We start from the raw sequence: 56,149 nt of genomic DNA, 5'->3' as shown, positions 1-56,149 counted from the left end.
GTTGCGGGTAGGTTTCGTTCGCCTTGGCCACCGCGTCGACCATGGCGCCGCTTCCCATCGCCGTGAGGACCGGACCAGGGTGCACGCTGTTGACCCGGATCGAATGCCTGCCCAGCTCGGCGGCGAACGCGCGAGCCATCCCGGTCACCGCGTGCTTGCTGGCGGTGTAGTGCACCATGAACGGCTGCATCTTGATGCCGGCTGCGGAGCTGATCAAAATGATGGACCCGCCGCGACCGCCGTCGATGATCTGCTGCGCCCCGGCCATCACGGTATTCCACGTTCCCGTCACGTTGACCTCCATCACGTCCCGAAACGATTCGGGAGTGATCTCGTTCCAGACCTGCGGAGCCGAGATGCCGGCGTTGGCGACGATGATGTCCAGCCGTCCGAGCTTCGCCACACCGTCGTCCACCGCTTCACGCAGCCCGTCGAAGTCGCGAATATCCATCACCGAAGCAACAATTCGACGTTCGGCGGCTTCGACAAGCCGAGCGGTTTCGGCGAGGTCCTCTGGGGTTGCCGAGTCGTAGGGCACACAGGACGGAAGCTTGCCCGCGATGTCGACGGCGATGATGTCGGCGCCCTCGCGAGCCATCCGGACGGCGTGCGCGCGGCCCTGGCCTCGCGCCGCTCCGGTGATGAATGCCACCTTGCCCGTTAGCCGGCCGCTCATGCACGCTCCATATCGTAAACGTCACTGTAACGCACACGATATTACGTCACTGCTTGCGCTGCGCCGCCTTGACCAGGTTCGACCCGATGATCAGCCGCTGTATCTCGCTGGTGCCCTCGTAGAGCCGCAACAGCCGGACGTCGCGGTAGATGCGTTCCACCGGCACTTCGCGCATGTATCCACTGCCGCCGTGAATTTGGACGGCGAGATCGGCGACCTTGCCGGCCATTTCGGTGCAGAACACCTTCGCCGCCGACGGCGCGATTCGCCGGTCCTGGTCGGTGAGCCACAGCCGCGCGGCATCACGGACGAGGGCGCGACCGGCCATCACCCCGGTCTGCTGGTCGGCGAGCATCGCCTGCACGAGTTGAAAGTTCCCGATCGGCGTGCCGCCCTGCGTGGCGGTCGCCGCGTACGTCACGGATTCGTCCAGTGCTCGCTGAGCCGTTCCGACAGCTAACGCGGCAATGTGGATCCGGCCCCGTGCCAACGAGGTCATCGCGGCCCGATAGCCGATGTCCTCACTGCCGCCGACCAGCGCCCCGGCCGGGACGCGCACATCGGTGAACCGCACGTCGGCGGTCCAGGCGCCTTCCTGTCCCATCTTGGCGTCCTTGGTCCCGACCTCGACGCCAGGCGCATCGGCGGGAACCAGGAAAACGGCGATGCCCGGTCCGGCGTCGTCGGCGGGACGGGTCCGCGCGAAGACCACAAACAGATCCGCAACCGGTGCGTTGGTGATGAACCGCTTCTCACCGGAAATCACCCAATCGACATCGTCACGAATAGCCTTGGTGCGCAACCCCGCCGGGTTCGATCCCGCCCCGGGCTCGGTCAGCGCGAACGAGGCGACCTTTCCGGACGCCAACGCCTCCAGCCAGGTGGCCTTCTGCTCTTCGGTGCCGAACCCGACTAGCACTTGACCGGCGATGCCGTTGTTGGTGCCGAACATGGAACGAAGCGCCAGCGAGGTGTACCCGAGCTCCATCGCCAACTCGACGTCTTGGGTGATGTCGAGTCCGAGTCCGCCCCACTCCTGGGGGATGGCGTACCCGAACAAGCCCATGTCTTTGGCCTGCTGCCGCAGATCGTCCGGCACCCGGTCGGTGGCCAGGATTTCCTGCTCGCGTGGGACGACGACGGTGCGGACGAACTGCCGGGTCTGCGCGAGTATCTGCTGAAAGTCGTCGTCGTCGACGGCGGCAGGAGACATGAATCGACGCTCCTTCCGGGCAAGGGGATGGCGGCTAACTGGCCGCGATCATATATGAAATATGATGTGCGATGATGTCCCGGGTTCGGGTTGGAGACAGAGGACGGTGATCACGTGTCATTGTTGACCGGTCAGACCGCAGTTATCACTGGCGGCGCTCAAGGACTGGGTTTCGCCATTGCGCAGCGGTTCGTTGCCGAGGGCGCACGGGTGGTACTCGGCGACGTGAATCTCGAGGCCACCGAGTCGGCCGCGACACAGCTTGGCAGCGGTGGCGTCGCCGCGGCGGTGCGCTGCGATGTGACGTCCGGGGTCGACGTCGATGCACTGGTCGCGGCCGCCGTCGACCGGTTCGGCGGGCTAGACATCATGGTCAACAACGCCGGTATCACCCGCGACGCGACGATGCGCAAGATGACCGAAGAGCAGTTCGATCAAGTCATCGCCGTGCATTTAAAGGGGACCTGGAACGGACTGAAGGCGGCCGCGGCGATCATGCGCGAGAACAAGCGCGGGGCGATCGTGAACATGTCGTCGATCTCCGGGAAGGTCGGCATGGTCGGCCAGACCAACTATTCGGCGGCCAAGGCCGGCATCGTCGGTATGACCAAGGCGGCATCGAAGGAACTCGCCCACCTCGGTGTGCGGGTCAACGCGATCCAGCCCGGGCTGATCAGGTCGGCGATGACAGAGGCTATGCCGCAACGGATTTGGGATGCAAAAGTCGCGGAGGTGCCGATGGGGCGAGCCGGCGAGCCCGAAGAAGTCGCCAGCGTCGCGTTGTTCCTGGCCTCCGATCTCTCGTCATACATGACCGGAACCGTCCTCGAGGTGACCGGCGGGAGGCACCTGTGAGCGGGCGCGAAGCCGTGATCTGCGAGCCGGTCCGGACACCGATCGGCCGCTACGGGGGAATGTTCAAGTCGCAGACCGCCGTCGACCTCGGCGTTGCCGCCCTCACCGGGTTGCTCGAACGGACGGGCATCCCACCCGAATCGGTGCAGGATGTCATCCTCGGGCATTGCTACCCGAGCAGCGAGGCGCCGGCGATCGGGCGCGTGGTCGGACTCGATGCCGGCCTACCGGTCACGGTGCCGGGCATGCAGGTTGACCGCCGCTGCGGTTCGGGTCTGCAGGCGGTTATCCAGGCGTGCCTGCAGGTCAGCGCTGGCGACAACGATCTCGTCGTCGCCGGCGGTGCGGAGAGCATGAGCAACGTCGCCTTCTACTCGACCGATATGCGCTGGGGCGGTGCCCGTGGCGGGGTGCGGGTGCACGACGGGCTGGCCCGCGGACGCAGCACCGCCGGCGGCCGGCACTACCCGGTGCCCGGCGGGATGTTGGAGACCGCGGAAAACCTGCGACGGCAGTACAGCATCTCGCGGCAAGAGCAGGACGAACTCGCGGTGGCTTCGCACCAGCGGGCGGTGGCCGCGCAGAAGGACGGCATCCTGGCCGAAGAAATCATTCCGGTTACGGTGCGCAGCCGCCGGAGCGAGGAGCTGATCGGCACCGACGAGCACCCGCGGGCCGACACCACGGTCGAATCGCTGAGCAAACTTAAACCGGTTCTGCTGGAACATGATCCAGAGGCAACGGTGACGGCGGGAAACGCCAGCGGGCAGAATGATGCAGCGTCGATGTGTCTGGTGACGACACCGGAGAAGGCTGACGAACTCGGCCTGACGCCGCTGGTCCGGTTGGTGTCGTGGGGTGTCGCAGCCGTGGCACCCAACGTGATGGGCATCGGCCCGGTACCCGCCACCGCGGTCGCGCTGGCCAAGGCGGGCTTGCAGTTGAGCGACATCGACCTTATCGAGCTCAACGAGGCGTTCGCCGCACAGGCTCTTGCGGTGATGCGGGAGTGGCACTTTGGCGCGGGCGATCGGGAGCGGACGAACGTGCACGGCTCGGGCATATCGCTGGGGCATCCGGTCGGCGCCACCGGCGGTCGGATGCTGGCCACGCTGGCCCGCGAGCTCAATCGGCGGGACGCGCGCTACGGGCTGGAAACCATGTGCATCGGCGGGGGACAAGGCCTGGCTGCGGTCTTCGAAAGGGTCGGGTCGCAATGACCTTGCCGTTGGCCGACCTCACCGTCGTCGAAGTCTCCAGCTTCGTCGCGGCGCCGTTGTGCGGCTTGACGTTGAGCCAACTGGGCGCGGAGGTGATACGCGTCGACCCGATCGGCGGCGCATCCGACGTTCGGCGCTGGCCGCTGGCCGCAAGTGGGACGTCGATTTACTGGACCGGACTGAACAAGGGAAAACGTTCTGCCACCATCGATTTGCGGTCGCCCGAAGGGCAGGAGCTGGTGCAGCGGCTGATCGTGGAGGGCGACGGTGTCGTGGTGACCAACGCCGCGGGCTTGTCTTGGTTGTCATTTGACAAGCTCGCCGCGATGCGCGGCGACGTGATACACGTCCAGCTACTCGGCCGCCATGACGGTTCCACCGGGGTGGACTACACGGTCAACGCGGCGACCGGATTTCCGTTGGTCACTGGGCCGGCGAGCCAGGCCGGTCCGATCAATCACGTGCTGCCGGCCTGGGATGTGTGCTGCGGCCTCTACGCCGCGCTCGCGGTCGTCGCCGCGGTGCGTCGCCGCGATCAGTCCGGAGTCGGCGCCAAAGTCAGCATCGCGCTGGAAGATGTCGCGCTGGCCACCGCGGGTAACTTGGGATGGTTGACCGAGCCGCAGGTGAACGGCACCGAACGTCAACGCCTGGGCAACGCGATCTACGGTCAGTACGGTCAGGATTTCACCAGCCGCGACGGTGCCGCGTTCATGGTTGTCACGCTGACTCGACGACACTTTCAGGATCTCGTCGCGGTATCGGGGACCGACGCGGCTGTCTCAGCGCTGGCCGAGTCGCTCGGCGCCGACTTCAGCGACGAGGGCGAGCGCTACCGATACCGCGACGTGCTCAGCGGTCTGTTCGCGATCTGGTTCGCCGACCACACCGCCGAGGAGATCACCAAGGCGCTGTCTGCCACCAGCGTATTGTTCGAGCGTTACCGGACTTTCGCGCAAGTCGCTGAAGACGAACGGGTTACCGCGAATCCGCTGTTTTCGGCGCTGCACCAAGACGGGCTCGGCGACTATCTCGCCCCGGCGATGCCGACCGTCTTCGACGATGGCTATCTCGCAAGCGAAGCCGCGCCCAGACTCGGCGGCGATACCGCCGACCTGCTCACCGCGCGGCTGGGCTTGAGCACAGCCGACGTCGCGCGACTGACCAGTGCAAAAACGATCGCCTGCTGACTAAGGAGATAGGCGCCGCATGACCAAACTCGCCGAGACGATCGGCCTCACCGAATTCCAAACCGAGATCATCGCCACGGTAAGGCAATTCGTCGAGAAGGAAGTCATTCCCAACGCGCCGGAGCTCGAACGCACCGACACGTATCCGCAAGCCATTGTCGATCAGATGCGGGAGATGGGTCTATTCGGCCTGATGATCCCCCAGGAATACGGCGGCGTGGGTGAGTCGCTGCTGACCTATGCGTTGTGCGTCGAAGAATTGGCCCGCGGCTGGATGAGCATCTCGGGAGTGCTCAATACCCACTTCATCGTCGCCTACATGCTGCGTCAGCATGGCACCGACGCGCAGAAGCAGCGGCTGTTGCCGCGCATGGCAACCGGAGAGGTTCGCGGCGCCTTCTCGATGTCCGAGCCGGAGTTGGGTTCGGACGTCGCCGCGATCCGTACCCGCGCCACACTCAACAACGACGGTAGTTACACCATCAACGGCCAGAAGATGTGGGTGACCAATGGCGGGAGCTCCACTCTGGTGGCGGCGTTGGTTCGCACCGATGAGGGCGCGGAATCACCGCACCGGAATCTGACCGCGTTCCTCATCGAGAAGCCAACCGGATTCGGCGAGGTGGCATCCGGTCTGCTCATCCCGGGCAAGATCGACAAGCTGGGCTACAAGGGCATTGACACCACGGAGCTCATCTTTGACGGATACGTCGCCGGCGCCGACGACGTCCTGGGTGGCACCCCCGGGCAGGGTTTCTATCAGATGATGGACGGTATCGAGGTCGGACGGGTCAACGTCTCGGCCAGAGCCGTCGGGGTGGCGGTGCGTGCGTTCGAGCTCGCCGTGCGCTACGCCCAGCAGCGCCATACCTTCGGCAGGCCGATCGCCGAACACCAGGCAATCGCATTCCAAATCGCGGAAATGGCAACCAAAGTCGAGGCTGCGCACCTGATGATGGTCAACGCGGCACGACTGAAGGATTCCGGCGAGCGTAACGACGTCGCCGCGGGCATGGCCAAGTATCTCGCCAGCGAATTCTGCTCGGAGGTCACCCAGCAGAGCTTCCGCATCCACGGTGGGTACGGGTATTCCAAGGAGTACGAAATCGAGCGGCTGATGCGCGACGCCCCGTTTCTACTCATCGGCGAGGGGACGAGCGAGATACAGAAATCCATCATCAGCAAGCGGCTGCTCGCCGAGTATCGGATTTGACCGTGAGCGTCCCGGATTTCGCCGCGCGGCCGCAGCTCTCGGAAGACGTTGCGCGCTATGTCCGCAAGCGGATCTTCGACGGCACTTACTCGGCGGGTGAATACGTCCGCCTGGACCAGTTGGCCGCGGAGTTAGGGATCAGCGTCACGCCGGTGCGGGAGGCGTTGTTCGAGCTCCGTGCCGAAGGGCTGCTTGCTCAGCAGCCGCGCCGCGGGTTCGTGGTGCTGCCGGTGACCGGACGGGACCTGACTGACGTGGCCAATGTCCAGGCACACGTCGGCGGCGAGCTCGCCGCGCGGGCGGCGGTCAACATTGACGACGACCAGCTGCGCGAGCTCAAGCAGATCCAAGCCGAGCTGGAGGACGCCTATGCCGGTGGCGACAACGAGCGAACCGTTCGGCTCAACCACGAGTTTCACCGGGCCATCAACGTCGCCGCCGATTCGCCCAAGCTCGCTCAGTTGATGTCGCAGATCACCCGTTACGCACCGGAATCCGTGTTTCCCACCATCGCCGGCTGGCCACACCAGTCGATACGAGACCATCGCCGGGTGTTGGCGGCGTTGGCCAAACACGACAGTGAGCTTGCCCGCAAAGCCATGTCGGAGCACCTGGCCGCCGGAGCGGCTCCACTGATCGACCACCTCGTCGAGCATGGTGTGGTGGACTCGGGTTGACCATGCCTCCTCTCGCTGTCGTCTGAAGGTAGATGGTAGTACGAACTAATATAGTTGGCAATACGAAGTATCCAAGGTATTATTTCGGCTATGGCCTCAGACGTCGATGATCTGCGAGATGCGTTGGTGCAGGTATCGTTTGCGCTGATGGCGGCGCTCACCGAGGTTGCCGCCGAACACGATCTGTCGCTGACGCAGCTACGGATGTTGGGCATCCTGCGTGATCGCGAGCCGACGATGGCCGACCTGGCGACGTTTACCGGCCTGGAACGCTCCACGGTAAGCGGACTCATCGATCGCGCGGCTCAGCGGGGGCTGGTCGTCAGGACCGCCGACCCTCGCGATGGCCGCTCGGTGCGGGTCAGTCTCACCAAGCAGGCCCGCGGTCTGCTACCCGAGGTGACGGCGGCGATCGGTGACCGGATCAAACCCTTGACCAGTCAGTTGAGCGCCGGCGAGCAGAAGCGTCTTACCGCGCTGTTGACCAAAGCACTGGATCTGTGATCCGCTCTCATGCTGGGCGTCGCGGATAACCTCATATGCCGCAGTAGCCTCATCAGTCGCCCGCGGAGTCAAGAGTGCCTTGATCAGTTTGGTGGCCTCATGCGATATCACTCCATAGGGGTCCAAGCTCAGCCCACCGTTCGATGAATCTTGCGGTCGGCGCGGGTCTACTTCCAGTGACAGCACCAATGTGAAGGCCAATGAGACGGAGTCGAGCGATGGCGGAACCTCAGCCCGATTACCTGTGGGCACTGGCGCACGCCGAGCGCGCGGCCCTGGCGGAGGAACTCTCAGGCCTCAGCACAGCCCAGTGGCGGCACGGCACCTTGTGCGGGAAATGGGACGTTGAAGAGGTCGTCGCGCACCTGACCGCCGCGGCGAGCCTGAATCGGTGGAAGTGGCTGCGGAGCATGCTCGGTGCGCGTTTGCGCCCTGACGTGCACAACCAGCGACGCCTGGTCGAACACCGTGGTAGCACCCCCGCCGAGACACTTGATCGGTTTCGTGCCGTCACCACGAGCACTACCGCGCCGTCAGCCCATATCCCGGCCTACCTCGGTGAGGTCGTCGTGCACGCCCAGGACATTCGTCATTCTCTGGGACTGACGAGGACACCGAGTGTCGATGCGCTGACACCTGTGGCTGCATTCTTCGCCCGACGCAATTTCACAGTTGCCAGTCGTACCCGCGTTGCCGGCCTCCATTTGCGGGCAGACGACGGGCCGTTTATCGCGGGTAGCGGTTCCCTGGTCACCGGATCAACCCTGGCCCTGGTCATGAGCATGGCTGGTCGCGCACCCTACATCGACCAGCTCGACGGCCCAGGTGTGCAATTCCTTCGGTCACGAGTACAACCCACCACAGCCTGAATCGTCGTTGCGTCGCAGGACAATCGATGGACCTAACTCGCACGGGGAGTTTGATCGCGTCCGTGATATCACTCCGCAGCAGTGTGTGGTGGTCAGTCGCCGGTGCTGTTGTGGCTGCTGTTAGTTAGTAGCTCGCGCAGCCGCCGAGCATCGACCTTGCCGGTCGGACCACGCGGAATCGTGTCATCGGAGTCGACCAGCAGCCACAACGTCGGCACCTTGAATGAGCTCAGCAGCTTGCGGGTAGATGCGCGCAGTTGTTCGGCGGTGTTCGCGGCGGTGTCGCACACCACCACCGCGCCCACTTGGTCCCCCTGCGCGCCAGACACATTCGTGACGAATGCGTTGTCAACGCCGTCGATTTCCCGCAGCGCCTGCTCCACCTCGGTGGGATAGACGGTGGCGCCGCTGACTTTGAACATGTCGTCGGATCGCCCGTGGTAGAACAAAAACCCGTCGTCGTCGAGTCGCCCCAGGTCACCGGTGGGGTAGAACCCGTCGACGGTGAACAGGTCCTCGCGGCTGAGCCGACATATCCCGCGTAGGGTGTGCGGTCCCCGAAGCTCGATCATCCCAATGGTTCCCGCCGCGGTGGGCTGTCCGGTATCGGGGTCGGAGATCCGGACCTCCATTCCGGGGAACGGTTTGCCGCAGCTGCCCCAAGCGGACTGCGGCATATCGGTGTCGGCGGGGTAGCCGCAGTAGGGGCCGAAAGTTTCGGTCATGCCGAACAATGTTGCGCGGGCACCGCGCTTCCCACGTTGCTCGGGCGGTAGCAGCGCCTCCAGGCTGCCCGGACGCAGCGCCGACAAATCCGCGTCGGCGCGGTAGGGATGACGCGCGAGGGCCTCGGCCTGATCGGGCCAGCCGCGAAACAGCGTCACCCGCTCACGCTCCAGCAGACGCAGTGTGGTGTCGGGCGCAGGGATCGCTTCGGTCACCAGGGTCGCACCGGCCACCAACGCGGACAGCACACCGCTGCCGAAGCCACCCACCCAGAAGAACGGCATCGGCAGATACAGACGGGTGTCGGAATCGATGCAGCGGCTGGCCAATCCAGATGCGACGGCGCCCAAGGCACTGCCGTGCGAGTGCACGACACCCTTGGGTGTGCCGCTGCTGCCGGACGTGAACATGATGACCATCGGGTCGCTGGGCGTCACCGTCGCTGCCAGCGCGTCGACGATACGGCTGGGTGCGTCGCGTCCGGCTGCCGGCAATAACCGGTCGGCGGTCCAAACTTCTCGCAACGCCGGAAGCTGCTCGCGTGGCAACTCGTCGAGATACCGGTGGCCGCGGAATTCCTCGACGCTGATCAGGAATTGCACCGAGGCGGTGTGCAATTGCGCCGCCAATTCCCGCGGCTGTAACAGCGTGCTCAGCGGAACCAGCACCGCGCCGATCCGAGTCACTGCGATCGCGATCTGCACCCAGCTGACGCCGTTCGGCATGATCAGTCCCACCCGGGTGCCTTTGCCGATCCCGGCTTCGATGAGCGCTGACGCTAAACCCTTTGTGGTCTCCTCAAGTTCGTCGTAGGTAAGCCGGGACACTGGGTCGATCGTCATCGGCTTGGCAGCGTGCTCGGCCGCGCGAAGCTTCACCAGCCGGTCGATGGTCTCAGGCATCGAACAAACACTTCAGTTGCTGCAGGTCGACTTTGCCGCTGGCCAACAGCGGCACCTCCCTGGCGGGTACGGCCACGAACCGCTTGGGGATCTTGTACGCCGAGAGTTCCGCCGCAAGCTTGCGTCGAAGCGTGATTTCGTCGAAGTGCGCGCCGTTTTCCAGCGCGACGACGGCAGCGACGATCTGCCCGCGCTCGGCGTCAGGAATGCCGAGCACATACGCGACGACGCCGCCGGTGACCCTGGCGATCGCCTGCTCCACCTCGGCGGGAGACACGTTCGCGCCTGCGGTCTTGATCATCGAACCCTGGCGGCGGATGTAGTAGACGAATCCGTCGCGGTCGGTGGCAACCAGGTCGCCGGTGTGAAACCAGCCGTCGGCGTCGAAACATTCTTCCCGACTGCGTTTGTAGTACCGCTGCATCAGGCAGGGCCCGCGGATGCACAACTCTCCGAGTGCGCCGTCCTCGATCGGTGCTCCTGTCTCGGGGTCGACGATCTTGGTTTCCAAGCCCGGTGCGGGCTTGCCGAACGACCCACGTCGATGCTCCGGTTGGTCGCTGTCGTCGTCGCTGATCAGGATCACGCTGCCGGCCTCGGTCAACCCGAGCATGTTGTGCCGCAACTCTGGATCGGCCGGCCGCGCCTCGGGCGCCATGATCGGATACAGGTTGCCGCGTCGCATTGACGACAGGTCGCGCCCGTCGAAACTCGGGTGCCGCGCCAGATGCGCGACCCCCGCAGCGAAACCGTTTGTGACAGTGGGTCGTTCGGATTCGAGTAGATCCAGCGTCTGGCCGGCGTCTTCGGCGTTGGAGCACACCAGCGTCGATCCGGCGAGCAACGTGGCAAGCAAGGCGTACCCGAATCCCCCGATCCAGAAGAACGGGGAGTTGCAGAACAGCTTGTCGGTCGCGGTCAGGCCCCGGATTGGGTTGAGAGTTTTCTGGTGCTTCAGCAGCGCGGCGTGGGTGTGCACGACCCCCTTGGGCGAGCTCGTCGTGCCTGACGTGTAAACGATCGTCAGGGGATCCGAGCCGTCGACATCATCTTCCATCGCCGTCAAAAGCCGCTCATCAACCGTCTCGGCCAGCCGATGAAGACGTAAGACATCGAAGAGCACGTGTCGCAATTGCGGTGCGGCGGGGTCGAATAGCCGATCGTCTCCGCCGAGGTCCCGGCCGGACAGCACGTCGCTCAGCCGCTGCACGTAGTCGTGGGAGCGGTAGGACGGCGTGGCAAGCAGAATCTGAGTGTCGCTGTCGACCAATTGTGCGCCGAGCTCTCGCGTGGTCGTGAACGTGGAAAACGGGACGACGACGGCGCCGATTCGCACCGCTGCCAGCATGCCGGCAACAAACGCCGCGCCGTTGGGGTACAGCAATCCGACATGGCTGCCTTTACCGGCGCCGAGGGCGATCAGCCCGCGAGCCAATTGCGCGGAGCGACGGTCGGCTTCGGTGTAACTGATGCGCTCGCCGTCGCACACCAGCAGCGGATGATCACCTCTACTGCGTGCCTGCTCTCGCAGGATTTCGCCAACGGTTGGCGATTCACTCGGCATGGTCGCCTTGCGCCGCGGACACTGTGTCGTTGAAGAAGCGCCGGACCGCGCTCAGATCGGGCTTGCCCGATGGTGTTCGCGGGAGTTCAGCCACGACGGCGATATCGGTGGGAATCTCGTAGCGCGCCAACCGCGTCCGCAGAAAGTCGGCGAGTGCACCGGCGTCGACTGATGACGGCTCGCGTAGTTCCACCATGGCGGCGGGTGTCTCGCCGAGGCGTTCGTCGCGCCGCCCGACCACTGCAGCACCTGCGACCGACGGATGGCTCTCCAGCGCGGTGCGGACGTCGTCGGGCATCACTTTGAAGCCGCCGCGGATGATCGCCTGATCGGCTCGCCCGATGATCCACAGGAAGCCGTCGGCATCGATGCGCGCCATGTCGGTGGTACGTATCCAATCCGCGGCGGGTCCGAGTTGACCCGGCTTGACCTCGAGCAGTCCGATCTCGTCGGCCTTTAGCGGGGTGCCGTCGTCACCGACCACCCGCAGCTGGGCCCCGGGGTTGGCACGCCCTACGCTCCCGCGTTTGGCCCGCCAATACTTTTGGTGGTCGGACAACGTCCAGCCCGCCACGCCGCCGCCGAATTCCGTTGCCGCATAAGAGGTCAAGACGGGGATGCCAAACTTTTCGGTGAACGCGTCGGCGTCCTCGGCCGACAGCGGTGCGGTACCCGAAGTGACGGCACGGATGCCGGCCAGATGCTCCCGACGCAGGTCGGAATGCAGCACCATCCGCAGCGCGGTCGGCACCAGCGATACCGCGCGTGGCCGATGCGTCCGCACTGCTTCGGCCCAACGGTTGAGCTCGAATCGCTCCAGCAACACGAATGGTCGCGCCTCGGCTACACATTGCAGTATCCGGAACACCCCGCCGATATGCACGAGCGGCGAGTTGACGATCGCGACACCGCGCCGCAGCTCCGTCGGCGACGGCGATCGTTGATCCTCCGGGCCCATCACGCTGTGCGCCAGCATGTCGTAGGTGAGGTCCACGCGTTTGGGCGGTCCGGTCGTTCCGCTGGTCAGCATCCGCACCGCAACGCCGGGCCGCCCGTCTGGGTCGGTGCGGGATTGGCCGGTCGCAACCACTTTCGGCTCGACGTCTTGGCTCGAAATCGACACCACAGTGGTGGCCGACGGCCCGCCCAGCATCGCCAGGTCGTCAGGCTCGCCGACGATCAACGGCAGGTCCAGTTGGTCGACGTCTGCCTTGGTGCGCTCATCGCCGCGGGCCGGATTGATCACCACCACCGTCGCTCCGCGCTGCAGCACGCCAAGCAGGGCGGCCACCTGGGCCGGGCGGTTACGCAACAGGATTCCGATCTGCGGGTGTTGGTCGGCACCAGCCACCAGCGAACCGATCCGGTCGGCCATTCTGCCAAGCTCGCCCCACGACACCCATTGGCCCTCGTACTCCAGAGCGGCTGCGTCCGGCTGCAGACCCAGAACATCGGCGATGCGCCGACTAAGCGGGTGCGCCGTCACCGCATTCTCGGATCCGACGTCGGACCTCGGCCGCGTGCCGCCAGCTCGGCAGTGCCGATCGGGTTTCCCAGCCGCGTGTAGATCAGCCCCTGATCCAGCGCAGCCCGGTAGGGCTTGTCCAGTGATTCCCAGATCGCCTTGACCGTGCCCTGGGTCGCCGACGGCGGCTTGGCCGCAATCGTTTTCGCGATCTCATGCGCCCGGGTCCACAACTCTTCGGGCGAGACCACTTCGGACACCAGCCCGATCCGAAGAGCGGTGTCGGCGCTGACCCGTTCGTCGTTGCCCATCAGCGCGATCCGCAACGCTTCGCCCAGGCCGATTTTGCGCATCAGCCCGACCGGCTCCAGCGCGCAGACCAGCCCCGCCGACACATGGGAATCGAAAAATGTCGCATCGGTCGAGCAGATCACCACATCGGACTCATTGATGAAGTAGAACGCGCCGGCGGTGCACATGCCTTGCACGGCGCATACCACCGGTTTCCACATCTTCTGCCACTTCGGGCTGAGCCCTTCGCCGGGATCCTCGTGGTTCCAGATGTTTTCGGGCTGACCGTAAGGCGTCTTGATGTCGAGGCCGGCGCTGAACGCGCGGCTGCCGGCCGCCCGCAGCACCACGGCATTGACCGCGTCGTCCGACTTGACGATCCGCCAGGCCCGGGCCATCTCCTCACACATCGTCCGGTTGAACGCGTTGAGCTGATCGGGCCGGTCCAAGGTGATGGTGGCGACCCGGTCGGCGCTATCCACGTCGAGCTGGATGGTTTCGAAACTCATCGGCACTGCCACTCCGGTGGTCGCTTTTCGACGAACGCCTTGGGGCCCTCGAGGGAATCCTCGGTGTGCAGGTTGCGTTCCCGGAACGCTTCGGCCAGCATCTCGGCTTCGTGCAGCGGCAGGTCGAGGCCCTTGACAATGGCCAGCCGGGTACCCCGGACGGCAAGCGGCGCATTGGAGTTGACGATGTCGGCGATCTCGTGGGCGCGTTCCAGCAGTTGGTCGTGTTCGACGATCTCGCTGATCAAACCGAGCTCATAGGCGCGTTGGGCACTCATCCGCTCATGCTTGCCCATCAAGGCCATGCGCAGCGCAATCGAGCGCGGTAGTACCCGAGCCACCCGGACCACCTCACGCGCGGCCACCAGACCGATGCTGACGTGCGGGTCGAAGAACGTCGCTTTGTCGGACGCGATGACGATGTCTCCGGTGGTCACCCAGTCCAGTCCGGCCCCGCAACAGATTCCGTTGATCGCGGCGAGCACCGGCTTGGCCATCGTCCGGAACGGCGGGGTGCCTTCCTGGGGTGCTTCCCACTGCTCATAGGTGGATAGATACGGCGCCTCGTTTATCACCTTGCCGTCGCCGGGGATCGCTTTGACGTCCGCACCGGTGCAGAATGCGCGGCCGGTGGCGGTGACGATGAGAATCCATACCGCGGCGTCGTTTTCGGCCTCGTTGTAAGCGCTACGCAGCTCGGTGATCATGTGGGGGCTGAGCGCGTTGAGGGCATCGGGGCGGTTCAGGGTGATCGTGGCCTTGTGGCGAGAGACTTCGTACTTGATGGTGTCGTATGAGCGTGCAGAGCTAGCAGACATCTTCGGTCCCTCGTCGTTGAGCGTCATCGGCCATTGAACTGCGGCGGGCGCCGTTCACGGAACGCTGCCAGCCCCTCTTTGAAATCCTTGGTTCGACAGGAGAGTTCGAGATCGAAGAGCTCCTGCGTCATGGACTGGGTCAGCGTCGCATGCTGGCCGTAGTGGATGGCCTGCTTCGCCAGGCCGAGCGCCACCGTGGGCCCGGCGGCCAGTCGTGCCAGCAGTTCCTCGCAACTGTCGTCGAGCTCTCCGGGGCTGACGGCTCGGTAGATCAAACCCCAGTCCGCGGCGTCTATTGCGCTGACTTTGTCGCCGAGCAGCAGCATCTGCTTTGCGCGGGTCAGCCCGACCAGCCGGGGGAGTAGCCAGGTTGCACCCGAATCCGGACTGAACCCGCGGGCCGCAAACGGCTCCCAGAACACCGCGTCGCTGGCAGCCACGGTGAAGTCGGCGGCCAGTGCCAGGTTGCACCCGAGACCGACGGCGAATCCCCGCACGCTGCAGACGACCGGCAACTGGATGCCCTGCACCAGTTCGATCACGCGATGAGCGGTGTGCGGAATGCGGCGGACGAGGTCACCGGTTCGCGGGCGTGGGGCCTCGCCGCTGTTGGTGGCTACCCAGTCGGCCCCCGCGCAGAAGTCGTCGCCCGCGCCGCGGATGTGGACGGCCCTCAGCGTGTCGTCGGTGGCGGCCTCGGTCAGTGCGGTGACGAACACCTCGATCATGTTATGGCTCAACGAGTTACGCTGCGACGGCCGATCGAGCGTGAGCCGCAGCACGGCACCGTCGCGGCTCGTGGTGAGCGAGCCGTCGGCCGCCGAGGAGTCCAGGTCTTGACTCACCCTCGAATCCGCCCTTCCCCGCCGATATGGATACCACTACAGTAGGCTGTACGATTGCTGCACTGTATAACTTAGCAAGGAAAGCCCGGCGACGGAACAGCTGCATCGGGAAGAGGGTTCATGGGATCGCGATTCGGCGAAGCGCCGCTGCCGCAGACCGTAGCCGCCGCCGGTGCCATTCGCCGACTCAGCTCGCTGCTGTTGTCGTTGGAACATGCCAACCCGACGGTGGACGCGATCGTCGCGCAGATCAGCGATTGGGAACGTGAGCTGGGCGCGGCGGTTCCGCCGGACAGCGCACCGCGGATCGCTTCCGACGACTCCGACGACGACGGCAGCCGCCGCGTCTATCTCGGTCACGCGACCGATATCGGCGCGTTCAACCCCTGCTTTCCCGAATACCGCTTCGATCACTTTGACGCCCAGACCGCGTCGGGCCACGTCGCCTTCCCGCTGGTCTATGAGGGGCCGCCGGGATTGGTGCACGGCGGGTTCCTCGCGGTTTTCTTCGACTGCGTCATCCAGCACCAGAACTGCCTGGTGGGACTCTCCGGCAAGACTCGCTCGCTCAACGTCACCTTCCGCCGGCCAACACCCATCCTCACCGACCTGCGTTTCGACATCGCCCGCTCTGAGGTGGAGCGAGGCATCACGTCGACGGCCCGGTTGCTGCTCGACGGCGAGGTGCTGTGCACAGGTGAGGTCAATACGCTGGCGCAGACACCGGACAAGTTGACCGGGTTTCGATTCGGCAAGCGGCGAGCCGAGAAGACCTGACGTGGTTTCGCAGCGCTTTCGTCAACCACGCGTCGCGGAGATCGTCGCCTCGAAGTTGCGCGACGACATCTTGTCCGGCCGCCTGAAAGAGGGCGATATTCTGCCATCGCAGGAAAGCCTGTTCGGTGAATTCGGCGTGAGCCCACCCGCTTTGCGGGAAGCAATCCACATCCTGGAGACCGACGGGCTGATCTCGGTACGTCGCGGCAATGTTGGCGGATCCGTCGTACACCGGCCGACGCCCGAACGGACCGCGCAGATGATCAGCATGGTTCTGCAGGCGAGGTCCGCGACACCGACGGACGTCAGCGCGGCGCTGATGCATCTGGAACCGGTCTGCGCAGGGATGTGCGCTGCACGTGACGATCGGATGACCGAAGTGGTGCCCTATCTGCAGCATCAAATCGATGTTCAGGCAGCGCAATTCGATGACATCTCGCAGTATGTGCCGAATGCCCGACGATTTCATGAAACCCTGGTCTCGCGGTGCGGCAACGAGTCCATGATCCTGCTGATCGGCTCGCTCGAGCTGATCTGGTCCGCGCACGAGTCTTCAGTGTGGGATGACGACGGTGAACCGGCACCGATGGTGGACAAGACGAGGCGAGCCGCACTGCGCGACCATCAGCGCCTGCTCGACGCCATCAGCGATGGCAATCAGGCCCGGGCGGTGCGGTTGGCGCAGGACCACCTGGCCGCGGCTCGCCGCAACACGCTTGCCGTCGGCACCGACAAAACCATTGAGGCGAAACTGATGTCGGATCTCGGTCCGCGACTGGACTCGCGCTTTCGATCTAACGGCCGTCCCCAGAACGGAAAGGAGTCCAGCGCATGACCGGCTCGGATTCTGCAGATGATCGCGTTCTGTTCGATGTCGATCCCGAAAAGCGGATCGCCACCATCACGTTGAACAACCCCAAACAGCGAAACTCCTACGACGCGGCCATGCGTGGCGCTGTTGCCCGGTGTCTGGACCGGGTGGCCGAGGACGACGACCTCACCGTGGTGCTGCTGCGTGGAGCCGACGGGGTGTTCAGCACCGGGGCGGACATGAACAACGCCTACGGCTGGTACGGCGAGCGAGGCGGTCCAGAAGCGAAAAGCCGCCCCAGCCAGCGGCGTCGGCTCACGGTGGACCGTAAGTCGTTCGGCTTCTATCACAACCTCATGGGCTTTCCCAAGGTCACCGTGGGGGAGATCAGCGGCTATGCACTCGGCGGTGGGTTCGAAATCGCCTTGATGATGGACATTTCGGTTATCGCCCGTAATACGAAGATCGGCATGCCGGCCACCCGGTTCCTCGGGCCGGCGCTGGGTAGCCTGCACATGTTCTTCCATCGGTTGGGGCCGGTGCTGGCGCGGCGTCTGCTGTTAACCGGCGACATCATCGAGGCCGGAACAATCGAGCACTTGGGGATCTTCACGGACACTTGCGATCCCGGTCTAGTGCCGGCTCGGGCCCGGTACTGGGCGGAGAAGGCCGCGAGGATGCCGGCCGACGGCGTCGTGATCGCCAAAGAGGCTTTTCGCCTCGTCGAGCAGAGCCAGGCTTATCAGGGTGAGGAAGTCGCCAGCTACCTATTTCACGCGTATGGCACCAACCTGCAATTCGCACCGGGGGAGTTCAACTTCGTCAAGACCCGCGCGCAGCACGGCACCAAAGAGGCGTTTCGGCTGCGCGACGAGCATTTCGACGTGCCGGAGCCTCCAAAAGGCTAAGCCCCGTAACGGGTTTCGCTAATGCGATGCCTTGCCCTGTCCACGGGATGCGCTCGACTTGGCCGGTTTGCGTTGCCGGCCAGTCGACTTCGACCCCTGCTCGATCAGCCGGCTGGCGTTGTCGAGGATGCAGTCCAGGCCGTATTCGAAGTTGTTGTCATCGGGGGCGCCGATGTGGTGGCCCATGGCCGTCATCTGGGCGAGCAGCGGCGTGGTTTCCGGATCGATGACCATCGCGTCCTCGATCGTGCGTGCCCCGTTCTCCGTCGCCTCGTTCTTCTCCTGGAGCCGATGCAGCACCACCGAACCGCGAACGTGAACCGAGACCGCGGAGTAGGTGTCGAATGCTTCTTCCGGCGATAGTCCCGCCTCGACCAAACCGGCGATCGCCTTCTCGACCTCCTGGACTCCGAGCCGAGCCGCTCTGGGGCTCAGCGCCGATCTGATTAAAATCAGATCGCACAGTATCGGGTTGCCCATGAAGGTTTTCCGCATCGAGCGCGCGTGATTGCGCAGCGTCTCGCGCCAGTCGCTGGCTTCGACGTACGGCGTGGCGAACACGTACTTGCGCAGGGCGCGGTCTGTCATCGCGTTGAGCAGATCGTCTTTCTTCCGGAAGTACCAGTAGATGCTGGTGACGCCCACGCCGAGATGCTTACCGAGCAGCGGCATGCTCAGGTTGTCGATCGACACTTGCTCGGCAAGTTCGAACGCGCCGCTGATGATGTCGTCGGGATTGATGGACCCGCGTTCGCGTCGCTGACGCTTCTCGGCAGTTGCTTGTTTGGCCACTGCGGGCACCTCCATCAAGATCAATGCTGCGCGTGCCGTTCCGGCCTCGCGGCCGCCTGCGTCGAATCTACCGGCAGTTGCCCGGTGATCTGCGGTTACGCGGCCGTGTCGCCGTCCCCGTCTGCTACTGTAATACCTATCGTAGGCTTTTTGATATGCACGGCGGCAAGCGAAGGGTTACCGGGCATTTGCCATGGATTTAGGGCTGACAAACGCCACCGCGGTCGTCGTTGGCGGTGGCCGCGGCATGGGTCTGGCCGCTGTGCGCTGCCTGGCTGACGACGGCGCCCGCGTCGCGATCGTCGCCCGGTCCCGGGCTGACCTCGACCGCGCGACCGAAGAGTTGACCAATCGTGGCAGCCCCGATGCCCTGGGCCTGGTAGCCGACATCCGCGACGACGAACAAGTCAACGGCGTGTTTACCGAGCTCGGTGACCGCTGGAACGGCGAACTCAATGTGCTCATCAACGCCGTCGGCCCGGGCGCGGTCGGCGGTTTCGAAGACCTGACCGACGAGCAATGGGGCCAGGCTTTCGACGACGGCGTGATGGGCATGGTGCGCTGCGTGCGTTCAGCGCTGCCGCTGCTTCGGAACGCAGCGTGGGCGCGGATCGTCAACTTCTCGGCGCACTCCACCCAGCGCCAAAGTGTCATGCTGCCGGCCTACACCGCGGCCAAAGCGGCGCTGACGAGCATTTCCAAAAACTTGTCGCTGTTGCTGGCCAAGGACGAGATCATGGTCAACGTGGTCTCCCCGGGCAGCATCGCGTCCGAGTCGCTGGTCGGCTGGGCCAAGTCGGTTGGGGTCGACGGTGACGATCCCTACGCGCTGATGGACGCCATCGCCAAGCACTTCGGGCATCCAGCCCATATGCCAAGGGCCGGGCTACCCGACGAAATGGGTTCAGTGGTGGCGTTTTTGGCGTCGCGCCGCAACTCGTATATGACCGGAGCAAACATCAACGTCGACGGCGGTTCGGACTTCACCTGACGATCGCCGACTGGGAAGGAGTCGATGATGGCCACGGCACGCGAGGCACGCGCTTGGGCGCGCAGCGCATTGCGGGGAATCGGCGATTCGCTGTACACCCCGTTTTGCGGCACCGACGGTGACGACATCGACTGGGACGCCTATCGGACGCTGATTCGTTACTGCGTCGGCGATCTCGGTCACCCGATGTTGTGGTGCACCAGCGGCCTCGCCGAGTTCTGGTCGCTGACGCTCGACGAGCGAAAGCGCTTGCTGGAGATAGCGATCGAGGAAGGCAGAGCCGTCAACCCCGAGGTCGTGGTGCAGGCCTGCACGGCCGCCATGTCGGCCAAGGACTGCCTGGAGCTGACTCTGCATGCCCAGCACGCCGGCGCCGACATCGCCTACATCCAGACGCCGATGATGGAGGCTCACGGTGGCGAAGGCGTGCTGCGGTTCTTCAAGTACATCGGTCAGCGCACGGATATCGCACTGGGCATGTTCAATTCACCTTCGTCGGGATATGTGCTGACGGCGGCCGAAGGCGCGCGGATCTGCGACGAGGTGCCCGCGGTCTGCGCGACGAAGGAGGGCGCCTTCCGCCCGGCGAACAGCCGCCTGCTGCATGAGCTGGCGCCCGACCTGGTGATCTGGGAATGCGAGAAAACCGTGTACCGCGCCGGGTGGCTGCGCCACGGGATCGTCTGCCCGGCCCAGCTGGGCACTGCCGGCTACCTGTTCGAAACCCCTCAGCGGCCGCTGCTCTCGGAATATTGGGACCTGGTGTGCGACGGCAAGCTCATCGAGGCGATGGATTACGGCCGTGAATCGGGTCTCGACCAGCTGGAGATCGACCTCGGATCGTGGTTCACCTGCTATCCGGGTCGGGCCGATTACTTCACCCACTGGGGCGGCGCGTTCAAGTACGCCGCGTCGGTTCTCGGCCTGCCCATCGGTGCCTATCCGCATTCCCGGCCGCCGCAAGCAGAGTTGCCGCCGAAAGCCAAGACTCAGATCGAAGACGCCTATCGGCGGCTCGGGCTTGTCGACGCCTCACCGATGGCGTTGACAGCACGTGTCGGGCAGTGAATTTCGGCTGTTCGCGGCGCATTGCGAGGCGAGCGGCGGCAGTTGCGGAATGCTGTACCGATAGGTATACAGTATGGATACAAACTCCGCTGAAATTGCCGGCTGAGTAAAGGGAGGAACGGCGCAGATGAACACCGCCGACGACGTCGTCGCCGACCCCACCCAGGACGAGGCAGTCATCTATGAGGTGACCGCGAGCGGTGTCGCGGTGCTGACGTTGAACCGGCCTGATCGACTCAACACCTGGGGCGGTGACATCGCCACCGCGTTTTACGCGGGACTCGACCGCGCCGAAGAGGACCCGGCCGTTCGGGTGATCGTATTGACCGGTCGCGGCAAGGCATTCTGCGCGGGCGCTCAGCTGGGTTCGATGGGGAGCGTCGCTCAGTCGATTGAAAAGACCGACGAGGGCAAACTGGCCAGTCTCGTCGGGGACCGGCAGCCCTATCATTTGACGACGCTGGCCAAACCGGTCATCGCGGCCATCAACGGATCGTGTGTCGGTATCGGCCTGACGCAGGCGCTGATGTGCGACATACGGTTCGCCGCTGCGGGAGCCAAGTTCGCCGCGTCATTCGCGCGTCGTGGCCTGATTGCGGAATACGGCGCCTCCTGGATACTTCCGCGCCTGACGGGATGGGGCGTCGCACTCGATCTCTTGTTGAGCGGCCGAACCTTCCTCGCCGGCGAGGCGGCAGAACTGGGGCTGGTCAAAGAAGTGGTCCCGCCCGAACAGCTGATGAAGCGCGTCATGGACTACGCCGAAGACGTCGCTCAAAACTGCTCGCCGGCATCCATGGCCATCATCAAGCGACAGACCTACGGTGATGCCATGCGCGAGGTGGTGGAAGCGAGTTCGCGGGCCGAAGCCTTGCTACACGAGTCGCTGCAACGACCCGATGTGATCGAAGGGATCACCAGCTTCCTGGACAAGCGAACGCCGAGTTTTCCCGGGCTGCGCGCTTCGACACTGGCCACCAACGACTCTCGCGGTAGCGGAAAGGACGACTATGGGCAACTTGGGCTATAAGGCGATCGACGTCGACAATCACTTCTACGAACCGCTGGACGCCTTCACCCGGCATTTGGACAAGAAATTCCGCCGACGTGGCGTGCAGATCTTCAGCGACGGTAAGCACACCCAGGCGGTCATCGGCGACCGGGTCAACCGATTCATCCCCAACCCGACATTCGACCCGATCATCGTGCCCGGGTGTCTGGATTTGCTGTTCCGTGGGGAGATTCCGGACGGCGTCGACCCTGCATCGCTGATGAAGGTCGAGCGACTCGAGGCGCATCCCGAATACCAGAATCGCGACGCCCGCATCACGGTGATGGAGACTCAGGGCATCGAAACCGTGTTCATGTTGCCGACGTTCGCATGTGGCGTCGAGGAAGCGCTCAAGCACGATGTCGAGGCGACGATGGCGTCGCTGCACGCGTTCAACCTGTGGCTCGATGAGGACTGGGGCTTCGACCGACCCGACCACCGCATCATTGCGGCGCCCATTATTTCGCTGGCCGATCCCGCCAAGGCCCTCGAAGAGGTGGAATTCGTATTGGGGCGCGGCGCGAAGCTGATATTGGTGCGACCGGCTCCGGTGCCCGGTGTGGTCAAGCCGCGGTCGTTGGGCGACCCCCTGCACGATCCGGTGTGGGCCACCTTGGCCGAAGCGGGGGTTCCGGTGGGCTTCCATTTGAGTGACAGCGGCTATCTTCAAGTAGCCGCAATGTGGGGTGGCAAGTCGACGTTCGAGGGGTTTGGTGGTTCAAATCCGTTGGACCAGGTGCTTGTTGACGACCGTGCGATTCACGACACGATGGCCTCGATGATCGTCCATGGAGTGTTCACCCGTCACCCGCGGTTGAAGGCGGTCAGTATCGAGAACGGTTCGTACTTCGTGCACCGGCTGGTCAAGCGGCTGAAGAAGGCCGCCAACAATCACCCGAGCCTGTTCCCCGAGGACCCGGTGGAGCAGCTGCGCAACAACGTCTGGATCGCGCCCTACTACGAGGACGACTTGCCGGAGTTGGCTTCGGTCATCGGTGTCGACAAGATTCTGTTCGGATCGGACTGGCCGCATGGCGAAGGCCTGGAGGACCCGGCGTCGTTCACCGAGGAGCTGGTCGGCTTCAGTGCCGCCGATATCCGAAAGGTGATGCGCGACAACGCATTAGATTTGCTGGACGTCAAGGTCGGGTCGGCCGCTTGAACTCCTCAGGCCGCGCACACCCATGAGCGAGTGGACCATAGGGGCCGTCCTGGACGCGATCGCCGAGATCATCCCCGACCGGGCGATGACGGTCTGCGGTGATCGTCGCAGGACATTCGCAGAGGCGGCGGACCGCACCCGTCGGCTGGCGAACTTCCTCGCGGGCAGGCGCTTTGGTGCGCATCAGGAACGGCCCGGTCTGCAGAACTGGGAATGCGGGCAGGACCGCGTCGCCCTTGTCATGCACAACGACCTCTATGTCGACATGGTCGTCGGCTGCCTGAAAGCACGTACCGTGCCGGTAAATGTCAACTACAACTACACACCGCGTGAGGTCCAGGAACTGCTCGAGTACGTGCGGCCGCGCGCTGTCATCTACCACAAGTCCCTCGGGGCGAAGTTCGCCGATGTGTTTCCGCCTGACGGCGCCGACTTGCTGATATCCGTCGAAGACGGCAGTGCGGTGCCGGATTTGCCAGGCGCGGTGTCGTTGGACGACGCGCTGGCCCAAGGGAATAACGACCGCGACGTGACTGGGTTGCCCGATGACCTGCTGATGATCTGCACGGGTGGCACCACCGGTCGACCCAAGGGCGTGCTTTGGCGCCAGTCCGACATCTACGTCTCGTCGATGGTGGGCGCCGATCATGGCTCAGCGCAGGAGATCCATGACAAAGTTCGCGGGGCGCGCCCGCCGTGGTTCGCCGTCTCACCACTGATGCACGCTGCCGGTATGTGGACGGCGTTCGCGGCAATCGTGGCTGGCGCCACCGTGGTGCTCTACGACACCAGCAAAAAGCTCGATCCGCGGTCGGTATGGGAGACGGCCGAGCGCGAGAAGGTCGGCATGATGACGATGGTCGGGGACGCGTACGCCGCACCCCTGGTTGAGGAGTTGCGGCGCGGCCACTACGATTTGTCCTCGCTCAACGCGATCGGAACTGGAGGTGCCGCGACCAATCCGAAGTATCAGGCGGCGCTGCTGGAACTGATACCTCACCTAACTCTCATCAACGGATACGGCTCGTCGGAAACCGGAAACATGGGATTCGGGCACAGCCGACACGACAGCCGGACCGACACCTTTACGCTGCGCGAGGGCGGCCTGGTCCTTGCCGAAGATTACAGCCATTTCCTTCGGCCTGGCGAGAACGAAGTGGGCTGGTCTGCCAGGCAAGGACGAATCCCGCTCGGATACTTCGATGATCCCGATGCCACCCGTAAAACCTTTCCCGAAGTCGACGGTAAGCGGGTGGTGATCTCCGGCGACCGCGCCAGCCTCGAGGAGGACGGCACGTTGCGCCTGTACGGTCGCGATTCGCTGGTGGTCAACACCGGCGGCGAAAAGGTATTCGTCGAAGAGGTCGAAGAAGTATTGCGCGCGCATCCGGCGGTCGCCGATGCGTTGGTGGTGGGCCGCCCCAGTGATCGTTGGGGCGAAGAACTGGTCGCGTTGGTCGAACTGCGCGATGGAGCCGACGCGGTACTCAGGTTGCTGAACACGCATTGCACATCGCAGCTGGCACGGTTCAAGGCGCCCAAGGAGTTCATCTTCGTCGACCATATCCATCGCCTGGGCAATGGCAAGGCCGATTACCGGTGGGCGAAAACCCAAGTGACAGAAAAGGCGCCGATGTCGACATGAACGCAAGCCCAGTAATTGATTGCCTGGTGAACGTGCACTTCGGTGAGACCGACAAGCAGCCCACCTGGATGCTGAAGGTACGCGACGACTACTTCAAGGGACCGGAGTCGATGTTCGCGCCGGTCGACTTGGCGGAGTTGCTCGACGAGATGGACGAGCAAGGTGTGCGTAAGGCCGTGCTGATGGATAACCTTGCGAAGCCGTCGGTAACCGCGCGCAAGTTCGTCGAAGCTAAGCCAGATCGGTTCGCGCTGGCGATGGGCGGGGTCAACCTGCTGCGGCCGATGCCCTCGCTGCGGGAACTCAGCGCCGTCGTCGACGACCTTCCGGTCGCGTATGCCGTTGTGGGACCCAGCTTCTGGGGTGACGGCCAGTACTCCCCAAGCGACGCGGTCTACTATCCGCTCTACACCAAATGCGCCGAGCTCGAGCTACCGCTGTGCATCAACACCGGCATTCCCGGACCCCCCATACCGGGGGAGGTGCAGAATCCCATTCACCTCGACCGGGTTTGCGTGCGATTCCCCGAACTCAAGCTCTGCATGATTCACGGCGCGGATCCCTGGTGGGACATCGCAATCCGATTGCTCATCAAATATGCCAACCTGCGGCTGATGACATCCGCGTGGTCGCCGAAGCGGCTGCCGGAAAGCCTGCTGCACTACATGCGGACCCGCGGAAAAAACAAGGTGATCTATGCCTCCGACTGGCCGGTGCTAAAAATGCGCCGCGTCGTCCCAGAGGCTCAATCTCTGGACCTACCCGCCGACGTCCTTGAAAACTATCTTCACAACAACGCGCACGAATTCTTCTTCCAGGGCCAAGAGGAGCACTGATGGACCGTTACGAATTGCGCAGACTCGACTACAGCCTGACCGAGGACCACCAGGCGTTGCAGGCCGCATACCGGGACTTCTTCAAGACGCACTGCCCGATCGAAACCGTTCGCGCCGCAGAGGAATCCGGGTTCGACAAGAGCCTGTGGGAGCGGCTGTGCGGGATGGGTGCGACGACCATGGCGTTGCCCGACACCGTCGGCGGCGACGGTGCGACGCTGGTCGACCTGACGTTGGTGGCCGAGGAGATCGGGCGCTCGCTGGCACCGGTGCCGTGGATCGACCACGTATGCGCGGCCCGGTTGCTGGCGCGACTCGGCTCGGCGGAATCCGACGTCGTCAACGGCAAGCAGCTCGCGGCGTTCGACCCGCAACACGACAATGTCAGCGGGGTTCGGCTGATCCCAACCGGATCGATCGCCGACCAGATCATCGTCCGCGACGGCCAGGACGTGGTACGGCTGACCTTCGATACCCGGCCGACCAAAGTGGACAACATCGGCCGGTTGCCGATGGCGTGGGTCGACCCGGCGGCCGCCGACACCAGGGTCGTGCTGGCAAGCGGATCCGACGCTCTAGCCCAATACCAACGGGCACTGGATGAATGGCGGGTGCTTACCGCTGCGGCGTTGACCGGCCTGGTCGAAGAGACCATGACAATCGCGGCGGAGTTCGCCAAGACCCGTTACACGCTGGGTGTGCCGATCTCGACGCTGCAGGGCATCTCTCATCCACTGGCCAACATTGCGATCACCGTGCAGGGCGGCCGCAATCTGGCGCGCCGCGCTGCCTGGTTCTTGGACAACGAGCCCGACGAGCGCCGGGAGTTGGCGCCGTCAGCCTTCGTGTTCATGGCCGAGGAAGCGGCGAAGGCCGCGACCATGGCGGTGCATGTGCAAGGTGGTCTAGGCGTTTCGGCCGAGGCGGCCGCGACGGCGTATCTGGTGCGTGCCCGTGGGTGGGCGTTGGCCGGAGGAGACCCCGGCGCGAGCGCCAAATACATCGCGGAGATAGTCGCCGAACGCGAAAGCCGTGTAGGAAAGGACGCATAAGTGGATTTCTCCCGAGTCACGCTTTCCGACGACGATCACTCCTTCCTCGACGAGGCACGCGACTTCTTGAAAACCCATGTGACCGATGACGTCATACGTCGAGACCGGGAAACCGGCGACAACTTTGACGAAGATGTGCATTTGGCGCTGGGTGCCGCCGGCTATCTCGAACGCGAATGGAAGCCGCATGCCGAAGGCGGGTTCACCCGGGTGCACCGTCGCATCTGGGAATTGGAGAAGCGTCGCGCGCACGTGCCCTGGGTGACCTGGGGGACGACGGCAATGGTGGCGCGTTCGGTGGCGAAGTTCGGGTCGCCGGAACTGCGCGATGAGGTGGTGCCGAAGGTTTTCAGCGGGCAGGTCAGGCTGTGCCTGGGCTACACCGAACCCGAAGGCGGTTCCGATATCGCTACCTGCAAGACCCGCGCAGTACGCGACGGTGACGGCTGGATCATCAACGGCTCGAAGATGTTCACCACCGGCGCGCACAAATGCCAGTACGTCTTTCTCATCACCAACACCGATCCTGAGGCGCCAAAGCACAAGAGCCTGACCATGTTTCTGGTCCCGCTCGATTCCCCGGGCATCGACATCCAGGGCATCCGCACTATCGACGGCGACCGCACCAATATCGTCTACTACACCGACGTGCGCGTCGACGACAAGTACCGGCTCGGTGACGTGAACGCCGGCTGGACGGTGCTGCGGGAGCCACTCAACACCGAGCACGGCGCCGTTGCCGCCGCGCCCGATGGATTGCAGGACGTGTCGATCATGATGCACCAGGCCGGTTTCATGGCGGACGCCGTCGACAAGGCCGCCGGTAGGGTATCCGAGCCGGACGCAGGCGGGCGCAGGCTCATTGACGACGACGCGGTGGCATACCGGCTGGGCCGCAGCACCGCGCGGATGGAGGCGGCGTTGAGCGCGCCGAGCATCTTCGGCCGGGTAGCGCTGGCGCAGACGATGCGCGACATCTCACCGGACCTGATGGACATCCTCGGCACGGCATCGACGCTGCCGAACGGCACCGACGGCGCGGCCGATGACGGCGCCGCGGAGTACGTGTATCGCTTCGCGCCGCTGGTCGGGATTTACGGCGGCACTCTCGAGGTGTTCCGCAATATGATCGCGCAGTACGTGCTCGGCCTGGGCAAGCCGAATTACTCAGCGCCGAAGAAGGTTTCGTAACCCGTGAGCGGTCAGGTCGTCAGGATGGTTGCCGCTGCCGTGCCGGGCGCACCGTACACCTGCGCGAATCCGACCCGCGGAGTTCCGGGGACCTGACGGTCGCCGGCCCCGCCGCGCAGTTGGCATACCAACTCGTGCATTTGCCGCAGTCCTGATGCCCCGATCGGTTCGCCGTTGGCGATCAGTCCGCCGTCGGTGTTGACCGGCATTGCGCCGGCGATCTCGGTGGCGCCGTCGGCCAGCAGCTTCTCCTGCTCGCCGTCGGCGCAGAACCCCGCTTCGGCCATGTGGATCACTTCCGCGCCCGCGTCGGTGTCCTGCAGCTGGATGACGTCGACGTCCTGCGGCGCAACGCTTGCTTTCTCGAACGCGGCTTTCGCGGCGTAGACGGTCGGCGAGACGTCCTCCTCGACCGGAGCGTACGTCGTGTTCACTTCGTAGGCGCCGTAGCGGCGGGTGCGGACTTCGACCGCGCGGACATACACGGGTTTGGTAGTGAACCGGTGTGCGATATCGGCACGGCACATCACGACCGCGGCGGCGCCTTCGTCGGGAGCGCAGAACATGTATTGGGTCAGCGGGTAATTCAGCACCGGCGACGCCAGGATGGCCTCTTCGGAGATTGCTTTGCGGCGAAAAGCGTTGGGGTTCAACGCGCCATTACGAAAGTTCTTTGCGGCCACCTTGGCCAGCGTGTCGGTGGAGATGCCGTGGTCGTGCAGGTAGCGGTTGGCCTTCATCCCGAAGAACTTGGTGGTGAGATATTGGCCGTTCTGCGCGTACCAACTCGGCATCCCGACCAGCGCGGGATCTTCGGTAAAGGCGCCTCGCGGGTGCTTGTCCATGCCCACCGCGATGCCGATGTCGTAGTCGCCCAACCGGATACCGTCGGCGCACGCCTTGGTCGCGCTGGCCGCGGTCGCACAGGCATTGAACACATCGGTGAACGGGATGCCGGTGAGGCCCACCATCCCGACTATTGCGTCCGGGTTGGCCACCGTCCAGCTGCCGCCGACCGCGAATTGGATGTCCTTCCATTCGACGCCGGCGTCTGCGAGCGCCAGCCCGATGGCGTCGGCGGCCATCTCCATCGCGGACTTGCCCTCGAAGCGCCCGAACGGATGCAGGCCCACTCCGATGATGGCAACCCCGTTCATGTCGTCGGTCACGCTATGGCTCCCGCTTGCTTGAGTTCTTCGATACGGTCCCAGTCCATGCCGATCTCCATCAGCACCAGCTCGGTATGCTCCGACGCCTGCGGGGCGCGAGTCGTCACCAGCGGCTCGTGGTTGAACTGAACCGGCCCGCGCACGACTTTGAACGGCTCTCCGCCGCTGGCGAGTTCGACCTCGGCGATCATGTCGTTGGCGATGGCCTGTTCGTCGTTGGCCAGGTCGAGCAGGCTCTGGAACGGTGCCCATTGCCCCTTCATCGTCTTCAGGTGTTGCCGCCAATACTCGAAAGGCTTGGCGGCCACTGCCTTCGTGATCAATTCGGCTGCCGCGCTGGCATTTTGGATCAGCGGAAGCACCTCGGAGAAGCGGGGATCGTCGGCGGCTTCGGGGATGCCCAGGTGCTCGAAGGTGTCGCGGATCAGCCCGGTCGGGCTGATGATGCACAGGTTGATCGTGCCGCCGTCGGAGGTCAGGTAGTTGCCCATGAACGGGTTCACCGACATCGCCGTAATCGCGCCCGGCATGGGCGTGCGCATGACCTCGCCGGTCTCCATGCCTTGCGTCATGCTCGCCCCCGCGGCCCACCAGGCCGTGCTCAGCAGCGAGACGTCGAGCTCGACGGCTTCGCCGGTGCGCTCGCGATGCAGCAGCGCAGCCGAGATGCCGCCGGCGATGAACATGCCGCCGATGGAATCGCCGAACGCGGGAATGCCTTGTCCCAGTGCGCCGCCCAACTCCTCGGGCGTCAGGGCGTAGCCGATGCCGCTGCGGGTCCAGAACGCCGTCCCGTCGTAGCCACCGATGTCGCGCTCGGCGCCCTTGTCGCCGTATGCGGAACCACGGGCGTAGATGATGTTCGGGTTCGCCGCGCGGATGTGCTCTACGTCGAACTTGTGCTTCTGGCGCTGCCCGGGCTTGTAGTTGGTCAGGAAGACGTCGGAGGTCTTGGCGAGTTCGTAGAGCACTTCCTGGCCGCCCGGCGTAGAGACGTCGATTCCGACGCTGCGCTTGCCCCGGTTCGGATGCTCCATCAGCGGATGCCGGTCCGGGTTGACCTGGATGCCACCCATGTTGAGAAAGCCGCGCTGGGTATCGCCGCGAACCGGGTGCTCGACCTTGAGGACGTCCGCGCCCCAGTCGGCGAGGATGGCGCCTGCTGCCGGGACGAACGTGAACTGCGCAACTTCCAGGACCCGAAAGCCCTCCATCACCTTGACCATTTTTGGAACCTACTTGCCGTCGAATGTCACCGGAAGCGCATTCGGCGACCGGAAGGGCTGGCCGTAAATATGCGGGTCCTCATCGGTGACGAGCTTGACGTTGGTCACCCGACTCAGGAGGCATTCGAGCGCGACCCGGGTCTCCATCCGGGCGAGGTGAAGACCCAAGCACGTGTGTTCACCGGCCGCGAAGGAGATGTGCGGCAGGTGCTTGCGGAAGATGTCGAATTCCCCCGCGCTTTCCCACCGTTGCTCGTCGCGATTCGCCGAGCCGATGCACAGATCAACTGCCGACCGCGCGGGAATCCTGACCCCCTCGAGCTCGGTGTCTTCGGTGGCGAACCGCTGCACGGTGGTCAGTGGTGTCTCGAAGCGCAGCCCCTCTTCGATCGCCTGCGCGATCAGCTCGTGATCGGCTTGCACCGCGTGGAACTGGTCCGGGTGGGTCAGCAACAAAAACAGCAGGTTGCCCGATGACCGGTAGGTGGTTTCCAGCCCGGCCGGCAGCAACAGTCGCAGGAAAGAGTAAATGGCTTCGTCGCTGAGCTTTTCACCATCGATCTCTGCGGTGACCAGATCATCGATGATGTCGTCGGTCGGGTTGGCCTTGCGTTGCTCGATCTTGTCGAGGAAATAATCTTTCAGCGCCGCTGAGGCTTCGAAGGCGCGCTCGTACTTAACGGTGTAGTTGATCAATTGCACAGCGCGTCGGCGAAACTCGGGCAGGTCCTCGGCCGGCAGGCCCAACAGCTTGGCGATGACCCGCGTGGGGAACTCGAAGGTGAAGTTCCGGACCAGATCGGCTTCGCCGGCGTCGATGAACTCGTCGATCAGCGCATTGCAGATCGGTCGCACAATCGCCGGTTCCCAGCGCGCAAGCGCCTTGGACTTGAACGCCGCCGACACCAGATTGCGGTGTTCGCGGTGTTTCTTGCCCTCCATCGCCAGGATGCTAGGACCGATGAACAGGCCGATCGTGTTGTCGTAGTACGTGGAGCCGAATACCTCACCGTCGCGGAACGCTTTGTTGACCGCGTCGAACGACATGGCGGCGAAGGAGTTTTTGGGACGTAGCGATTCGGGGGTCTTCGAGTAGTCGACGACCGTTCCGTGGAACACGCCGGCCTCGTTGCGCTTCTGAGCGAAGTACGGGTACGGGTCACGGATGAAGTCGGCAGGCAAGGCGGCGTTGACGGCAGCGTCCTGAACTTGACTTTCCACAGCGTCTCCGTCCCCGCTACACGATCGTACTGTAAATATTACAGTAGCCTACATCGGCGGGGCCGGCCGCCGTAACCTATGCGGCCTCCGGGCGGCACGGCCGCGTGCCCAGCGTCGACTCAGGCGTCGCGGCGCGAACTCCGTTTGACCAGCCGCACGCCGAGCTCATCCGACGGTACCGGATGGCCTGCGGCGCAACGGATTTCCACCGTAGCTTCGGCGCCGCAATCCAGGTGAGTGAGGCGCAGTCGGTTGTGGCCAGGCAGGTGACGCCGCCCCCACTCGAACATCGCGAACACCACCGGCATGAAATCGATGCCGGCCTGGGTGAGCACGTATTCGTCGCGGGTGCGCTGGCCCGGCTCGCGGTATGGCCGCCGCGTCAGTAGCCCGAGTTCGACCAATTCGGACAGCCGCGCCGAGGTGGCGGCCTTGGTGATGCCCACCCGGTGGGCGAAGTCGTCGAAGCGGGTAGTGCCGTAGTACGCCTCGCGCATGATCAGCATTGCGGATTTAGTGCCAACGACCTCTATGGTCTTCTCGATCGAGCACTGGCCGACGGCCGACCAGGCGTCACGATCGGCCAACGCTCCCTGAAGAAGTGTCATGCAAATCACCTCCGATCTGGGTTGCCCTTACTATACCTAGGTGTTTAGTTGGGTATAGCTAGAGATACTTAGCATCGGCTCAAGGAGGAGTCATGGCATATCAAGGTAGAGACGCCGTCATCGTGGGCGCGGTACGCACGCCCGTCGGCAAGGGCAAAGCGAGCGGCGCACTGCACGACGTGCTACCGACAGACCTGCTGGCCCACAGCCTGCGCGAGCTGGTGCAGCGCGCCGGCGTGGAACCCGGCCAGGTCGACGATGTCATTGCCGGCGCCGTCACACAGGTGGGCGACCAGGCGGTCAACATCGCGCGTAATGCCCTGCTCGGCGCGGGTTTCCCAGAGTCGGTTCCCGGCACCACGGTTGACCGGCAGTGCGGCAGCAGCCAGCAGGCCATCAGCTTCGCCGCCCAAGGCGTCGTCTCCGGCGCTTACGACGTGGTGATCGCCGCCGGTGTGGAGTCGATGAGCCGCGTCCCGATGGGCAGCTCGGTGCTGCCGGGCAGCAACCCATTTGGCGAGGACATGGCCCGGCGCTACCCCGAAGGGCTGGTGCCGCAGGGCATCAGTGCCGAACTGATCGCCGCCAAGTGGGGTTTCTCCCGCACCGAACTCGACGAATTCTCGGCTGCCAGCCACGAAAAAGCGGCGCTGGCCACCAAAGAAGGACTGTTCGACAACGAGTTGGCCCCGATCGCCGGGCTCAGCACCGACGAAATCATCCGGCCCGGTACCACCGTCGAGACCCTGGCCGGGCTCAAGCCGGCCTTCTACGACCCGGCGGTCCAAGCCCGCTTCCCGCAGATCAATTGGGAGATCACGCCGGGAAACTCGTCGCCGCTCTCCGACGGCAGCGCCGCGGTCTTGATCACCAGCAGCGAGGCCGCCAAGAAACTTGGCCTGCGCCCGTTGGCCCGGATTCACACCGCGACGGTGGTGGGCTCGGACCCGCTCTACATGCTGACTGGCGTCGTCCCCGCCACCGAGAAGGTCCTGCATCGTGCCGGTCTGACGCTGGCCGATATCGATCTGTTCGAGGTGAACGAGGCGTTCGCGCCTGTGGTGCTGGCCTGGGCGAAGGATGTAGATAGGGAGCAAACCAACATCCTCGGGCGGACCAACGTCAATGGTGGCGCGATCGCCATCGGCCACCCGCTGGGGGCCAGCGGTGCCCGCATCATGACCACGCTGGTCAACGCGCTCGAACAGCGCGGTGGTCGGTACGGCCTGCAGACGATGTGCGAGGGCGGCGGCATGGCCAACGCCACCATCATCGAGCGCCTGAGCTAGGAAGAGTCAACACAGCGACAGAGCCCCCCGCGCCTCATCGGCGTGGGGGGCTTTCTGTTGATAGTCGATCGCACTACTTGACTTGGAGCCCATCGAGCAGGGCGTTCAGCGCCCGCACTCCTTGGTCGCGCGCCGCACGCTGATCGGGTGCGTTCGCGATGAACAGGGCGGCTTCGTCGGCAGCGGCGAGTAGGAGGTGCGCCAAAGCGTCAGTGGGCTGATTCACCGCAAGGTCGCCTTCGTCGATGGCACGTTCAAGCATGGCGCGGATGGCCCCAAGTCCGTAGCGGCTTTCCAATTCACGCCACTTGACCCAACCGAGCACGGCTGGCCCGTCGATCAACAATATCCGCTGAACATGAGGAGTGAGCGATGCATCCAGGAAGCCAATTAGGCCCTGCCGCAATTGGTTTAGCGCGCCTTTCGCAGGGTCGGCAAGGTTTTTTGCGGCCTCGATGACCAGGTCCTCTTCGACTGCGAGGAAAGCCGCTTCGAATAGCGCCTGCTTATCCGCGAAGTGGTGATAGAGCGCACCACGGGTGCCGACACCAGCCTCTGCAACGACTTCTTCGGTGCCCGTGCGGTGATAGCCCTTTTCGACAAACAGCCGTCGAGCGGCAGCGACGAGTGCGGCACGAGTGGCTTCTGCCTGCGCCGCCCGGCGCGCCTTCGTACTCAGGGCCTCATCGTCAAGCGCCACCGCGCCAGCCTATTGCATACAGTGCGGAGGTCACATACAGTCCGGATGTCACATACAGCCTGTAGGTTATACCTATTCATTCCGGCCTGACGTGGAGGTTCCGCGATATGTCTGCACCTGTCGATGTCGTCCGCAAGTTCTGCGCGTTGATGGAGGGACGCGACGCAGAAGCGCTGCGACCGCTGATTGCCGACGACGCTGTCTATCAGAATGTCGGCATGCCAGCGTCGAACGGCGTGGATGCCATTGTTGAGAACATGGCGGCGCAGTTCGCAATGTTCCCCGATGCCTACGCTTTTGAAATCGTGAACATGGCCAGCGACGGACCAGTGGTGCTGACCGAGCGCCTCGACTACATCCAGGCACCGGATGGCAGCAAGCCAGCAGTCCCAGTGATGGGTACCTTCGTGGTCGGCGAAAGCGGGAAGATCATCCGCTGGACGGATTACTTCGACGTCTCGCTGACCGTGAAACTCCTTCAAGGCGAAGACATTAGCGCCCTCGTCCCCGCGACCGCATAGGATTTCGGCAACCCTTCGAATGCCCGATGGCCTCGCCGCAAGCCCGTCGTGTTGGCCTGGGCGCGCGACACCGGGGCCGACCTGGCCAAGACGAACGTCAATGGCGATGCTATCGCTATCGGTCACCCGCTCGGCGCTAGCGGTGCCCGTATCATGACCACGCTCGTCAACGCCTTGGAACAGCGGGGGGGACGCTACGGCCTGCAGACGATGTGCGAGGGCGGTGGCATGGCCAACGCCACCATCATCGAACGGCTGAGCTGATTAGACGCGATCGCTACGAGACAATGCGTGTTGGGAACGTATCAGTCCCCCGACTACTCGAAGGAGACCACGATGAACAACGACCAGGTCGTCGCTCTGGTCACCGGCGCCAACCGGGGACTGGGTAAGCGGTTCGCCGTTCAACTAGTCGACCGGGGAGCGAAGGTCTACGCCGGCGCCCGCCGACCCGAAACGATTGACGTGTCCGGCGTCGAACCCATCCAACTGGACATCACCGACCCGGCCTCAGTGCGTCGCGCAGCGGACGCGGCCAGCGACGTCACCGTGCTCGTCAACAATGCGGGTACCTCGACGCGCGCGTCGCTGTTGGCTGGACCGATCGAGGACGTGCGGCTAGAGATGGAGACGCACTATTTCGGCACGCTGGATGTCATCCGCACCTTCGCGCCGATCATCGAAAACAACGGTGGGGGAGCGATCCTCAACATGCTGTCGGTGTTGTCCTGGCTGCATGCTCCGGCCTCCGGCGCCTATTCGGCAGCAAAGGCAGCCGCGTGGGCGATGACCGATGCGATCAGGCAGGAACTGGCGCCTCGCGGCATCAGCGTCACCGCCGTGCACGTGGGCTACATGGACACCGATATGGCCGCCTTCGCGCCTGCAGATCAAAAGACCGATCCTGCGGTCGTCGCCCGACTTGCGCTGGACGGCTTGTTCGCGGGCGAGCCCGAGATCCTCGCCGACGACCTAACACGTGCAACAAAGGCACACCTATCCGGCGGCTGACCAGGGAGTTACCAAGAATTTCTCCCCGGTGGCCCGCTTGACGTAGGCATGGAACGCGTCGGGTCTGAGCATTCCGGCCAGTGATACTTCCCGGGTGTAGGTGCTTGCGAACGTCGTGGTCAGTTCCGCAGCCACACGCGCTCGGAGCCTGCCAAAACCTTCGGCCCCGATGCTTTGCAGGAACGGGGTCAGTAGCCAACCTCCGACACCCCACGCCATGCCGAAGTTTCTCGTGAGCGTGGTCGGACGGGTGTCCAGTCCGCCGTAGATGTACACCTGCTTGTGCACGGTCGATCCGTAGCGTGAGTACTCCTTCGCGGTCGCGTTGGCGGCTTGCTCCATCCCACTGAGGATTTGACTCGCGAGCGTGCCGCCACCCGTGGCGTCGAACGCGATCGTCGCGGACGTCGCTTTGAGGGCCGCGACGAGGTCGCCCGAGAACGTCGGCGAGGCCGAGTTGCAGACATGAACGGCGCCAAGCGATCTCAGCAGCTCCTCTTGGTCGGGCTTGCGGACGATGTTCACAAGCGGCACACCATCTTTGATGCAGAGCTTGACGAGCATCTGGCCGAGATTCGACGCCGCAGCCGTATGCGCGAGGGCTGAATGACCTTCGCGGCGCATGGTTTCCAGCATTCCGAGGGCAGTCAGAGGATTAACGAAGGACGACGCCCCATCCTTTGGCGTTGTCCCCTCGGGCAGCACAAGACACGCCGAAGCATCAACCGCTCGGTACTGCGCGTACATTCCGCCACCAGCGATCGCCACTGACTTGCCGACAAGGGCCTGGGCCGCAGAGGACGACCCGGCGGCCACGACGACGCCCGCGCCCTCATTACCCACCGGAAGCGGCTTATCGACTCGCGCCGAAAGCCCCTCCAGTGCCGCCTCGCTCAACGTTGCGGTGACGACTGGGCGCTCCGGCGTGCCCGTCGTCGTCGCGGTGGACATGTCCGCGCCGGCGATGAGGACGCCCAAGTCTGACGGGTTGATCGGCGAGGCTTCCACGCGGACCAGCACCTCATTACCGGTGGGCGATGGAACCGGTACGTCGTGCAGCGAGAGTTCGAGCGTGCCATGCGACGTCACCAGCGAACGCAGTTCAAGTGCCTGGTCAGGCAAATCTGCGGTCATCGGGATGCCTCGCTTTCCTGTCGGGATGTGTCCTTCACCATACGAACTCCCGACGCAGTCGCAGATCTTCCCCTTCACCATCCTGCGTCCAGAACTCACACAACCATAGATGCGCGCCGCCTCAACGAGATCGAGGTGATAGGCACGGTCTACGGCGGTCGCTGGTTTGCGGCCGCCACGGCTCCGCTTAGCCGTCTGCGTCAGACCTGAAAGTGGGGCCACTGGTTGTGGCGAATCCAAGCGTTCCTACCGTGTGTGTAGGCGCGACTGTGTAGGTGCGCGCTGACCGGATTCCACAAAGCGAGGGGGCGGCAAGTTGGGAACCGACCCACGCAGCGATGTGGTTGCGCGTCAGTATCAGCAGTGGCTGTATCCAGAGCCGATCGGCGACCTCGCAGAGTGGAACGTAGCCAATTTTGACTGGATCGACCCAGTGCATGCGCATCTGATCTACTGGCCCGACCGCGAATACAACGCCGAGATGGATATTCTCGTCGCCGGCTGCGGCACCAACCAGGCGGCGTGCTTCGCCTTCACCAACCCGTCGGCGAAAGTCGTGGCCACCGACGTCAGCCAACCGTCGTTGGATCACCAGCAATATCTGAAAGATAAGCACGGACTGGAAAACCTTGAGTTGCACCTACTTCCGATCGAGGACGTAGCCGCACTGGGACTCGACTTCGACCTCGTTGTGTCGACCGGCGTCCTGCATCACTTGGCCGACCCGAGGCAAGGAATGGCGGCGCTTGCCGGCTGCCTGCGGCGAGACGGCGTCGTGAGCGCCATGGTCTATGGAAAATACGGTCGGATCGGCGTTGATCTGTTGGCGTCCGTGTTCGGTCAAATAGGGCTGGGCCAAGACGACTCGTCCGTCAAAATGATAAGAGACACCATCGCCGTGCTGCCCGCAGACCACCCAGTACGAAGTTATCTGAAGTTTGCGTGGGACTTGAGGTCTGATGCCGGCGTGGTCGACACATTTCTGCATGGGCGGCAGCGCAGTTATTCGGTCGAGGAGTGCCTCGACTTAGTCACGTCGTCGGGACTCGTCTTTCAAGAGTGGTTCTTCAAGTCCGGGTATTACCCGCACGACGGATTCGGATTGCCCGACACGTTGTCGTCAGCTCTCAAGGCGCTGCCGCAAATCGAGGCATGGTCGTTGATGGAGCGTCTTCAGTCGACGACCAAATGCCACTTCTTCGTGGCGTGCCGCCCCGACCGGCCGACCGAGAACTACGCCGTCGGCTTCTCCAGCACCGAAGCCCTCGACTACATCCCGACCATGCGAGTGGGGTGTGGTGTGTCTGGTACAGCCGTCGTGATGCCACACGGACGGATGGGGCTGCGGGCCGATCAGTTGCCATTCGTGCAGCTTGTCGACGGACGCCGCACAATTCGAGAGATTGCCAAGCGTGTCGCCCCGGAAGGCTCGTCTCAAACCAGCATCGCCGAGTTAGCGACCTTCGCACGCAAGGTATTGAGAATTTCTGGCAGCTGGATCTGCTGGCCATGGCCCGAACCCCGCTAGGTGTTCACACCTAGAGCCAGCCGGTCCGAGCGGCAGCAACCAGCTCGGCGGGGGCCGGGGCCAATTCGCCGTCCCGGACGCCGTCGAGCATCCGTTTCACTGCGGCGACAATCTCTGGGCCCGCCGCGGCGAGCCCGGCCTTATCGGCTGTGGCGATCTCATCCGCATCGAAGCCTGCCCGGGCCAGCACGGCGTCCGGGTCGGCCAGCTGATCGGCCAGCCAGGACAGCGGGTCGGCTGACAACTCGGCGACGAAGTGCCGGCGGCTGGGTTCCCAACCGTTGAAGCGGGGGTGGTGATGGGCCCGGTCCAGCGTCCCGGGCGGACTCTCTGTTGATCCGAAAAGGTCCACCCGCCACACCGGGCGGGTGAAGGCGATCGGGACGCCGGCGTACATCGAACCCTGCGGCTCGGCCCGTTCGACCAGGCGGAGTTCCAATCTGACTCCCCGTTCCGGGGTTTCCTGACCGGCGAGCGGGTCCGGGTCGATGAAGTACATATCGCCGACGACTACGCCGAGGGTTTCGAATCCGAACGCTGCGAACATCGCGTACCTTTCCTCGCGCCTCCTCGAGCGTAGACCCACGCGGTGGGCATGGCGTACTGCTATCGGAGGCGCGGGAACCGCAGGGGCTTCATTCGCGCGGCTTGGCCGCACCGGTCGGCGTGAGGGCGACGACCGGGATGGTCCGCGACGTCTTGCGCTCGTACTCGGCGAATCCCGGATAGCGCTCAGCCTGTACCGCGTATTTGGCGTCCCGTTCGGCACCGTGTAGCTCGGTGGCATGCACGTCGACGATGTCGTCGCCGACTTCGATGAAGGTGTCGGGGTTGGCCTTCAGGTTCCAGTACCAGGCGGGGTTATTGTCGACACCATTGGCCGAGGCGAACACCAGATACCGTTCGCCGTCGGCGAGGTACATCATGATGTTGGTTCGCGGCTCCCCGCTGCGTGCACCCACGGTGTGCAACAGGACAAGCGGCGCCCCCTCGAACGGGCCTCCGACGCGACCGTGGTTGGCGCGGAACTCCGCTATGTTGCGCTCGTTGAAATCACTACCGTCGCTCATCTGATTCTCCTTACATCGACTGACGCTTCGTACCCGGTTACCCAATCGTCAGACCCTCCGCAGGATCGATCAATCCATTCGTTCGACCCATTGAGCGCGAGACGGCCCCGGCTCGAACGGGTCGCCGAAGTATTGCGTCTCGTGGACCACTTGTTCGCCGTCGAATTCCATGATGCTGACCACGTACGACGGTTGTCCGTCATAGGTCATGACGAGTTCGCTGATCCACAGGTCGCCGCCGCCGAGCATGCGTCGCACGGTGAAGCGTTTCAGGTTCGGCTGGGCGGTGCGCGACGCCTGGATGTTGGCTCGGCCTCGGATGCGCTCACCCGATTGCGGATAGTCGAGAACTGCGTCGTCGCGGTAGATCTGGTGCTCCGTCGCAAAGTCGTTGGCGTCGGAGGCTTCCCAGTGGCGCCGTAAGGCGACCCGGACGTCGTCGTCACTCATGGCTATCTCCTCCCACGGCTTGCTCGCGCGCCCACCGGTAGTCGGCCTTTCCGGACGGGCTGCGCTCGATGGCCGCCCGGAAGACAACCGCCTTCGGAAGTTTGTAGCGGGCCAAGGTTTTCGCGGCATGTTCGGTCAGCTCGCCGGCATCGGCGCGTGCGCCCTGGGCGAGCGCGACGACGGCAACTACCTCCTGGCCCCACCGCTCGCTGGGCCGTCCGGTGACGACCACGTCGGCCACCGCGGGATGCGACGCGATCGCGGTTTCGACTTCCTCGACGAAGATCTTCTCGCCGCCGGAGTTGATCGTGACCGAATCACGGCCCAGCAACTCGACTACGCCGTCTGCGCGATGGCGTGCCCGGTCACCGGGAACCGCATAACGCACGCCGTCAATGATGGGAAAGGTGGCCGCGGTCTTCGCCGCGTCGCCCTTATAGCCGAGCGGCACGTAGCCCCGCTGGGCGAGCCAGCCCATGCCGTCGTGACCCGGATGCAGGATCGAGCCATGATCTTCGGCCGCCACGAACGTATCCGGTCCGGCGTTGAAGGTGCCCGTCGACACCGCTCCTGACATCGACATGTGGTGCATCTGCGCACCGGTCTCCGATGACCCGACGCCGTCCACGACGATGGCGTTTGGCACAACCTCGATCAGGCGTTGCTTGACGAACGGAGTCAGCAGCGCCCCGCCGTTGGCGACCACGACCAACGACGACACATCCGCGATGCCCTTCTCGATGGCGGCGACCAACGGCCGCGCCATCGCGTCGCCGACCACCGTCACGGTCATCACCTTCTCCCGCTCGATCGTGCGGACAACGTCGTCGGCGTCCAAATGATCGACGACAGAAGGGAAGACGACGGTCTGACCGGTCGTGATCGCCGTCATCACACTCCACTGGGCCGCGCCGTGGATCAGTGGCGGCAGAATCATCAACTTGTTGTTGGGCGCCCCGGCCGCCGCGGCCACCGCTGCCACGATCTCGTCGACGGAGCCAAAGGGCTGGCCGGTCATGATATTTCGTCCGCCGAACGACGTCATGAAGATGTCGTGTTGACGCCACAGCACGCCTTTCGGCATTCCCGTTGTGCCACCGGTGTAGAGCACGTACAGATCGTCGGGCGAGTGCTCCACCGCCGGGGCCGCCGGGGCGGATTCGATGGCCCTCTCGTAGTCGACGGCGCCGTCGAGCAGTGGGTTACCCGAGTCGTCGGCGATCTGAATAAGCACGCGCAACTGGGGAAGGTCCGGCAACACCTCGGCGACCCGCGGCGCGAACGCGGCGTGGTAGATCAGCGCCGTCGCACCGGAATCCGCGAGCAGGTACTGCAACTCGCTCTTGACGTAGCGGAAGTTGACGTTGAACGGGGCGACGCGAGCCGCGAAGGCACCCAGCAACGCCTCGACGAACTCGTTTCCGTTGTAGGCATATAAGCCGACCAAGTCCTGCCCGACCTCGTGGCCGGCAAGCGCTGATCGCTCGGTGTGGCAGCCCAGTCCGCGCGACTGCAGGTATGCGGCGAGACGGTTCGATCGCTCGATGATCTCTGCGTAGGTGTAGCGCCGGTCGCCTTGGATGATCAGCTCGCGGTCCGGGATCACTGCCGCGACGGCCGCGGCGACCGCGGGCACGGTGAATTGTGTTGCGGTGGTCGACATCAGGCCTCTCAGGGCTGGTGCGGGAGTAGACGGACCATCAGGCCGTTAGCCTCGGTGAGTAGCGTGCCGTCGGCCGCTGTCATGGTAGCGGTGACGAATACCTTCCTACCGTCGATCTCGCTGATACGGCCGCGCGCGGTCAACGGCTCGTCGATCGGTGTGATGCTGCGGTAGTCGACGTGCAGGTAGGCCGTGCGGCTGGGGGAGAAGCCGGCAGTCGAGACGATCATTCCGAAGTGCCAGTCATACAGCAGCGGGATCATGCCGCCGTGCACGGCATTGTTGCCGCCCACGTGCGAGCGAGTGAACAGCCCTTCCATGGTGACCCCATCGGGCCCGGAGTCGACGATGGTCCACGGTGGCAGTAATGGATGCCCTAATCCGGGCAGTTCGAGGTCACGGCCGGCCGGCGCAAGGCCTTCGGGCACCTGATGGCCTTCCAGCAGCGCCCACGCGTTTTCCACCTGCTCAGCCGCCGTAATCCAGGTCGCGTCCTCCGGCCGGGTCGAAACCGTGAGATCTTGCAGGCGGCGCATTGCCGCGACGAACCGGCCCAGCTCAGGAGGCGCGTTGACCGGTCTGAGCTCTGGAAATCCACCCCGAACTTCGGGCGCTGTCTCGGTCATTGCTGAGTCCATACTTCGAGCAGCTCCTCGGTCGTGGTGATCGTCGAGAGCAGAGACAGCGTGTTGTCGATGATGGCCTCGCCGTATTCGGTGGGTATGCCGGCAACGGCGTCGCGCGGCACGATGACGCGATAGGCGGCGTTGACGGCGTCCATGACGAGGTTGGGGATCGCGATGTTCAGCGAAACGCCGACCACGACGATCGTGGACACGTCGAGGTTCCGCAGCACCGCGTCCAGGTCGGTGCCGCCCATCGGGCCGACGCCGTGCCACCGGCTCAGGACCAGATCGGTTGGCTCAGGGCCTAACTCGGGTAGCACGGCCGCTCCGGGCGTGCCGGGAGTGACGTCGACGCTACCGCGCCCGACGGCGAAGATCTTGGCGTTGTGGTTGGAGCCGAGCCCGTCGGGCCGTCGCTGCACCAAGCAGTGCACGATGTGCACGCCCGCTGCCCGAGCCACCGGCAGCAGGCGGGTGATGTTGGGTAAGGCGACGCGGCGGGCTTCTTTGGCAAGCACCGCTAGCCCCGCGTTCGGGCCGATGACCGCGCCTTGGCACTCCTGGGCGACGATCGCAGTGTGCTCGGGCGCAGCGAGTTCCGCCAGCTTAGTCATATGGCGCCGCTCCTCCGCATCGCTTCGCTCTGCATCGTCGCTGGCGCGTCATGCGGGCACTTCGTAGAACTGGGTCGCCCACTTCCGCAGTGCCATATATCCTTTCGCGTCGACCTTGGACAGTGGCGGACGTTCCACGTACTTCTGGTAGCGCCAGATTTCCAAATCGTCGAAGACTGTTGACAGAAACTGTTTTTCAATAAGGTCGCGTAGCTTGCCCTGCGGCACGTCGGAGTCATCGCCGGGCAGCCGCGGCCACCAGATCGAATAGAACAGATCAGAGCACTCGTCATCGACCGGCGTACACGTGAAGATCAGCCGATGATTCTGCGCACCCTCGAAGACGCTGATCGCCCCGCCCAGACCGAACAGATGGCTGTGGAACCGCAACGCGAGATCATCGGGGTTGTCGCTGCTCGCATCGGGCCAACCCGCAACGAACTGCCATTCGTGCTCGACGATCTTCCAATCCAGCACCCGCGGCGTCACCGTCGCGTGATGCACATACTCGAAATGCGCACTGTCCGGGGCGTTCTCCGCCACGATCTGCGGATGGACCGGTTCGCGCTCCGCGCGCCGGGAGAACTCCGGATAAGCCCGGTAATACGCGCCCGGATCGGTTTCGAATTGCGGGAACTTGCGAAAGATGTCGGGCATCTCCCACTGCGGCTCTTTCCCGTCGGGCTGATGCCAGATGAACACGCAGTCGTACTGCTCGCGGACCGGAAACACCCGCAACCGCAGCGCGCGGTTGGGGCGGTCCGGCTGATAGGGGATGTAGCGATTGGTGCCGTCGGGTCCCCAACGCCACCCGTGGAAGGGACACTGCACGCAGTCGCCGACCACCGTGCCGCCATGGCCGATGTGGGCGCCGAGGTGTTTGCAGTGTGCCTCGAGCACATGCAGCTCACCCGACTCGTCGCGGTAGGCCACCAGATCCTCGCCGAAATAGTGCAGCGGGCGGACCTCGCCGACGGGAAACTCGGGAGACCAGCCGACCATGAACCATCCAGTGATCTTCCAGGTGAACGGGACCAACACGTCGGCGCCTCCTGCAATCCCCTGATACTAAATTCGTTACAGTATAGATTTCAGGTCGAGGAGGCGTAACAGGGTGGCTGACGATCTCGAAGCGATTCGGCAGTTGAAGGCGCGGTACTGCCGCTTTCTCGACTTGAAGGACGTCGAGGGTTGGCGCAGCGTATTCACCAGCGATGTGGTGGTCAAGCTGGACATGGCGGTTTCCACCGGCGGGGCCGACCCGATGACCGCCCCACCAGTCGAAGGCGCCGACAACTTCGTGCCATCGGTGCTGGCCAGCCTGGAGAACGCCGCTACCATGCACCACTGCCACACCCCGGAGATCACCCTCACCTCACCCACGAGCGCCACCGGCATCTGGGCGATGGAGGATTGGGTCATCTTCGGCGGCGGGCAGGAATTACACGGCGCCGGTCACTACCGCGAGACCTACGAGAAACAGGACGGCACCTGGCGGATCAAAACGCTGCACCTGACTCGAACCATCCTGAAGATCACCGGTAACGATGGCGACTGAAGCCGACACGTCGTTCGACGTGCTGGTCATCGGCGCCGGGTTTTCCGGCCTGTACACGTTGCATCGGCTGCGGCAGCTCGGGCTGCGGACCCGCGTGCTGGAAATGGCCGAAAACGTCGGCGGGACTTGGCTGTACAACCGCTACCCGGGCGCCCGATGTGACATCGAGAGCATTGAATACTCGTACAGCTTCTCCGACGAGATCCAGCAGGAATGGGTCTGGACGGAGACGATGCCGGCCCAGCCCGAGGTGGAGGCCTACCTGAACTTCGTCGCCGATCGCCTTGACCTTCGCCGCGATATCCAGTTCGACACCAAGGTCGTCGCGATGGCCTTCGACGAGCAGGCCGTGGCGTGGGTGGTGTCAACCGAGACCGGTCAGACTCTCATGGCCCCGTTCATCGTCGCCGCGACCGGAATCCTGTCGGCGCCGCTGGAACCTGCCATCCCCGGGATGGCCACCTTCGCCGGAACGTCATTGTGGACCAGTCGCTGGCCGAAGGAGGGCGTCGACCTTGCCGGAAAACGGGTCGGCATTATCGGCACCGGGTCGACCGGTATTCAGTTCATTCCGGTGGTGGCCCGGGAAGCCAAGCAGCTCTATGTGTTTCAGCGTTCACCGGCGTATACGTTGCCTTGGGAGGTGCGGCGGTTCGAGCCCGGTGAGCTAGACGAGATGAAAGCGCGATACGACGAGATCCGCGCGGCCCAGCGAGCGCACCCGGTCGGCGCGGCGCGGCTGAGCGCCTTTTCGGTGCTGCTTGGGATGCTCGGCAAGCCGCCGTTGAAGTCGGCGTCGCGCGAAGACCAACTGCGGGCCATCGAAACCGACGGCGTGATGGGTGCGCTGAATTGGGGTGACATCTTCTTCGACATCGAGGCCAACCGGATGGCGGCCAAGTTATATGGCGAGGCGGTGGCGCGGATCGTCAGGGATCCCGAGACGGCGGCTTCACTGGTGCCCGACCACCCGTTTGCGTGCAAGCGGCCGATCATCGATCAGGGCTACTACGAGACCTTCAACCGGGACAACGTGACGCTGGTCGACCTGCGCAAGGGGTCTATCCGCGAGGTGACGCCGACCGGCATCCGCACCGACCTTGGTTCCTACGATCTCGACGTGATCGTCTACGCCACCGGATTCGACGCGATGACCGGCGCACTGAGTCGTATCGACATCCGTGGGCGCGATGGATTGTCGCTCGGCGAATTCTGGGCCACTGAAGGGCCGCTGTCCTATCTGGGGTTGGCGGTCGCCGGCTTCCCGAATCTATTCACGATTCAGGGCCCGGGCAGCCCGAGTGCGGCAACCAACTTCGTTGCCGCGCTCGAACAACATGTGGACTGGATCAGCGACTGCATCACATACCTGCGCGCCAATGGAATTCGCACCATCGAGGCGCTGTCTACCGCACAGCAGGAGTGGATCGACCATGCCACCTCGCTGGTGGCCCCGACGGTGCTGGTCCATCCGTCCTGCAACTCCTGGTACAACGGTGGCAATGTGCCCGGCAAGAAACGGATGTATATGGGCTATACCGGCGGAATCCCCGAATACCGGCGCCGCTGTGACGAAATCGCGGCCGGCGGATACACCGGCTTCAAACTGGCGTAGGTGAGCGGCATGTCGTTGGCAACGCGCAGCCTGGCCCTCAGCCGCGACCTGGCTCGCGAGCTGGGCATGGTCTTGCCGCGTACGGTGGCCGGCCTCAATGAATCGACCGGCTGGACCCCGGTGTCGCCGCGCGGTGTGCGTCAGTTCGGCGAAGTCATGCTGGACGAACTTGTGCTGTCAGGGTTTTCGCTGCTGGGCGGTGGACTGCCCGAGTTGCGGCCGTTGAGTGATTGCGCGGCGGCGGCCGAGGAATTATCAGCGCTGGGCATCGACGGCGCGCACGCCGAACCAGAACCGCTGCGGGTCCAGACGATACGACGGCGGCGCATTGGCCGGCTGGCCTACGAGCGGATGATTTACGAGCACGAACCGGCGCTACCGAAGACGTTGGAAGCCGACGGCCGGGGCGGGCCGGCGAGGGCGGTGGTCCATCTGTGCCGGCACCGTGACGGCCCGAGACCGTGGCTGGTGTGGGTGCACGGCGCCGGTCAGGGTGGCGCCGAAGACCTGTTGCTGTCGCGGATCGGACGCATCCATCACGGGCTGGGGTTCAACGTCGCGCTGCCGATACAGCCCGGCCACGGATCGCGGCGGCATGAATGGCCGGCGTACCCGGATATGGATCCGCTGGGCAATGTCGCGGGCATGATGCGCGCGGTGTCGGAGGTGCGCGCCGTGCTGCGCTGGGCACAGTCGCAGGCCAACACGATTGTGGTGGCGGGGGTTTCGATGGGCACGCCGGTGGCCGCGCTGGTTTCGCATTTGGAGAGGCAGGTTGACGCCGTCGCCCTGTACACCCCGATTCTGGGGCTGAATGCGATGATCGCGCGGCATATCGGACGCTGGGGTTCTTCACGCGACGGATACCGGGAGCTGCTGCAGTCCTCGGAGGTCTCGAGGCTGACCTCGGTGATCGATCCGCTGGCCGTCGACCCGGCGCCGCCACCGCAGCGACGGCTCATCGTCGGGGCGTGGCATGACCGGATGGCGATGCGCGAGCCGGCGACCGCATTACAAGAGCGCTGGCGCGGCCAGTTGTATTGGTACGACGGCAGTCACGTCGGCCACCTGTTCTCGCGGCGCGTGCAGCGCGTCACCGAGGAATTCCTGCAAGGAGTTGTCAATTGAGCGATCGCACGCTTGAGGAACTGGGGTACTACCTACTGGCCGGGGCCGGTGGTGAGGGCCCGGCAACCCTGATGGATGAGGCGCGTCGCGGCGAGGAGTTGGGCTTCGGCACCGCGTTCATCTCCGAGCGGTGGAACGTCAAAGAAGCGTCGTCTCTGGTTGGTGCTGCGTGCGCGGTGACCAGCCGAATGCAGATCGCCACCGCCGCAACCAATCACAACACCCGACACCCGCTGATCACCGGATCGTGGGCGACCACTATGCATCGGCTGTCCGGCGGCCGTTTCACCCTGGGCGTCGGCCGCGGCATCGCCGCGATCTACGGGGCATTCGGCATCCCCGCGGTGACGACTGCGCAGATGGAGGATTGGGCCCAGGTCATGCGCCGGCTGTGGCACGGCGAGATGATCTTCAACCACGACGGGCCGATGGGCAGGTACCCCATCCTGTTTCTCGACCCGGACTTCAACGAAGACATCCGGCTGGCCCTGGTGGCTTTCGGGCCCAACACGCTAGCGCTCGGGGGCCGTGTGTTCGACGACGTCATCCTGCACACTTACTTCACCCCGGAGACGTTGCAGCGCTGCGTCAAAACCGTGAAGTCAGCCGCGGAAAGAGCGGGCCGCGACCCGGACAGCGTGCGGGTGTGGTCGTGCTTCGCGACGGTTGGCGATCACCTGCCCGAACAGTTGCGGCTGAAGAAAACCGTCGCGCGTCTGGCCACCTATCTGCAGGGGTATGGCGATCTGATGGTGCAAACCAACAGTTGGGATCCGGCCGTGCTGCAACGCTTCCGGGGCGACTCCGTGGTGACGTCGATCGCCGGCGGGATCGATCACAAGGCGACGCCCGAGCAGATCGAGCACATCGCCACGTTGATTCCCGACGAGTGGCTGGAGCCGTCGGCCACCGGGTCGGCCGAGCAGTGTGTGGCCCGCATCCGCCAGGAGTTCGACTACGGGGCCGACGCTGTGATCATGCACGGCGCGACTCCCGACGAGCTCGAGCCGGTCGTCGCGGCCTATCGAGCGACCTGATAGGAAGCAGGTATGTCGAGGTACCTGAAGTACGTAAAGGAAAAGGTCATTATCGTGACCGGTGCGGCCAGCGGCTTCGGCAAGCTGATTTCGGAAAAGTGTGCCGCCGGTGGCGCGAAGGTCGTCGGCGTGGACGTCAACGTCGAAGGTTTGAACGAGGTCTTCGAGGGCATCCGGGCCGCCGGCTTCGAAGGCACCACCCGTGTTGCGGACGTCACCGACATGGCCCAGGTGCGGGCGGCGGGCCAATACGCGGTCGACACTTACGGTCGCATCGACGTGATCGTGAACAACGCCGGTGTGATGCCGCTGGCGTTTTTCGCCGACCACGAACGTGCGTGGGAGAAATGGCACAAGGCGATCGACATCAACATCAAAGGCGTCGTGAACGGCATCTCGGCCGTCTACGACACGATGGTCAAGCAGGGCCGAGGCCAGGTCGTCAACATTTCATCCATCTACGGCAATGCGGGGACCGAAGGCTCGGGCGTCTACAGCGCGACCAAGGCGGCGGTCGATGTGCTCTCGGATTCGTTGCGGGTCGAGGCCCAAGGCAAGATCAAGGTGACCACGGTGAAGCCGACCGGCGTCCTCGGAACCAATCTGGCCAGCGGGGTCGTCAACGAAGCGGCGATCATCGGTCTCACCGGGCAGAAGGGCGCGCAGTTCCTGGAAAATGCCGGCAACTTGCAGACCGGAGCTCTTCGACCCGAACAGATGGACGTGGACTCGGTGGAGTACTGGCTGATCACTCCCGATGACCTGGCAAACGCGGTGGTACATGTCATCGACCAACCCTGGGGAATCAACATCAGCGACGTGACGGTACGGGCGAGCGGCGAGAATTACGTCTGCTGACCCTCAGGGCATGATGACGGTTCGGCTCACCGGTTCGGCGGCGGCTTGCCGGCTGGACAGGCCACGCTGTAGGGAGGCCAGCAGCGCGTCACGGGTCTCGCGGGGATCTATCAGCTCGTCGAAACCCATGCTCTCGGCCGACCGGAACGACGCCTGCAGCTCGGCTTCGCGCAGCTTGGCCGTGAGGTCCTCGCCGGCATGCGACGCGCGGCTCAGCGCCGCGGCGCTCATGGCGCCCATCGTCGCGCCGGGATAAGCGAAGGTCGCTGACTGGGCGTCGAAACTCAGCAGCGACATCACCATTGAGCCGAATCCATAGGCCTTGCGGAGCGTGACGTGCAGCTTCAACGTGGTGGCCACGGTCTGGGCGGCGAACATCCGCGCGCCGGCCCGCAGCACGCCCGTGCGCTCGGACCGGCTGCCGGGCAGCATGCCCGGGTTGTCCGCGAGGAAGACGATCGGCAGGTGGAACGAGTCGGCCACCATGATGAAGTGCGCCGCTTTATCCGCGGCGTCCGCGTCGATGGACCCGGCCAGCACCTTGGGCTGGTTGGCCACCACCGCGACCGGGTGGCCGCCCAGATGGGCCAGTGCGCAGATGATCGCTTTGCCGAACTGCGGCTGGACCTCGAACCAGTCGGGCTGGTCGAAGACCACGTCGAGCACGGCGCGCATGTCGTAAACGCGGCGGTTGTCGCGGGAGACGATATCGAGCAGCTCTGGTGTCTGCCGCGGTTCGCTGGCCTTGTCGGCCGGCAGCGGCGACGGGTAGGACCAGGCGCTTGCCGGGAAGTACGAAAGGTAGCGACGGATGTCGTCGAGCACCGTCTCGTCGTCCTCGGCGACGTTGTGGATCACACCGCTGGGCAATGCCACGTCCGGTCCGCCGAGATCCTCCTTCGAAATATCTTCTCCGGTGGACTCTTTGACGACGGGAGGCCCAGCGGTAAAGATGGCGCCTTGCCTGCTCATGATTCGGAAATCACACACCGGAGCCACCAGTGCGCCGTGCCCGGCCGACGGGCCGAGCACGCCGGCGACGGTCGGAACCCGACCGGAGCACTGCGCTTGGGCGAGTAGGTCGGTCGGGCTGCGGCCATAGTGCCCGCCGCCGGGACGAAAGCCGGCGCCTTCCAGCAGCATCACCAGCGGAACCTTGTCGCGCAGCGCCAATTCCGCGATGCGGTAGCGCTTGGAGTTGCCGCCGGGCCCGATGCTGCCGGCCAGCGTGGTGAAGTCCTCCGCGCCCAGCATCACCGGCAAGCCGTTGATCAAGCCGGAGCCGACGACGATTCCGTCGGCGGCGATCTCACCGCCCACGAGCGTACCGATTTCGCGGAATGTCCCCGGATCGAGGAGATAGTCGATCCGCGCCCGGGCGTCGAGCTTGCCCTTGCCGCGGTGTTTCGCTAGCCGCTCCGGCCCACCCAGCGCCCGGGTGTGCTGACGGCGACGGTCGAGGTCGTCGAGCGTCTCCTGCCAGTCACGGGACTTCGTCATCGGCATGCCCTCACTCGTCGCGCGTCACGTACTGAAGTGCTTACTGTAGCGTCTGCGAGAGGGCGGCGGCCAGCGGCCGAAGGACGACTGCGGAAATGGAGTGGCGCGATGACGATCCGATTGACGTCTGATGAGGCATGGGAAGCAGTCGGCGCGGCGCATACCGGAATTCTTACAACCCTTCGCCGCGATGGGATGCCGATTGCGTTGCCGGTGTGGTTTGTGGTCGACGACCGCAGCATCGCGCTGATGACCCCCGCCGGCACCAAGAAAATCGCCCGCATACGCCATGATCCCCGGGCGTCGTTCCTGGTCGAGTCGGGTGAGCGGTACACCGAGCTGCGCGGCGTCCATCTCACCGGACGTGTCGAGCTCGTCGAGGACCACGCGGCGATATCCGGGATCGAGGCCGCCGTCAACGCCAAGTACGCGGGGTTTCGACCGCCTACTGCCAGCTTGCCGGCGGCGGCCCAGGCGTACTACGCGAGCCAGGTGTTTCTGCGCTTCCTGCCGGATAGTCGAATCCTGACATGGGACAACGCCCGCCTGGCGCTGAAGTAGCCGCTGTCGCAGGGTTTTTGCCGTCGTACCGGTGCCGACATTGACCCTACCGAATAGCTTACTGTAGCTTCTCAAGTATGAGGTCTGAGCGCTCCCAGCTGCGGCGGAGCGCGCGCGGATGACCGCCACGGAAGTGTGCGGCCTCAAGGTCGACGGGGGCATTTTCACCGACCTGGCCCGGGTGCCGGAGTTGGCCCGCGCCCTTGAGCAACAGGGCTACGACGCTTGCTGGACGGGCGAAATCAATCACGACCCGTTTCTGCCGCTGCTGCTGGCCGCCGAACACACCACGCGACTCGAACTGGGCACCAGTATCGCGGTGGCGTTCGCGCGCAACCCGATGATCGTCGCCAACCTCGGTTGGGATCTGCAGACCTACTCGCAGGGCCGCTTCATCCTCGGTCTGGGTACCCAGATAAAGCCGCACATCGAAAAGCGATTCAGTATGCCCTGGAGTCATCCGGTGGCCCGGATGCGCGAATTCGTGCAGGCGCTGCACGCGATCTGGTCGACCTGGAAGGACGGAACCCGGCTGCGGTTCGAGGGCGAGTTCTACACGCACAAGCTCATGACGCCGATGTTCACGCCTGAGCCGCAACCGTTTTCGGCGCCCAAGGTGTTCATCGCCGCGGTCGGCGAATCGATGACCGAAATGTGCGGCGAGGTCGCCGACGGCTTACTGGCCCATGCATTTACGACGAAGCGCTACTTGCACGAGGTGACGATGCCCGCGGTGCAGCGTGGCCTGGAGCGCTCGAGCCGTGATCGGCACGCATTCCAGGTGGCGTGCCCGGTCTTTGTGGTGACTGGCAACGACGACGCCGAGTTGACACTCGGTGCGGCCGGCGTCCGCAAGCAGATTGCTTTCTACGGATCAACGCCCGCCTACCGCAAGGTCCTCGAGCTGCACGGTTGGGGCGATGTCGCTACGGAGTTGCATCGACTTTCACTGCAGGGGGAATGGGATGCCATGGGCGCGCTGATCGACGACGAGATCCTGGACGCCTTCGCGGTGGTCGCGACGCACGAGAAGCTCGCAACTGCACTTCAAAACCGCTGCGACGGCGTCATAGATCGGGTCATGCCGTCGTTTCCCCGCACCACTTCCGCGGCCACGATCACCGCCGTACTGCAAGAGTTGCGTCAATGAGGAGCTGCCCATGAGCACGCCGACGATGGATGAAGCCGCCAAGGTCCTCGCCGATCCGTTGGCTTATGCCGACGAGCAGAAATTGCATGCGGCGCTTACTCATCTGCGAGCGAATGCTCCGGTGTCGTGGGTCGAGGTGCCGAATTACCGCCCGTTCTGGGCGATCACCAAGCACGCCGACGTCATGGACATCGAACGCGAAAACATGCTATTCACCAACTGGCCGCGCCCGGTCCTGACGACGACGGAGGGTGACGAGCTTCAGGCCGCCGCCGGTGTCCGCACGCTGATCCATCTGGACGATCCGCAACATCGCGTGGTCCGGGCGATCGGCGCGGACTGGTTTCGTCCAAAGGCGATGCGGGCGTTGAAGGTTCGCGTCGACGAGCTGGCCCGCAACTACGTCGACAAGATGTTGGCGGTGGGCCCTGAATGCGATTTCGTTCAGGAGGTCGCGGTCAATTACCCGCTCTACGTGATCATGTCGCTGCTGGGCATCCCCGAGTCGGACTTCCCGCGGATGCTCAAGCTGACCCAGGAGCTGTTCGGAAGCGACGACAGCGAGTTCAAGCGCGGCAGCAGCAACGAGGATCAGATTCCGGCGCTGTTCGACATGTTCCAGTACTTCAACGGCGTCACCGCGGCGCGTCGGGAACATCCGACCGAAGACCTCGCGTCCGCCATTGCCAACGCCCGCATTGACGGCGAGCCGCTGTCCGACATCGACACGGTGTCCTATTACCTGATCGTCGCCACCGCCGGCCACGACACCACCAGCGCGACGATCTCGGGCGGCCTGCACGGTCTCGTCGAGAACCCGCACCAACTTCAGCGATTGCGCGACAACCTGGACCTGATGCCGCTGGCCACCGAGGAGATGATCCGATGGGTCACCCCGGTCAAGGAATTCATGCGCACCGCCGCCGAAGACACCACCGTGCGCGGCGTTCCGATCGCGGCAGGGGAGTCGGTGCTGTTGTCCTACGTTTCGGCGAATCGCGACGAAGATGTCTTCACCGATGCGTTCCGCTTCGACGTCGGCCGCGATCCCAACAAGCACTTGGCATTCGGTTACGGTGTGCACTTCTGCCTGGGCGCAGCGCTCGCCCGCATGGAGGTCAACAGCTTTTTCACCGAGCTGTTGCCGCGGGTGAAATCCATTGAGTTGACCGGGGCTCCGCAACACACCGCAACCACCTTCGTCGGTGGACTCAAACACCTCCCGGTTCGCTATCAATTCCACTGAATATGGTTAACAGTAGGCAAACACAGGCCCTTGATCAGGAACACCGTCAGGCAGAAATGCCAAATAACTACCAATCTGAGGATCTCCCGTGATAGACCCACCGGTAGGGATATCCTTTACGGCTTCGTAGGAGGAACTAAGGTCATGGCTGTCGCACGGTGCATCACCGCAACCGGTTTTCTCGCCGGTCTTGCTCTCGGACTAGCCGCTCCCGCAGGCGCATGGGGACCGCCCGGCCCTGCACCGTTTCCCGCTGACTTCGAGACGAACGGCCACTACATAGGGACTCAGATAAACCCAAAAACCGGTCAGCCGCTCATGATCGAGGGTCATCCGGTCACCAACGACTGGTACTTCACTCCCTGCGGTGACGGATGCATCTCAGCAGCTCACTCCCCCGGTGGACCGCCGTTGGGGCAGTATAATTTGGTGAATGGCCAATGGGTGATGGACACCACCGATGAGGCAGAATGCCCGGACGGTACCAGGGTTCCCAACGCCATTGCTGCCCACCGCACGTTGGACCCGAACACCCTCACGGGCACGATCCAAGAAACCGCTATTCAGCCCGCCTGCGGCAATCCATCCGGGATGTCAAAGACTGTGGACTTCCAATTCCAGCTGGCGCCCTGACCTAGCGGCTCGAATCCTCGCTCCGCGCGTCGGCTCTACTCCTAAACTCGCACCATCGTGACTTTTGCGCGCTGAGGATGCGGGAGCAGGCCTGTGTTGGGTGTTCATCATGCGGCAATCTGCACCGCCGATGTCGACCGGTCGTTGAGGTTCTGGCGAGACGGGCTGGGATTCACCGAGCTGTTCGATCACACGTTCAGCGGTAACTGGCCGGAACTGTTCGGGGCCCACTCCGATCGGCTGCGGTCGATATTCCTGGGCGATCCGCAGGCCCCCGACACCGGCATCGTCGAACTTGTGGTCTTCGAGGGAGCCGGCGACGCGTCGCCGCAAGCTCCAGGACCGCGGCACGGATTCTTCCTGCTGTCCCTACAGCGTGACGTCGATGCGACGCTGTCCGGGTTGGCCGCCCTGGGTTTCACCGACGGCGTGCGTCGCATTGGTGTGCCCGCGCCGAATGGCGGAACCGTCCCGATGGCGGTGATCACCGCGCCCGACGGTGTGCTCGTCGAGTTAATCGGGCCTCCGGCATGACCGCTCTGGTGACCGGCGGTGCGTCGGGTATCGGGCGAGACGTTGCCGTCCGCCTGCGCGATGCGGGCCACGACGTCGTGGTGTGGGACCAAGCCGGCGGCGACATCGATTGCGACATCAGCGATCCGGACGCGGTAAGGGCGGCCATGAGCCGAACCGTGCGCGAACACGGTGTACCCACGCGGGTGGTGGCCTGCGCGGGCATCGGCGCGTCGGGCACACTGCTGGCGGAGTCGGTCGAGCAGTGGCAGCGAGTGCTGGCGGTGAACCTCACCGGCAGCTGGCTGACCATCCGTGCGGCCGCTGCGGCGATGATCGACGCGGAAACCGGCGGATCGATCGTTGCCGTCTCCAGCATCAGCGGCACCGTCGCCGACCGGGACATGGGCGCCTACTGCGTGTCCAAAGCCGGGTTGAACATGCTGGTCAAGGTCGCCGCCGTGGAGTGGGGGGGTTACGGCATCCGGGTGAACGCCGTCGGTCCCGGTGTTACCCGCACACCGATGCTGGGCGAACCCGAGCAACTGCCCGGCTGGGTGGAGGGCCTGTCCGAGCGCACCGCCTTGGGACGTCTCGGGGAAGCCGCCGACGTGGCCGGTGTCATCGTCGGCGTCCTCGAATTACCCTGGGTGACAGGCCAGGTCGTGCACGCCGATGGTGGGTTGGGTCTGCACAGCCCGATCGATGCCTACGGTCAGGCACAGCGACTGCGCAGGAATCTCAAGCAATCCCGAAATCGATGACGCCACGGACGATTTCACCGTTGAGCAGGTCTGTGTAGGCTTCATTGATGTCGTCGAGGCGATAGCGTTTGGTGATCATCTCGTCGAGCAGCAGCTGTCCGGTCTGATAGAGCCTGGCCAGCTTGTAGATGTCTGCCTTGGGATTGCAGGAGCCGAAGACGGTGCCCGCCAGGTTTTTGTTCATCAGGATGAAGTCCTGCAGGTCGAACTTGATCCCACGGGTTGTCTGCGCGGTCATACCGGTGAGCACGCACGTCCCGCCCTTGCGAGTCAGCCGCAACGCACTGCGGACATCGTCGGCGCCGATCAACGATGGCGAAACCACGACGCCGTCGGCCATCACGCCGTAGGTCAGACCGGTGACCAGATCCAGCGCTTCGTCGACGTTTGCGCAACTGTGGGTGGCGCCGAACCGCAGGGCCGATTTCTGCTTGAATTCGACCGGGTCGACGGCCACGATCTGCGCGGCGCCATTGATGCGGGCACCCTGGATCGCGGCGGTACCGATACCGCCGGCGCCGATGACGACGACGGTGTCGCCGCCGCGCACACCGGCCCGGTTGGCCGCCGAGCCGTATCCGGTGGGGATCGCGCACGACAGCAGCGCGGCCGGCAGCAGCGGCAGATCCGGCTCGACCTTTACCAGTGAATTCGTCGCTACCACAGTGTGTTCGGCGAACGCACCGACCTTGGAGATATGACCCAACGGTTTGCCGTCGGCGAGGTGGTGGCGGAATGTGCCGTCGGTGGGCATTCCCGGCGTCAGCGTGCCGATACCGGCATCGCACAGGTACTCCATACCGGTTGCGCACCAGCGGCATTGGCCGCAGACAGCGACGAACGACATCACCACGTGGTCGCCGGGATCGAAATCGGTGACGCCGTCGCCGACCTCGCGCACGATGCCCGAACCCTCGTGGCCGCCGATGGTGGGA

At 64.3% G+C, this 56,149-nt stretch carries 56 protein-coding genes and 2 pseudogenes (1 of these 58 cut by a window edge); 34 read left to right on the top strand and 24 right to left on the bottom strand.

Translation table 11 applies throughout. The annotated features are described in order from the left end of the window. Together VKI00_RS25995 and VKI00_RS25990 are read right to left on the bottom strand one after the other, a co-directional pair. Nucleotides 1–676: the 5' portion of a mycofactocin-coupled SDR family oxidoreductase gene (locus VKI00_RS25995; protein WP_324443369.1), read on the bottom strand. The gene continues 146 nt to the left of window position 1, outside the view; 676 of the gene's 822 nt are visible here — the first part of the coding sequence; it begins with the start codon at nt 674–676; the stop codon falls past the left edge of the window. 46 nt (nt 677–722) lie between these two features. After that, the gene (locus VKI00_RS25990) at nt 723–1,889 is read right to left on the bottom strand and encodes an acyl-CoA dehydrogenase family protein (RefSeq protein ID WP_324443368.1); all 1,167 of its coding nucleotides are present in this window, start codon (nt 1,887–1,889) and stop codon (nt 723–725) included. Between the two features lie 114 nt (nt 1,890–2,003). On the opposite strand from VKI00_RS25990, the gene fabG reads away from it, so the two are divergent. From fabG to VKI00_RS25955, 7 genes are all read left to right on the top strand, one after another. Then, nucleotides 2,004–2,744 carry a 3-oxoacyl-ACP reductase FabG gene (gene fabG, locus VKI00_RS25985; protein ID WP_324443367.1) on the top strand — a complete coding sequence of 247 codons (741 nt, stop codon included), beginning with the start codon at nt 2,004–2,006 and terminating at the stop codon, nt 2,742–2,744. Continuing rightward, nucleotides 2,741–3,964, top strand: coding sequence for an acetyl-CoA C-acetyltransferase (locus tag VKI00_RS25980; RefSeq protein WP_324443366.1), 1,224 nt, complete (start codon nt 2,741–2,743; stop codon nt 3,962–3,964). The genes fabG and VKI00_RS25980 overlap by 4 nt, the downstream gene beginning before the upstream one ends. Next, complete coding sequence (locus VKI00_RS25975; protein ID WP_324443365.1) at nt 3,961–5,154, top strand: CoA transferase; 1,194 nt, start codon at nt 3,961–3,963, stop codon at nt 5,152–5,154. The genes VKI00_RS25980 and VKI00_RS25975 overlap by 4 nt, the downstream gene beginning before the upstream one ends. Nucleotides 5,155–5,173: 19 nt before the next feature. Continuing rightward, nucleotides 5,174–6,367 (top strand): acyl-CoA dehydrogenase family protein, encoded by a 1,194-nt coding sequence (locus VKI00_RS25970; protein WP_324443364.1) that lies wholly within the window; start codon nt 5,174–5,176, stop codon nt 6,365–6,367. A gap of 2 nt (nt 6,368–6,369) precedes the next feature. Then, the gene (locus VKI00_RS25965) at nt 6,370–7,044 is read left to right on the top strand and encodes a GntR family transcriptional regulator (protein WP_324443363.1); all 675 of its coding nucleotides are present in this window, start codon (nt 6,370–6,372) and stop codon (nt 7,042–7,044) included. 90 nt (nt 7,045–7,134) lie between these two features. After that, on the top strand, nt 7,135–7,548 hold the full coding sequence (locus VKI00_RS25960) for a MarR family transcriptional regulator (protein ID WP_324443362.1): 414 nt from the start codon (nt 7,135–7,137) through the stop codon (nt 7,546–7,548). Nucleotides 7,549–7,766: 218 nt separating this feature from the next. Continuing rightward, the gene (locus tag VKI00_RS25955; RefSeq protein WP_324443361.1) at nt 7,767–8,417 is read left to right on the top strand and encodes a maleylpyruvate isomerase family mycothiol-dependent enzyme; all 651 of its coding nucleotides are present in this window, start codon (nt 7,767–7,769) and stop codon (nt 8,415–8,417) included. A 92-nt stretch (nt 8,418–8,509) separates the two neighbouring features. Here the strand turns inward: VKI00_RS25955 and VKI00_RS25950 are convergent, their stop codons facing one another. Genes VKI00_RS25950 through VKI00_RS25925 form a run of 6 tightly spaced genes read right to left on the bottom strand, consistent with a single transcriptional unit; the run spans nt 8,510 to nt 15,537 of the window. Then, on the bottom strand, nt 8,510–10,045 hold the full coding sequence (locus VKI00_RS25950; protein WP_324443360.1) for a class I adenylate-forming enzyme family protein: 1,536 nt from the start codon (nt 10,043–10,045) through the stop codon (nt 8,510–8,512). After that, nucleotides 10,038–11,609 (bottom strand): class I adenylate-forming enzyme family protein, encoded by a 1,572-nt coding sequence (locus VKI00_RS25945; RefSeq protein ID WP_324443359.1) that lies wholly within the window; start codon nt 11,607–11,609, stop codon nt 10,038–10,040. The genes VKI00_RS25950 and VKI00_RS25945 overlap by 8 nt, the downstream gene beginning before the upstream one ends. After that, nucleotides 11,599–13,095 carry a class I adenylate-forming enzyme family protein gene (locus VKI00_RS25940; RefSeq protein ID WP_324443358.1) on the bottom strand — a complete coding sequence of 499 codons (1,497 nt, stop codon included), beginning with the start codon at nt 13,093–13,095 and terminating at the stop codon, nt 11,599–11,601. The genes VKI00_RS25945 and VKI00_RS25940 overlap by 11 nt, the downstream gene beginning before the upstream one ends. After that, complete coding sequence (locus tag VKI00_RS25935) at nt 13,092–13,874, bottom strand: enoyl-CoA hydratase/isomerase family protein (RefSeq protein WP_414687290.1); 783 nt, start codon at nt 13,872–13,874, stop codon at nt 13,092–13,094. The genes VKI00_RS25940 and VKI00_RS25935 overlap by 4 nt, the downstream gene beginning before the upstream one ends. Beyond that, nucleotides 13,871–14,692 (bottom strand): enoyl-CoA hydratase/isomerase family protein, encoded by an 822-nt coding sequence (locus VKI00_RS25930; RefSeq protein ID WP_324443356.1) that lies wholly within the window; start codon nt 14,690–14,692, stop codon nt 13,871–13,873. The genes VKI00_RS25935 and VKI00_RS25930 overlap by 4 nt, the downstream gene beginning before the upstream one ends. Nucleotides 14,693–14,715: 23 nt before the next feature. After that, the gene (locus tag VKI00_RS25925; protein ID WP_324443355.1) at nt 14,716–15,537 is read right to left on the bottom strand and encodes an enoyl-CoA hydratase/isomerase family protein; all 822 of its coding nucleotides are present in this window, start codon (nt 15,535–15,537) and stop codon (nt 14,716–14,718) included. A gap of 120 nt (nt 15,538–15,657) precedes the next feature. On the opposite strand from VKI00_RS25925, the gene VKI00_RS25920 reads away from it, so the two are divergent. The 3 genes from VKI00_RS25920 to VKI00_RS25910 are packed head-to-tail and all read left to right on the top strand — an operon-like array spanning nt 15,658 to nt 18,033. Then, complete coding sequence (locus VKI00_RS25920; RefSeq protein WP_324443354.1) at nt 15,658–16,314, top strand: hypothetical protein; 657 nt, start codon at nt 15,658–15,660, stop codon at nt 16,312–16,314. A gap of 1 nt (nt 16,315) precedes the next feature. Next, nucleotides 16,316–17,149: a FadR/GntR family transcriptional regulator gene (locus tag VKI00_RS25915; RefSeq protein WP_324443353.1), complete on the top strand. Its 834-nt coding sequence runs from the start codon at nt 16,316–16,318 to the stop codon at nt 17,147–17,149. Next, entirely contained in the window at nt 17,146–18,033 is an 888-nt protein-coding gene (locus VKI00_RS25910) for an enoyl-CoA hydratase/isomerase family protein (protein WP_324443352.1), read from the top strand. The genes VKI00_RS25915 and VKI00_RS25910 overlap by 4 nt, the downstream gene beginning before the upstream one ends. An 18-nt stretch (nt 18,034–18,051) precedes the next feature. Here the strand turns inward: VKI00_RS25910 and VKI00_RS25905 are convergent, their stop codons facing one another. Further along, the gene (locus VKI00_RS25905; protein ID WP_324443351.1) at nt 18,052–18,840 is read right to left on the bottom strand and encodes a TetR/AcrR family transcriptional regulator; all 789 of its coding nucleotides are present in this window, start codon (nt 18,838–18,840) and stop codon (nt 18,052–18,054) included. A gap of 178 nt (nt 18,841–19,018) precedes the next feature. On the opposite strand from VKI00_RS25905, the gene VKI00_RS25900 reads away from it, so the two are divergent. The 8 genes from VKI00_RS25900 (at nt 19,019) to VKI00_RS25865 (ending at nt 27,821) form a co-directional block, all read left to right on the top strand. After that, complete coding sequence (locus VKI00_RS25900; RefSeq protein ID WP_324443350.1) at nt 19,019–19,816, top strand: SDR family NAD(P)-dependent oxidoreductase; 798 nt, start codon at nt 19,019–19,021, stop codon at nt 19,814–19,816. Nucleotides 19,817–19,843: 27 nt separating this feature from the next. Next, on the top strand, nt 19,844–20,884 hold the full coding sequence (locus VKI00_RS25895) for a dihydrodipicolinate synthase family protein (protein ID WP_324443349.1): 1,041 nt from the start codon (nt 19,844–19,846) through the stop codon (nt 20,882–20,884). A gap of 127 nt (nt 20,885–21,011) precedes the next feature. Further along, the gene (locus VKI00_RS25890) at nt 21,012–21,914 is read left to right on the top strand and encodes an enoyl-CoA hydratase (RefSeq protein WP_324443348.1); all 903 of its coding nucleotides are present in this window, start codon (nt 21,012–21,014) and stop codon (nt 21,912–21,914) included. Beyond that, complete coding sequence (locus VKI00_RS25885; RefSeq protein WP_324443347.1) at nt 21,895–23,097, top strand: amidohydrolase family protein; 1,203 nt, start codon at nt 21,895–21,897, stop codon at nt 23,095–23,097. The genes VKI00_RS25890 and VKI00_RS25885 overlap by 20 nt, the downstream gene beginning before the upstream one ends. Before the next feature lie 22 nt (nt 23,098–23,119). After that, nucleotides 23,120–24,742: an acyl-CoA synthetase gene (locus VKI00_RS25880; protein WP_324443346.1), complete on the top strand. Its 1,623-nt coding sequence runs from the start codon at nt 23,120–23,122 to the stop codon at nt 24,740–24,742. Then, nucleotides 24,739–25,578, top strand: coding sequence for an amidohydrolase family protein (locus tag VKI00_RS25875; RefSeq protein ID WP_324443345.1), 840 nt, complete (start codon nt 24,739–24,741; stop codon nt 25,576–25,578). Before VKI00_RS25880 ends, VKI00_RS25875 begins: the two co-directional genes overlap by 4 nt. After that, nucleotides 25,578–26,630 (top strand): acyl-CoA dehydrogenase family protein, encoded by a 1,053-nt coding sequence (locus VKI00_RS25870; RefSeq protein ID WP_324443344.1) that lies wholly within the window; start codon nt 25,578–25,580, stop codon nt 26,628–26,630. Before VKI00_RS25875 ends, VKI00_RS25870 begins: the two co-directional genes overlap by 1 nt. Next, nucleotides 26,631–27,821 carry an acyl-CoA dehydrogenase family protein gene (locus VKI00_RS25865; protein WP_324443343.1) on the top strand — a complete coding sequence of 397 codons (1,191 nt, stop codon included), beginning with the start codon at nt 26,631–26,633 and terminating at the stop codon, nt 27,819–27,821. Nucleotides 27,822–27,832: 11 nt separating this feature from the next. On the opposite strand, the gene VKI00_RS25860 is transcribed toward VKI00_RS25865, so the two are convergent. The 4 genes from VKI00_RS25860 to VKI00_RS25845 all read right to left on the bottom strand — a co-directional run bounded on the left by VKI00_RS25860 (nt 27,833) and on the right by VKI00_RS25845 (nt 32,045). Then, on the bottom strand, nt 27,833–28,978 hold the full coding sequence (locus VKI00_RS25860; RefSeq protein WP_324443375.1) for a thiolase family protein: 1,146 nt from the start codon (nt 28,976–28,978) through the stop codon (nt 27,833–27,835). A gap of 8 nt (nt 28,979–28,986) precedes the next feature. After that, entirely contained in the window at nt 28,987–30,204 is a 1,218-nt protein-coding gene (locus VKI00_RS25855) for a CaiB/BaiF CoA-transferase family protein (RefSeq protein WP_324443374.1), read from the bottom strand. Between the two features lie 21 nt (nt 30,205–30,225). After that, nucleotides 30,226–31,437, bottom strand: a complete 1,212-nt coding sequence (locus VKI00_RS25850) for a cytochrome P450 (RefSeq protein WP_324443342.1) — start codon at nt 31,435–31,437, stop codon at nt 30,226–30,228. 119 nt (nt 31,438–31,556) lie between these two features. After that, nucleotides 31,557–32,045 carry a helix-turn-helix domain-containing protein gene (locus VKI00_RS25845; RefSeq protein WP_324443341.1) on the bottom strand — a complete coding sequence of 163 codons (489 nt, stop codon included), beginning with the start codon at nt 32,043–32,045 and terminating at the stop codon, nt 31,557–31,559. A gap of 92 nt (nt 32,046–32,137) precedes the next feature. Here VKI00_RS25845 and VKI00_RS25840 point away from each other — a divergent pair, with 92 nt between their 5' ends. Further along, nucleotides 32,138–33,334, top strand: coding sequence for a thiolase family protein (locus VKI00_RS25840; protein WP_324443340.1), 1,197 nt, complete (start codon nt 32,138–32,140; stop codon nt 33,332–33,334). 73 nt (nt 33,335–33,407) lie between these two features. Here the strand turns inward: VKI00_RS25840 and VKI00_RS25835 are convergent, their stop codons facing one another. Beyond that, the gene (locus tag VKI00_RS25835) at nt 33,408–34,034 is read right to left on the bottom strand and encodes a TetR/AcrR family transcriptional regulator (protein WP_324443339.1); all 627 of its coding nucleotides are present in this window, start codon (nt 34,032–34,034) and stop codon (nt 33,408–33,410) included. 107 nt (nt 34,035–34,141) lie between these two features. Between VKI00_RS25835 and VKI00_RS25830 the strand changes: the two genes are divergently transcribed. From VKI00_RS25830 to VKI00_RS25820, 3 genes and pseudogenes are all read left to right on the top strand, one after another. After that, nucleotides 34,142–34,555: a limonene-1,2-epoxide hydrolase family protein gene (locus VKI00_RS25830; RefSeq protein ID WP_324443338.1), complete on the top strand. Its 414-nt coding sequence runs from the start codon at nt 34,142–34,144 to the stop codon at nt 34,553–34,555. Nucleotides 34,556–34,597: 42 nt separating this feature from the next. Next, a pseudogene (locus VKI00_RS25825) lies at nt 34,598–34,819 on the top strand (steroid 3-ketoacyl-CoA thiolase); the annotation flags it as partial. A gap of 72 nt (nt 34,820–34,891) precedes the next feature. Continuing rightward, nucleotides 34,892–35,566 carry an SDR family oxidoreductase gene (locus tag VKI00_RS25820; RefSeq protein WP_324443337.1) on the top strand — a complete coding sequence of 225 codons (675 nt, stop codon included), beginning with the start codon at nt 34,892–34,894 and terminating at the stop codon, nt 35,564–35,566. Here VKI00_RS25820 and VKI00_RS25815 read toward each other — a convergent pair. After that, nucleotides 35,552–36,700, bottom strand: a complete 1,149-nt coding sequence (locus VKI00_RS25815; RefSeq protein WP_324443336.1) for a zinc-binding dehydrogenase — start codon at nt 36,698–36,700, stop codon at nt 35,552–35,554. The two genes, VKI00_RS25820 and VKI00_RS25815, sit on opposite strands and share 15 nt — an antisense overlap. Nucleotides 36,701–37,016: 316 nt before the next feature. Here VKI00_RS25815 and VKI00_RS25810 point away from each other — a divergent pair. After that, nucleotides 37,017–38,242, top strand: a pseudogene (locus VKI00_RS25810) (class I SAM-dependent methyltransferase). Here VKI00_RS25810 and VKI00_RS25805 read toward each other — a convergent pair. The 7 genes from VKI00_RS25805 to VKI00_RS25775 all read right to left on the bottom strand — a co-directional run bounded on the left by VKI00_RS25805 (nt 38,239) and on the right by VKI00_RS25775 (nt 43,692). Next, the gene (locus VKI00_RS25805; RefSeq protein ID WP_324443335.1) at nt 38,239–38,775 is read right to left on the bottom strand and encodes a hypothetical protein; all 537 of its coding nucleotides are present in this window, start codon (nt 38,773–38,775) and stop codon (nt 38,239–38,241) included. The pseudogene VKI00_RS25810 and the gene VKI00_RS25805 overlap by 4 nt on opposite strands. Before the next feature lie 88 nt (nt 38,776–38,863). Then, entirely contained in the window at nt 38,864–39,298 is a 435-nt protein-coding gene (locus VKI00_RS25800; RefSeq protein ID WP_324443334.1) for a nitroreductase family deazaflavin-dependent oxidoreductase, read from the bottom strand. Nucleotides 39,299–39,367: 69 nt separating this feature from the next. Beyond that, a complete protein-coding gene (locus VKI00_RS25795) occupies nt 39,368–39,748 on the bottom strand; it encodes a nuclear transport factor 2 family protein (protein WP_324443333.1) in 381 nt (126 codons plus the stop codon). Further along, entirely contained in the window at nt 39,741–41,411 is a 1,671-nt protein-coding gene (locus tag VKI00_RS25790; protein ID WP_324443332.1) for an acyl-CoA synthetase, read from the bottom strand. Before VKI00_RS25790 ends, VKI00_RS25795 begins: the two co-directional genes overlap by 8 nt. Before the next feature lie 8 nt (nt 41,412–41,419). Beyond that, complete coding sequence (locus VKI00_RS25785) at nt 41,420–42,037, bottom strand: PaaI family thioesterase (RefSeq protein WP_324443331.1); 618 nt, start codon at nt 42,035–42,037, stop codon at nt 41,420–41,422. Continuing rightward, nucleotides 42,034–42,651 carry a cysteine hydrolase gene (locus VKI00_RS25780; RefSeq protein ID WP_324443330.1) on the bottom strand — a complete coding sequence of 206 codons (618 nt, stop codon included), beginning with the start codon at nt 42,649–42,651 and terminating at the stop codon, nt 42,034–42,036. The genes VKI00_RS25785 and VKI00_RS25780 overlap by 4 nt, the downstream gene beginning before the upstream one ends. A gap of 48 nt (nt 42,652–42,699) precedes the next feature. Next, nucleotides 42,700–43,692, bottom strand: a complete 993-nt coding sequence (locus VKI00_RS25775; protein ID WP_324443329.1) for a Rieske 2Fe-2S domain-containing protein — start codon at nt 43,690–43,692, stop codon at nt 42,700–42,702. Nucleotides 43,693–43,765: 73 nt separating this feature from the next. Here VKI00_RS25775 and VKI00_RS25770 point away from each other — a divergent pair, with 73 nt between their 5' ends. Genes VKI00_RS25770 through VKI00_RS25750 form a run of 5 tightly spaced genes read left to right on the top strand, consistent with a single transcriptional unit; the run spans nt 43,766 to nt 48,847 of the window. After that, nucleotides 43,766–44,209: a nuclear transport factor 2 family protein gene (locus VKI00_RS25770; protein WP_324443328.1), complete on the top strand. Its 444-nt coding sequence runs from the start codon at nt 43,766–43,768 to the stop codon at nt 44,207–44,209. Then, a complete protein-coding gene (locus VKI00_RS25765; RefSeq protein ID WP_324443327.1) occupies nt 44,199–45,824 on the top strand; it encodes an NAD(P)/FAD-dependent oxidoreductase in 1,626 nt (541 codons plus the stop codon). The genes VKI00_RS25770 and VKI00_RS25765 overlap by 11 nt, the downstream gene beginning before the upstream one ends. 9 nt (nt 45,825–45,833) lie before the next feature. Further along, nucleotides 45,834–46,952, top strand: a complete 1,119-nt coding sequence (locus tag VKI00_RS25760; protein ID WP_324443326.1) for an alpha/beta hydrolase — start codon at nt 45,834–45,836, stop codon at nt 46,950–46,952. Then, nucleotides 46,949–47,989 carry a TIGR03857 family LLM class F420-dependent oxidoreductase gene (locus VKI00_RS25755; protein ID WP_324443325.1) on the top strand — a complete coding sequence of 347 codons (1,041 nt, stop codon included), beginning with the start codon at nt 46,949–46,951 and terminating at the stop codon, nt 47,987–47,989. Before VKI00_RS25760 ends, VKI00_RS25755 begins: the two co-directional genes overlap by 4 nt. 12 nt (nt 47,990–48,001) lie before the next feature. Then, nucleotides 48,002–48,847 (top strand): SDR family oxidoreductase, encoded by an 846-nt coding sequence (locus VKI00_RS25750; protein WP_324443324.1) that lies wholly within the window; start codon nt 48,002–48,004, stop codon nt 48,845–48,847. A 3-nt stretch (nt 48,848–48,850) separates the two neighbouring features. Here VKI00_RS25750 and VKI00_RS25745 read toward each other — a convergent pair whose 3' ends face one another. Next, a complete protein-coding gene (locus tag VKI00_RS25745) occupies nt 48,851–50,347 on the bottom strand; it encodes an acyl-CoA carboxylase subunit beta (protein ID WP_324443373.1) in 1,497 nt (498 codons plus the stop codon). Nucleotides 50,348–50,455: 108 nt separating this feature from the next. Between VKI00_RS25745 and VKI00_RS25740 the strand changes: the two genes are divergently transcribed. From VKI00_RS25740 to VKI00_RS25715, 6 genes are all read left to right on the top strand, one after another. Then, nucleotides 50,456–50,908 (top strand): pyridoxamine 5'-phosphate oxidase family protein, encoded by a 453-nt coding sequence (locus VKI00_RS25740; protein WP_324443323.1) that lies wholly within the window; start codon nt 50,456–50,458, stop codon nt 50,906–50,908. Between the two features lie 118 nt (nt 50,909–51,026). Further along, nucleotides 51,027–52,058, top strand: a complete 1,032-nt coding sequence (locus VKI00_RS25735; protein WP_324443322.1) for an LLM class F420-dependent oxidoreductase — start codon at nt 51,027–51,029, stop codon at nt 52,056–52,058. Nucleotides 52,059–52,083: 25 nt separating this feature from the next. Further along, nucleotides 52,084–53,304 (top strand): cytochrome P450, encoded by a 1,221-nt coding sequence (locus VKI00_RS25730; RefSeq protein ID WP_324443372.1) that lies wholly within the window; start codon nt 52,084–52,086, stop codon nt 53,302–53,304. Nucleotides 53,305–53,733: 429 nt separating this feature from the next. Beyond that, complete coding sequence (locus VKI00_RS25725) at nt 53,734–53,937, top strand: hypothetical protein (protein ID WP_324443321.1); 204 nt, start codon at nt 53,734–53,736, stop codon at nt 53,935–53,937. Between the two features lie 96 nt (nt 53,938–54,033). Beyond that, nucleotides 54,034–54,471 carry a VOC family protein gene (locus VKI00_RS25720; RefSeq protein WP_324443320.1) on the top strand — a complete coding sequence of 146 codons (438 nt, stop codon included), beginning with the start codon at nt 54,034–54,036 and terminating at the stop codon, nt 54,469–54,471. Then, nucleotides 54,468–55,214 (top strand): SDR family oxidoreductase, encoded by a 747-nt coding sequence (locus tag VKI00_RS25715; protein ID WP_324443319.1) that lies wholly within the window; start codon nt 54,468–54,470, stop codon nt 55,212–55,214. The genes VKI00_RS25720 and VKI00_RS25715 overlap by 4 nt, the downstream gene beginning before the upstream one ends. Here VKI00_RS25715 and VKI00_RS25710 read toward each other — a convergent pair. After that, the coding region (locus tag VKI00_RS25710; protein ID WP_324443318.1) for a zinc-binding dehydrogenase at nt 55,192–56,149 on the bottom strand (958 nt) is incomplete at its 5' end. The genes VKI00_RS25715 and VKI00_RS25710 overlap by 23 nt on opposite strands.

The organism is Mycobacterium sp., assembly GCF_035314665.1.
Taxonomy (GTDB): Bacteria; Actinomycetota; Actinomycetes; order Mycobacteriales; family Mycobacteriaceae; genus Mycobacterium.
The sequence above is the reverse complement of the archived record's forward strand: the minus strand, read 5'-3'. Positions and strand labels throughout refer to the sequence as shown.

What these genes read in the sequence shown, in the direction of transcription:
- VKI00_RS25885 (WP_324443347.1), top strand. Translation starts at nt 21,895, where the DNA reads ATGGGCAACTTGGGCTATAAGGCGATCGACGTCGACAATCACTTCTAC.
- VKI00_RS25875 (WP_324443345.1), top strand. Translation starts at nt 24,739, where the DNA reads ATGAACGCAAGCCCAGTAATTGATTGCCTGGTGAACGTGCACTTCGGT.
- VKI00_RS25805 (WP_324443335.1), bottom strand. Translation starts at nt 38,775, where the DNA reads ATGTTCGCAGCGTTCGGATTCGAAACCCTCGGCGTAGTCGTCGGCGAT.
- VKI00_RS25795 (WP_324443333.1), bottom strand. Translation starts at nt 39,748, where the DNA reads ATGAGTGACGACGACGTCCGGGTCGCCTTACGGCGCCACTGGGAAGCC.
- VKI00_RS25890 (WP_324443348.1), top strand. Translation starts at nt 21,012, where the DNA reads ATGAACACCGCCGACGACGTCGTCGCCGACCCCACCCAGGACGAGGCA.
- VKI00_RS25750 (WP_324443324.1), top strand. Translation starts at nt 48,002, where the DNA reads ATGTCGAGGTACCTGAAGTACGTAAAGGAAAAGGTCATTATCGTGACC.
- VKI00_RS25780 (WP_324443330.1), bottom strand. Translation starts at nt 42,651, where the DNA reads ATGACTAAGCTGGCGGAACTCGCTGCGCCCGAGCACACTGCGATCGTC.
- VKI00_RS25840 (WP_324443340.1), top strand. Translation starts at nt 32,138, where the DNA reads ATGGCATATCAAGGTAGAGACGCCGTCATCGTGGGCGCGGTACGCACG.
- VKI00_RS25930 (WP_324443356.1), bottom strand. Translation starts at nt 14,692, where the DNA reads ATGTCTGCTAGCTCTGCACGCTCATACGACACCATCAAGTACGAAGTC.
- VKI00_RS25990 (WP_324443368.1), bottom strand. Translation starts at nt 1,889, where the DNA reads ATGTCTCCTGCCGCCGTCGACGACGACGACTTTCAGCAGATACTCGCG.
- VKI00_RS25970 (WP_324443364.1), top strand. Translation starts at nt 5,174, where the DNA reads ATGACCAAACTCGCCGAGACGATCGGCCTCACCGAATTCCAAACCGAG.
- VKI00_RS25855 (WP_324443374.1), bottom strand. Translation starts at nt 30,204, where the DNA reads ATGGAGGGCTTTCGGGTCCTGGAAGTTGCGCAGTTCACGTTCGTCCCG.
- VKI00_RS25950 (WP_324443360.1), bottom strand. Translation starts at nt 10,045, where the DNA reads ATGCCTGAGACCATCGACCGGCTGGTGAAGCTTCGCGCGGCCGAGCAC.
- VKI00_RS25900 (WP_324443350.1), top strand. Translation starts at nt 19,019, where the DNA reads ATGGATTTAGGGCTGACAAACGCCACCGCGGTCGTCGTTGGCGGTGGC.
- VKI00_RS25730 (WP_324443372.1), top strand. Translation starts at nt 52,084, where the DNA reads ATGGATGAAGCCGCCAAGGTCCTCGCCGATCCGTTGGCTTATGCCGAC.
- VKI00_RS25860 (WP_324443375.1), bottom strand. Translation starts at nt 28,978, where the DNA reads ATGAACGGGGTTGCCATCATCGGAGTGGGCCTGCATCCGTTCGGGCGC.
- VKI00_RS25740 (WP_324443323.1), top strand. Translation starts at nt 50,456, where the DNA reads ATGACGATCCGATTGACGTCTGATGAGGCATGGGAAGCAGTCGGCGCG.
- VKI00_RS25785 (WP_324443331.1), bottom strand. Translation starts at nt 42,037, where the DNA reads ATGACCGAGACAGCGCCCGAAGTTCGGGGTGGATTTCCAGAGCTCAGA.
- VKI00_RS25815 (WP_324443336.1), bottom strand. Translation starts at nt 36,700, where the DNA reads ATGACCGCAGATTTGCCTGACCAGGCACTTGAACTGCGTTCGCTGGTG.
- VKI00_RS25790 (WP_324443332.1), bottom strand. Translation starts at nt 41,411, where the DNA reads ATGTCGACCACCGCAACACAATTCACCGTGCCCGCGGTCGCCGCGGCC.
- VKI00_RS25960 (WP_324443362.1), top strand. Translation starts at nt 7,135, where the DNA reads ATGGCCTCAGACGTCGATGATCTGCGAGATGCGTTGGTGCAGGTATCG.
- VKI00_RS25745 (WP_324443373.1), bottom strand. Translation starts at nt 50,347, where the DNA reads ATGACGAAGTCCCGTGACTGGCAGGAGACGCTCGACGACCTCGACCGT.
- VKI00_RS25765 (WP_324443327.1), top strand. Translation starts at nt 44,199, where the DNA reads ATGGCGACTGAAGCCGACACGTCGTTCGACGTGCTGGTCATCGGCGCC.
- VKI00_RS25800 (WP_324443334.1), bottom strand. Translation starts at nt 39,298, where the DNA reads ATGAGCGACGGTAGTGATTTCAACGAGCGCAACATAGCGGAGTTCCGC.
- VKI00_RS25945 (WP_324443359.1), bottom strand. Translation starts at nt 11,609, where the DNA reads ATGCCGAGTGAATCGCCAACCGTTGGCGAAATCCTGCGAGAGCAGGCA.
- VKI00_RS25830 (WP_324443338.1), top strand. Translation starts at nt 34,142, where the DNA reads ATGTCTGCACCTGTCGATGTCGTCCGCAAGTTCTGCGCGTTGATGGAG.
- VKI00_RS25845 (WP_324443341.1), bottom strand. Translation starts at nt 32,045, where the DNA reads ATGACACTTCTTCAGGGAGCGTTGGCCGATCGTGACGCCTGGTCGGCC.
- VKI00_RS25895 (WP_324443349.1), top strand. Translation starts at nt 19,844, where the DNA reads ATGGCCACGGCACGCGAGGCACGCGCTTGGGCGCGCAGCGCATTGCGG.
- VKI00_RS25905 (WP_324443351.1), bottom strand. Translation starts at nt 18,840, where the DNA reads ATGGAGGTGCCCGCAGTGGCCAAACAAGCAACTGCCGAGAAGCGTCAG.
- VKI00_RS25935 (WP_414687290.1), bottom strand. Translation starts at nt 13,874, where the DNA reads ATGAGTTTCGAAACCATCCAGCTCGACGTGGATAGCGCCGACCGGGTC.
- VKI00_RS25975 (WP_324443365.1), top strand. Translation starts at nt 3,961, where the DNA reads ATGACCTTGCCGTTGGCCGACCTCACCGTCGTCGAAGTCTCCAGCTTC.
- VKI00_RS25955 (WP_324443361.1), top strand. Translation starts at nt 7,767, where the DNA reads ATGGCGGAACCTCAGCCCGATTACCTGTGGGCACTGGCGCACGCCGAG.
- VKI00_RS25880 (WP_324443346.1), top strand. Translation starts at nt 23,120, where the DNA reads ATGAGCGAGTGGACCATAGGGGCCGTCCTGGACGCGATCGCCGAGATC.
- VKI00_RS25870 (WP_324443344.1), top strand. Translation starts at nt 25,578, where the DNA reads ATGGACCGTTACGAATTGCGCAGACTCGACTACAGCCTGACCGAGGAC.
- VKI00_RS25715 (WP_324443319.1), top strand. Translation starts at nt 54,468, where the DNA reads ATGACCGCTCTGGTGACCGGCGGTGCGTCGGGTATCGGGCGAGACGTT.
- VKI00_RS25760 (WP_324443326.1), top strand. Translation starts at nt 45,834, where the DNA reads ATGTCGTTGGCAACGCGCAGCCTGGCCCTCAGCCGCGACCTGGCTCGC.
- VKI00_RS25910 (WP_324443352.1), top strand. Translation starts at nt 17,146, where the DNA reads ATGACCGGCTCGGATTCTGCAGATGATCGCGTTCTGTTCGATGTCGAT.
- VKI00_RS25920 (WP_324443354.1), top strand. Translation starts at nt 15,658, where the DNA reads ATGGGATCGCGATTCGGCGAAGCGCCGCTGCCGCAGACCGTAGCCGCC.
- VKI00_RS25735 (WP_324443322.1), top strand. Translation starts at nt 51,027, where the DNA reads ATGACCGCCACGGAAGTGTGCGGCCTCAAGGTCGACGGGGGCATTTTC.
- VKI00_RS25820 (WP_324443337.1), top strand. Translation starts at nt 34,892, where the DNA reads ATGAACAACGACCAGGTCGTCGCTCTGGTCACCGGCGCCAACCGGGGA.